The following is a 54796-nucleotide window of genomic DNA, read 5'->3' as shown; positions in this document are numbered from 1 at the left end:
GCTGGCGTGCGGCTCTATCGGCTCCATCGGCTCCATCGGCACCGGTGGCATCAGCGGCATCTGTGGAGTCTGCGCGGAAGACGCCGTGGCCAGCAGCGCAGCGCCGTCGCCCTGCCGGGGCGCACTGGCCGCAGCGTCCTGCCCCGCCGCCTGGCGCCAGCGCAGGCACTCCCGCGACAAGGTCGTGATGCGCTCGGCCAGCAGGCCGATGTGCCGCGCCATGGCCTGGCGGCGTGGCAGGCCGGGGCTGGCGGCGCGCAGTTGCTCCAGCTCGTCCCGTGCCAGCGCCAGGCGGGTATCGCGCACGATGACGGCACCGCGCAGGCGCACCACCTCGGCCGTCAGGGCCTCGATCTGCCGGGCCTGTGCCTGCATGGCGGCGCTGCAGCGCTGCTGTGCATCCCCCAGTTGGCGGCACAGCGCCAGAAACTCCTGCGGAAGTGTGACCATGCACCATCCTTGCAAATAAGAACTATTCGCATTTTATGGTAGAATCGGCCCCCGTTGAGCAAGCCATCCTGGTGGGGAGGGCATCGAAGGGCGTCAGGGCCTTGGGTGTCTGGCTTGTGATGACATTGCCGCTGACCCATAAAAAAACCGCGCTGAAAGGCGCGGTTTTTTTGTTGGCGAAGGCCGTCAGGCTCAGGTTTGTGCCAGCGCCATCTTGCGTGCTGCCCAGCGGCGCAGCAGGCGCGGCACGATCAGCACGGCCAGCACGATGACGATCAGGGTCACCGAGCCGGGGCGCTCCAGGAAGATGGTCCATTTGCCTTCGCCAATCGCCACGGCGTTGCGCATCTGCGCCTCGGCCAGCGGGCCCAGGATCATGCCCACCACCACCGGCGCGGCCGGGAAGTCGAAGCGGCGCATCACCACGCCCAGAAGGCCAATCGCGTACAGCAGCACCAGGTCGAACGCGCTCTGGCGCATGCCATACACGCCCAGCGTGGAGAACACCAGAATGCCCGCGTACAGGTACGACTTGGGGATGTTCAGCAGCTTCACCCACAGGCCCACCAGCGGCAGGTTCAGGATGAGCAGCATCACGTTGCCGATGTACATCGACGCGATCAGCGCCCACACCAGCGCACCGTTGGTGTCAAACAGCTGCGGGCCGGGCTGGATGCCGTAGTTCTGAAACGCGCCCAGCAGGATGGCCGTGGTGTTGGATGTCGGGATGCCCAGCGTGAGCAGCGGGATCAGCGTGGCCGTGATGGCCGCGTTGTTGGCCGCCTCGGGGCCCGCCACGCCTTCGATGGCGCCAGTGGTGCCGAACTCTTCCTTGTTCTTGCTCAGCTTCTTCTCGGCCGCGTAGCTCAGGAAGGTCGGGATCTCGCTGCCGCCCGCAGGCACGGTGCCAAACGGAAAACCGATGAACGTGGCGCGCAGCCACGCGGGCCAGGAGCGCTTCCACTCTTCCTTGGTCATGTGGGTGCTGGTCAGGCGGTTCTGGGTTTCGTCGGTCTTGCCTTCGTACATCACGTTGTACAGCGCCTCGCCCACGGCAAACAGGCCCACGGCGATGAGCACGACCTCAATGCCGTCCATCAGCTCGGGCACGCCACCGGTGTAGCGGGCCTGGCCGGTGAGCTGGTCGATGCCGATGAGGCCCATGGCCAGGCCGACAAACAGGGCCACCATGCCACGCAGTGTGCTCTTGCCCAGCACCGCGCTCACGGTGGTGAAGGCCAGCACCATCAGCATGAAATATTCGGGCGGACCCAGGCGCACGGCGTATTCGGCGACCAGCGGCGCAAAGAAGGTGACCAGCACGGTGGCAATGGTGCCCGCCACAAACGAGCCGATGGCGGCCGTGGCCAGCGCGGCGCCAGCGCGGCCGTTCTTGGCCATCTTGTTGCCCTCCATGGCCGTGACCATGGAGCCCGCCTCACCGGGCGTGTTCAGCAGGATGGAGGTGGTGGAGCCGCCGTACATGGCGCCGTAGTAGATGCCCGCAAAGAAGATCATCGAGGCCGTGGCCTCGACCTTCACGGTGATGGGCAGCAGCATGGCCACGGCCACGGCCGGGCCGATGCCGGGCAACACGCCCACGGCGGTGCCGATCATGCAGCCCACAAAGGCCCACAGCAGGTTGATGGGTGTTGCCGCGGTGGCAAAACCCTGCATGAGGAGATTTAAGGTTTCCATGGTGTGCAGGCCTTACAGCCACCCCGTGTTGGTGAGGCCGGGCAGGTTGATGGCCAGCAATTTCGTAAACATCCAGTACACCGGCGCCGCCACTGCGAGGCCGATGAAGGAATCCTTGATCCAGGCCTGCAGGCGCAGGTCCAGCTCGCCTTCGGAGCTTTTGAAGCCGCGCACCGAGAGCACAAAACACAGCGCGCAGCTCAGGATGAAGCCCAGCGTGGTGATGAGCAGCGCATTGAGCAGCAGCCCGGCCGACACCCAGATGAAGCCCTTCCAGTGGGCGCTTGGGTCACCCGAACCGTCTTCCAGTTCGCGAAAACCGCCCGTGAGCGCGTGCACCACACAGAGCACGCCGCAGATCAGCAAAGCGATGCTGACCACCCAGGGGAAGAAGTTGGGGCCTACGCCGCCGTAGCCCGCCTCGGAGCTGACGGAGCTGGCCCCCCAGGCCAGGCCCAGCGAGAGCAGCACCAGGCCCGAACCCACCAGGGTCTGCAGGGGCTTGGAGCGCGATGAATGTTGTTGTGTCATGTTTTTTCCTTCGCACCAACCAGCAGGCAAGGCCGCCACCCCTGCCCTGTGGGCAGTGCGGCAGCCGAGCCTTGCTCCCGATCAGATCATCCCGGACTTGGCCATCGTGGCGCGCATGCTGGCGAATTCGCTGTCCACGAAGTTGGCGAACTCGTCGCCCGCCATCCATGCGGGGGTCCAGCCGTTCTTTTCCATCGCGTCCTGCCAGGCCTTGTGCTTGTAGGTCTTGGTCAGCGCGTCGATCAGGGTCTTGCGCTGCTCGGGCGTGATGCCGGGGGCGCCATACACGCCGCGCCAGTTGCCGATCTCCACGTTGATGCCCTGCTCCTTGAGCGTGGGCACGTTCACACCCTTGAGGCGGGTGCCCGAGGTCACACCCACGGGGCGCATCTTGCCGGCGGTGATGTACTCGGCAAACTCGCTGTAGCCGCTGCCGCCCACGGTGACGTTGCCGCCCAGGATGGCGGCGGTGGCCTCACCGCCCCCACGGAAGGCCACGTAGTTGATCTTGGCAGGGTCCACGCCCACTTCACGCGCAATCATGGCGGCGGCGATGTGTTCGGTGGAGCCACGCGAACCACCACCCCACTTCACGCTGCCGGGGTCTTTCTTGAGCTGGTCGATCACGTCCTTCATGGTCTTGAAGGGCGAGTTGGCGGGCAGCACAAAAACGTTGTATTCGCTGGTCAGGCGCGCCAGGGGCGTGACCTTGTCCAGGCCCACAGGAGGCTTGCCGGTGATGATGCCGCCCAGCATCACGGCGCCCATCACCATCATCGCGTTCGCATCGCCCTTGCTGGCGTTGACGAACTGCGCCAGGCCAATCGCACCGGCCGCACCACCCTTGTTGTCATAAGACACCGACGCCGCTGCGCCTGCGTCCTGCATGGCCTTGCCCAGCGCACGGCCGGTGGTGTCCCAGCCACCGCCGGGGTTGGCGGGGATCATCATCTTGATGGCAGACGCCGTCTGGGCCGAGACGGGCAACACACCCGCAGCAGCCATGGCTGCCAGTGATTTCAGAAAGGTATCGCGACGCATGGAGTCTCCTGATTGGTTTTCGGACTGCCCGATGATGCGCGCGCTGCCTGTCAAACGGCTGTCCTCAGACTCAGGGAAAACACTAGCATTTGGAGCCACTGAGTCGCGGCGGGGCGGCCCTTGCGCGGGGGCGCTGGCCCTGGGCCGGACGCGTCTTGAACCGCAGCAAACGGCGAGCAGCCCTGCGGCGGTGCAGTGCAGTGCCGCGCGCGCAGCCTGCTTGGGAGTGATATGGTCCCGCGCATGCAATTGCTCCTTGTAGAAGACGACCCCACCATGCAGGCCACGCTGCACCGCGCACTGACGCGCCGGGGCATGGAGGTCACGGCGGTTGGCGACGGCCGTGCAGCCCTCACCCAATGGGCCGCCCTGCAACCCGACGCCATCATCCTGGACCTGACCCTGCCCGGCCTGGATGGCCTGCAGGTGCTGCAGCAGGCGCGCAACCGGGGCCTGCGCACCCCCGTGCTGATCCTGACCGCGCGGGGCACGGTGGGCGACCGCGTGATGGGCCTGAACGCGGGCGCCGACGACTACCTGCCCAAGCCCTTTGACCTGGACGAGCTGGAAGCCCGCCTGCGCGCCCTGGTGCGGCGCAGTGCCGACCCCACCGTGGCGCCCCTGGCACCCAGCACCCTGCAGATCGGGGCCATCCGCTACGACAAGGACAGTGGCGCGCTCTACCTGAACGGCGAGGTGATGGAACTCACCCCCCGCGAGCTGGCGCTGATGCACGCGCTGTTGGCACAACCCGGCCACGCCGTGACCAAGGAGCGGCTGTACGAACTGGTGTTCCCCGGTCAGCTGGACGTGCAGTACGAAGCCATTGAGGTGGTGGTGTACCGGCTGCGCAAGAAGCTGGCGGGCACGGGCCTGACCCTGATGACACTGCGTGGCCTGGGCTATTTGCTGCGGGCCGACGCATGAACCCGGGCACGACCCAGAATGTGGCGCGCCACCACTCGCTGCGGCGGCGCCTGCTGCTGGGCATCCTGCTGCCGGTGGCGCTGTTCATCGGCTTCAACACCTGGAGCCTGTACCGCCAGACGCTGGCATCGCTCAACACCGCGTACGACCGCACCCTGCTGGCATCGGCCAAGAGCATCAGCGAGCAGCTGGATGTGAAGGGCTTCGATGACGCAGCCCAGCTGCGCGCCATCGTGCCCTATTCGGCCCTGGAGGCCTTTGAGGCCGACAACCAGAGCCAGATGTTCTACCGCGTCTCCACGCTGAGCGGCGAGATGGTGTCGGGCTTTGAAGACCTGCCGGTGTGGCGTGGCAGCATCCCCGACAAACCGCCCTATGCAGCCCTGGTGGACTTCTACGACGACCAGTTCCGTGACCGCGATGTGCGTGTGGCCGTGCTGCTGCAGCCCGTGGCCAGTTCGCAAGGCCGGGCCATGGCCGTGATCCAGGTGGCCGAAACACTGGAAGTGCGCGAAACCCTGGCCCTGCAGATCCTGTGGAACACGCTGCTGCGCCAGGCGCTGCTGATCGCTGTGATCGCCTTCACCGTGGTGCTGGTGGTGCAGCGCGCCACCCGGCCGGTGCGCCAGCTCAGCCAGCAGTTGCAGGCCCGGCGCGAGGGCGACCTGAGCCCCATCGCCGCCCCCACGGCCCCGCGCGAGCTGCAGCCGCTGGTGGACGCCACCAATGAGGTCATGCAGCGCCTGCGCCACCTGCTGCGGCACCAGAAGCGTTTTGTGCGCGATGCATCGCACCAGCTGCGCACGCCCTTGGCCGTGCTCAAGACCCAGGTGCAGTCGGCCCTGCGCGGCGATGTGGAGCCGCACCAGGCCCTGCACGAGATCAGCGACACCGTGGACCGCGCCACGCAACTGGCCAACCAGATGCTGGCCCTGGCCAAGGTGGAGCAGTTGCGCCAGCAAAGCGCCCCGCCCGCCACCCGCTTCGATGACATCCTGCGCGCCGTGGCGCTGGAAATTTCGCCGCTGATCGCCCAGCGCGACCTGGACTTCGGCATCCACACCGAGCCCGCGCTGGTGCAGTCCCACGAATGGATGCTGCGAGAACTGAGCCGCAACCTGCTGCACAACGCCGTGCGCCATGCGCCACCAGGCAGCGAACTCACGGTGGACCTGCGCAGCGACGGACGGCATGTGGCGCTCGCCATCAGCGACCACGGCCCCGGCATCGACGATGAGCTTGCCGCCCGGCTGTTCCAGCCCTTCTCGGCGGGCGACGTGCGCACCGGCAGCGGCTTGGGCTTGGCCATCTGCCGCGAAATCGTGCAGGCGCTGGAGGGCAGCATCACGCTCACCAACCGCATCGCGGGCCACCGGGTGGCAGGCCTGGACGCCGTGGTGCGCCTGCCGCTGCCCACCGCTGCGGCCGATGGCCCGCCCGAAGCACAAGCGGCACAATCACGCCCATGAACACCCTGGAGACAATGCGCCTGGACAAGTGGCTCTGGTGCGCCCGCTTCTACAAGACCCGCAGCCTCGCCACCGATGAAATCGGCAAGGGCCGGGTCACCGTCAACGGCCAGTTGGCCAAACCCGCACGCGATTTGCGCTGCGGCGACACCGTGGCATTGCGCCAGGGGCCCGTGGCGCGCACCGTGCGTGTCCTGGGCCTGAGCGGCGCGCGCGGCCCGGCACCTGTCGCGCAACAACTCTACGAGGAGACCGCCGACAGCATCGCCACGCGTGAAAAAGCCGCCGAGCTGCGCCGCCTGGCCCCCGAGCCCGCCGCCACCCTGCAAGAAGGCCGACCCACCAAACGCGACCGGCGCGAGATCGACAAGGTCAGCCGCCCCGGCAGCGGCGACTGGGGAAGCCGCTGGAGTGCCTCGATCGACGAGTGAGCGGGAGGGCAAAAAGGCGCGTGCCACCGCATTGCGGACTGCGCAGTGGGCGGGGCCTCTCTCACGGGCCAAGTGGAACCCGGTTCAGCGGACGCATCCGCAGCCTGAACCGGGACATCACCAACACCGCATGGGGTGCACTGCGCGGCAGCAGCTCTTCCACGCACCCGGTGGCTGCAGGAGGCACAAAACCCGACGCGATGCCCCCCATGGCCGCCTTGGAGCCTCCCGTCCAGTCCCCGCCCCACTCCGGCCCTTCAATGCCCCCCGCGAAAAGCAGCGCGCCTTCTGCCGAACCGCCTGCGCGAATCTCGACCCCCATGCGGTTGGCCAAAGCACCCCGCCGATAGCCCGCCACAATGCGCAGCGTAAAAACCGGGTGCTGCCCCGGATCGAACACTGCACCCGAGGTATTGGCGATGGTGGCCAGCGCAGGCATGGCGGTCCCGTTCCACCCCTCGGCCATCACCACACCATCGCCAAAAACGATAAACCCCCGCGCTGCGGCCCACAGGTTCTTGCCATACCGGCAGATCGGGCCACAGTGCGGGTTGTAGCTGCCCTGTCCGCCTTCGCAATCAAGAGCAAAAACAATGTGGTGGCCTCCGTTGGCAAAGAAGCGGGACGCATCCACAGTGCACACCAGTTCGCTGCCATGCGAGGGCACAGAACTCGCAACCCGTGGCAGGTAGCAGAAATCCAGGTCATTGGGTGTCAGGCAGAGTTCGCGGCGGTGCGCTGTGCGGCGGGGAGTCATGGGTGCCCTTGTGCGGTGCATGCATCAACCGCCAGCATACAAGCCCATGAAAATACCCTGCATCCCCGCACCGGCCTGTGCCGAAACACAGCAGGAATGCAGCGGCAAACACAGCCTGAGAGATCAGCAGCACAAAAAAAAGCCCGCACAGGGCGGGCTGAAACCTTGCCAGACTCTCCAGGACTTCACCAATCCACCACCCGAAGCGGCGGGCAGGGTCCGGAGTCCATAGGGATCGGACAAGGCTCTTAGGACCCTCTGATTGAGCACGCAACCCTACCGCTTGGCAATGCGGGAATCACCTATGCGCAGGCACGGAGCAATTTCAGGTCAATGCAGGGAGTGTGAGCGGATCGGGCAAAGAAAAAGCCCCAAGTGCGAGGAGCACTGGGGGCTTATCTTGGCGGAAACGGAGTCCGCCTCCGTAGAACTTTTGGAGATTTCCAGTCATCTCCCATGGTTACGCTAACTTGTTGTCAAACAAGGCAAAATACCCAAAAACATATCTTCAAACGTTTACGGAGATCTACCCTCTAGCGTAAAATTTTGGGCGGGTGTTTGGGCGGGTGGCTACGGCCCTCCGCTGCAATCAATTGCAGAACGCATATGGGAGGGCAGAGCATGCCGAAGGTAGCCAAGGAACTGTCAGCGCTGGAAGTGAAGAACCTTCCGCCCGGTAGCCACGCGGTGGGCGGTGTTGCTGGCCTGATTCTTGAAGTCACACCCACAGGCGGGAAGACCTGGGTTCTTCGTGTCAGGACGGGCACCAAGCGCCGGGAAATCGGTTTGGGGGGCTACCCGTCAACCTCCCTTGCGGAAGCCCGCAACAAGGCCAGAGAGACACGGGAAGCCATCGGCAAAGGTGTTGACCCGGTTGCAGAGAGGCAGGCAGCAAAGGCCGCATTGCTGGCACAACAAGCCAGCTTGAAGACCTTCGCATGGTGCGTTGATTCCTACCTTGCTGGCATGGAAGGCCAGTGGAAGAACGCGAAACACGCCGCCCAATGGCGTAGCACGCTGGAGACCTACGCCAATCCGATCATTGGCAAACTGCCCGTGCAATCAATTGCATTGCCGCATGTGTTGGAAGTGCTGAACCAACCGCAGCCCGACAAGGCCAATGCGGCGCTATGGGACAGCAAAAACGAGACTGCCTCACGCTTGCGCGGGCGTGTTGAAAAGGTGCTGGACTGGGCGACAGTCCACGGCTACCGCGATGGCCTGAACCCTGCCCGCTGGAAAGGACACCTTGACGCCATCCTGAAGAATCCCGGCAAGGTACAGAAGACCGAGCACCATAAGTCAATCCCTCACGGGGAAATGCACACCTTCATGAGTGCCCTACGCCAGCAGAAGGGCACAGCGGCAAAAGCCCTTGAATTCGCCATCCTGTGCGCCAGCCGTAGCGGAGAGGTACGCGGGGCAACGTGGGCTGAAATCGACCTGAAGAAGGGACTATGGACTATCCCCGGTGAACGCATGAAGGCAGGTAAGCCGCACACCGTGCCGCTGTCAAAGCAGGCCCTGCAATTGATTGCAGCGACTGAGCCCACGGCAGGAACCGACCTCGTTTTCCCAAGCCCACGCGGCAAGGTGCTGTCCGACATGACCCTAACCGCAGTCATGCGCCGCATGCAACTTGATGCCGTGCCTCACGGGTTCCGGTCAACCTTCCGCACCTGGGGCGGGGAGCAGACAGCCTACCCCCGAGACCTCCTGGAGACTGCCCTCGCCCACACGTTGGAAAGCAAAGTGGAAGCGGCGTATATGCACGGCACCCAAATTGAAAAACGCAGAAAACTAATGCAGGAATGGGCTGATTATGTAGATTTGGCGCAGGCACAGGGAAATAATGTAGTCCCACTCAAAGCGGTTAGTCATTAGTTATTGACTGCCGTAGAGATGTTGATATAATCCGACCATCCCACGCAATGGAGTGCACCGGGAAAGCCGCAAGGGCTTTTTCGCGCACTCTTTTTTTGCGCCATAAGCCTTTGCATTTGAATGCAGACACGCTAGAAGGTGCAAAAAATGGCAATTTCGTTTATGAAGAAAGCGGCGGCGGGAACCGCAACAGCAGAAAAACAAAAGGCCGTAACCACGGCAAAGAAGAAGCCGGGACAGGCAAAGAAGCTACCCATTGACGGGTTGAACTTCAACCAGCCGCAACGGTTGCGAGTTGGACACCTGCTAACCCTTCTCCAAATCAGTGCCCCGCAACTTTACAAAATGCGTGCCGCTGGAAAACTCCCAGAACCAGCGGGTCACTTTGGCACTGGCACAAGGCCAACACCATATTGGCTAACTACCCAAATGCTTCCCTACATCACGGGGGAAGCAAGCAATGCATAAGCCAACCGCAAAGCCTCCCCGCCGCCTACAGGGAAAGATCGTGGCACGCCTTTGCAATCAATTGCTGGAAGGCAGCGGCTTGATCGTGAGGGACTGGCAGCTACCGGGCACAAACCCATTGCAAAAGCATCGTCGCTTCACGCTGGAAACGCTGGATGGCGACGACTGGGACGAAATACCGTGCATCTATGAACTGCACCAGCAGCTACAGCACGACGAAGAAAAGAAGGCGCAAGCAACCGGATAAGGACGAAAAAATCCCCTCGACCATTACTGACCGAGGGGCAATTCCGATCCATCAATTGAGGGACGCCGGGCGAGCAAACCCAGCACCTGAATTGTGGTCTCCCCAGAACCTCCGAACAACTTCGATATGCACCTGTCAACTGACAGGCGGGACACCGAAAAGCCCAAAAAGTGACAGGTGGATTCTGTCAAGTGACAGGTACATATCGAACAGCCCAAAGTACCAAAAAGTCAAAGACAAGCGCCTGAAAGCCTCAAAAACACAGATTTTCTGAAAACACGCAAACGGGCAAAAAGGTAGTGACAGGTCTCCACCTAATACCGAAAAGATAAGAGCACATGACCGCCATTTTCCAACCCTCAAACAAAGACCATTCTTTCCCGTTCCATGAGTGGCCTAAAGACATTCCTCCCAGTGACCAGCTTGTGACCTTGTATGAGTCCAACATTGCCTACAGGACAAGCGTTCAACGCATGATCCCGCTACTCAAGGAGGGGGCGACCTGCACTGACTTTCGCAACCACTCCCACATGGGATTACGCAAGCTGGGAAACTGGTTCAAAGACCGCAAGAAGAGCTTTAAGCGCAAGGAGCACTACGGCAACGATCCTGTGCTTGATGTGTGGCCCAACATCGCTTGGCATATGGGGCCTTGCCCCCTCCAAGGAAAGCAAGCCTCAGTCCATCGTGTTGATGACCTGAAGGGCTACCGCATTGGCAATCTGGAATGGGCCTCCAAGGCTGTCCAAGCCCTGGAAAAGGCCGAAGGCACCCGCAAGATCAAGTGGCAGGGTAAATACATCTCTGACAGCCAGTTAATTGCAAAACTCAAAGCGATTGGGATCACCCGGAACCAAAATCAAATTTGGCAGTTCCGCAAGAACAATAAGGTCAAGTTTCCCAGCCTAGACGCACTTCACAAGGCCATGCTTCAAAAATGGGGAGCCTATGAAGCATCAACAGCTTCTCCTTCGGCTCTGATTCCTGACTTCTTTGGAGAGGCCCCACTGGAAAAGGGCCTGTTTCTACCGCATGAGTGGGATAAACGCATCAAAGCCAGGATGTACAAAAACAAGTCCCCGCTTGAACTGCAACTGGACATCGCTAGAGAGCTTGAGGAGGAATACAAATGGGCGGTTTCCCAGCCGGAAAATGGCTACACCCTCAGCCTGAAGAAGAAACTGAACGAGATTGAACGCTTCATTCGACAGGTTCGCTATCGCTTGGATGACCTTGCCACAAAGAAACTCAGCGCCACTCATGACCTTGTGACCATTGGACTCGACAAGGCACCTGATTTTCATCTCCAGCCCGTAGGCTTCAGTGCTCCAGCACCGATCACACCGCCTAAGCAAAAGATTGACGTAGCCCCAACAAAACCAGTTGCACAAGGTGACGGAGACGAGGAAGACGACAAGCCGTTTTTCCTCAGTGGTGAGGCCCTCGCCCAGCACCTAAAAGAGCTTGGGTGCTCATGAGACCCACCGACGCGGTTAGTCAAATCAATGTCCTGCAATCAATTGCAAACGACATATAGATTGAATTTCTCATAACTATTTCATATAATGAAATTCATCATCAACCTTCCACTAACGAGGCCCAACCATGAGAGTGAAAACGACTATGCGCCAGATGAAAGAAGCGAAAGTGGCTTTCATTTCTCTGGTTACCCGTGGTGCAAATCGCATCCCCTTCCGCGTCCTCAAATCCGACAAAGGAGAAGACAATATGCTCGACCTGTCCCAACTGCGCCACGTATTCAAGGGAGAAGCGCCCGCCCAGTCCAAGCCCACCGGCCTGGGGTTCGCTGAAATCCTGCGTGGTAGTAAGCCCACGCCGCAGACCGTGGCGAAAGCGGCACCCGTCCTGCAATCAATTGCAAAGGCAGCGCCCGTGCAATCAATTGCAAAACCGACCCAGCCGCAGCAGCGCCAGCAAGTGGAAGAGGAACGCCAGCGGCAAGGACTCGCACCGAATCAACCTCAGTCCACCGCATCAGCACCGCGCCGCGCCGCGAACACCCCCAAGGTGCCCGCCAAACCCTCCCGCGATACCGTCACCCTCAAGGAGTTGCGGGGCGAAATCGACAACGCCCTGGCTCGACGCCAGAAGGAAGACGCACAGGAGCAGTTCAACGCCAAGCGTAGCGCCTTTGCTCAGATCGCACCGACCCGACAAGATCAAGTTCCACAGGGTGGCCGTGGAGATGCGTGGAGCCTCCGTAACCATGGTGCTCAACTGGCTGTGCAGCTTCTGGGAGGCACTGACAAACCCTTGCCAGCGAACACCGCTTTCAGACCCTATAGCGCTGCGGGCACCAAGGCATAAGCAAGATGCTCAGGGGTAGGCATCACCAACACCATACGCGCCTATCCCTGACCTCTTCCAGCGTGACAAACAGCCGCGCTATTCCAAGGCAGGGGAACGCTATTCCACAGGTTGAAGTACCCAGAACAAATGTGAACCTATGACCGTCGCCTATTCCAAGCCCAGCCCGCAAAAACCCTTGTCAAATCGACAGATAAAAGCCGTCATTGCACTGGCAGAAGGCATGACTCAGGCAGCAGCAGCCGAGTTTGCGGGCACCAGTCCCCAGACTGTCACAGCATGGATGCAAGACCCCGTATTCCATGCCCGCTTGGAAGACGAGATTTACTCCCGCAGCCTAGACGATGCTGCATTCCACAAGCACTTACGCCGCAAGGCACTGAGAGTATTCACGGATGGCCTCTCCTCCCCGAACCCATCGCAACGCATGTGGGCCGCGAAGGAGGTTCTGGCCCGCATCCCTGCCGATCCAGAAGAGGAAGAAGCCGCTTTGAACAGGTCTATCTTTGAATCTGTAATGGCGACCGAAAGGCCGTAGCCACTCGCCCCAGCAATGGGGCTTATTGCTGTTTGCAATTGATTGCACGCAGTGCGCCCTACTACTTGAAGGCCGTTCGCGCCTCTTGCTTGAATCCAATCTCGCAAGAGCGAACACAGGCATCACCCGTCTTCTGTTCCTCTGCAACTTTATCGCAGCCCTCCCGCATGACATTGGATGCCATCACGTCAGCACTCGCCATCTTTGAGAAGTTCGCAAGGTACACACCGGCCAGCGCCTTGCCTCGATAGAAGCATTGATCCGTATTGGGTGCTTCGGCCTTCGCCTCTGCCTTCTTTTCCTTGGGCTGTACCGCCACAGCCTTCGGCGCTGCACTCGATGCGGCAGCCTTGTCTTTCTTCGGTAAGACGGCGGCGACAACGCCGATAGCGAAAACGATCAGCAGCCACTTGCCAATTCCTCCCTTGGCCTTCTTCTTAGCGGGAGCCGCTGCCCCACAGTGCGGGCAAGCCTTCGCCTCTGTACTGACTGGCTTCCCGCACTCCTTGCATGTGGTCATCGCCATTTGTTTTGCTCCTTCCTCGTTTTGCAGCATATATACGGAATTTCTGAGGGTATCACGGCTGAACCTTGCTCAATATTTTGAGCAAGCAACTTGGAACCAGATCAGGCATTCGGGCAGGCACTGCGGCATGCACGCACAAAGCGGAAATGGACGCAAACGGACTTGGCGTTGCGGGCTGGGGTTGACCGCAACTATGTGTCCCTGATTGAGCTTGGCCGCAACAGTCCGAGCGTGCGCCTGATGTTCCGCCTATGTGACGCACTCGACGTCACGCCGTCGGACTTGCTCAAGGATGTAGAACGCCGCATGCGCGTACAGGGCACGGCCCTTACCCCGTCCCTTCCCTGACCCCTACACATAAGCCGCTGCAACGCGGCTTCTTGGTGCCTGCAACTGATTGCAAGCCCCTAGACTTAGGACAACAAGGAGGGAAGACGATGAATTGCGACTATGCAAACATGGCTATCGCCGCTGCTGGGGTAGCAGGTGCATTTTTGGGGGCGGGTGCTACGTACTGGGCAGCTTGGAGACAGACCCCGAAGCCCGATGTGCGAATTGATGAGGTAGCCCTGATGTACTTGGCCCTTAACGACGGCGAAAACACTTTCAAGGCCAAAATCACAAATCACGGCAGTGCAGTAGGCGAGATTGCCAGAACGGAAGTGCAAGCCACCTTGGACGGTGCAGCCCTCACGGCCAAAATTGGTGGCAAGGCTGTAGCGGGAACCATCGCCACAAACGAAAGCAAGGAGTTATGGCTAGACGTGGCACTCCCCGAACCCATGGGCGCGGATGTTCACGAGGGCCGCAAGCGGCTACGTGTGACAGTGACCCTACACCCGATAAAGGGCAAGTCCATCCGGTCTAGCTTCACCTTTTCACGCGATCCCGGCTATGGATTCGTGCCGAGCACAACACCTTGAAGCCCCCTCCGCATCCTGCAATCAATTGCAGACCCTACCGGGTTGACTTTGGGCGGGTGTTTGGGCGGGAATGTCACCCGCCAAAGAAAAAACCCTAAGTGAATCAATCACTTAGGGTCAATCTTGGCGGAAACGGAGGGATTCGAACCCTCGATGAGGCTCTACACCCCATACTCCCTTAGCAGGGGAGCACCTTCGGCCACTCGGTCACGTTTCCAATCCCGCTATTATGCCTCATTTCGGAGGCGATTCCGGCAGCCTGGGCGGCCTGCGGATCCCATGCGAAGGCCTCGCGCAGGCTGCGCACGGCCAGTTCCACCTGCGTTGCATCGATCACCACCGAGGTCTTGGCCTCAGAGGCGGAGATCATCTGGGCCTGGATGCCCGCTTCGCGGAGCGTGCCGAACATCTTGCTGGCCACACCCACATGGCTGCGCGTGCCGGTGCCAACGATGCTGACTTCGCACACACCGGTGTCCCCCACGACTTCCCGTGCGCCCAGTGCGGGAAGCACTGGATTCCGCAACAGTTCCATGGCGCGCGCGCAGTCATTGCGATGCAGCGTGAAGCTGAGATCGGTCTTGCCGTCCTTGCCCATGTTCTGGACGATCGCACCCGCCTCAATGTACGCATCGGCCAGGGTGCGCAGGATATGGCTGGCAATGCCGGGTCGGTGGGGTACACCGAGCACGGAGACCTTGGCCAAGTCACGATTGACGGAAATGCCGGAGACGATGGCTTGTTCCATTTTTTGTGTTCTTTCAAGTGCCGCAGTGGGCGGCTGTGGCGCAGCGTTGCGTGCGCGTAGGGTTGCGGGCCTAAGGACTGGACCAATCCAGCCCAGAGCCTGAGCGCACCACAAAACCACGCCCCACCTTGATGCGGATCTGATGGCCACGGGTGGTGCAGGCCAGGATCTGGTCGAGCAACTCGCCCAGCTGCGCCGCAGCGGGCGTGGTGTGGTGGGCCAGACGCAGCCAGTGGCGCAGCACGTTGGCCTGCCGTGCACGGCTGAGTCCCTGCAGGGCCTTGATCTGTGGGGGCATCCCCACCAGGGCCAGGTCCTGCTGCGCCAGCTCGTGCAGCAGTTCGGCAGCCTGGGCGGCGTTGTCGGCCGAGCGCGCAAAGGTGTCGCGAAAAGACGGGAATGCCGCGTCCAGAGCAGGCAGCAACTGGGCGCGGATGCGGTTGCGCGTGAAGCGCTCGTCGGTGTTGGTGGGGTCTTCCACCCAGGCTTGGCCCTGCGCGCGCAGCCAGTGGCGCACATCTGCCCCTGCCACCTGCAGCAGGGGGCGGTGCCAGACGATGCCCGCGCGCTCCCAGCGGGCGGGCATCGCGGCCAGGCCTGCCACGCCTGCCCCGCGCGACAGCGCCAGCAACAGGGTTTCGGCCTGGTCGTCGGCATGCTGCGCCAATGCTATTGATTTAATAGCATTTTTTGGAATGTGGTCGCGCGCAAAGGCCTCAAAAGCCTGGTATCTGGCCTGTCGCGCTGCGTCTTCCGGGCTCTGGCCGGGGGCGTGGCGGGCATCGAGGCGCTGCACCACCAGTGGCACGTCCAGCCGCTGGCACAGCGCGATGCAATGCTGCTCGAAACCATCGGCTGCTGCCTGCAGGCCATGGTGCACATGGATGGCCCGCACCTGGCCAGGCCAACGCCGGGCGCAGGCCAGCAGCAGGGCGGTGGAATCCGCCCCCCCGCTCAGCGCCACGGCCAGGGGCAGTGCGGGCGCAAAAGCCTGCAGGGCGGCGTCGAAGGATTGGGTCATGCCAGCAGCCCTCGCGCCGGGCGGGGGCCTAGCCGAGGGGCAGAGGCAGGATCGGCAAAACAAACAGGGCAGCAGGGCATGGGCGCCGATTATCGCGGGCGCCCCCGCCCGCCCTCGCCCGCCGTCACCCAGCCTGCGTGCGCCGAAAGCACCTCAACCGCCGGGCGCCGACAAACGCGGGGCGGTGTGCGACGCGTCCGTGGACAGGCGGAAGGTGCCCACCACTTCAGACAGCCGCACCGACTGGTCCTTGAGGCTTTGTGCCGCTGCGGCGCTTTCTTCCACCAGCGCGGCGTTCTGCTGGGTCATCTGGTCGAGCTGTGCCACGGCCTGGCCGACCTCGTTGATGCTGGTGCTTTGCTCGTTGGTGGAGGCGGTGATCTCGGCCATGATGTCCGTGACGCGCTGCACCGAGGTGACGATGTCGTTCATGGTCGTGCCTGCGTCATGCACCAGGCGCGAACCGTTCTCGACCTGCTCCACCGAGGTGTTGATCAGCGTCTTGATCTCGCGCGCCGCCTCGGCGCTGCGCTGGGCCAGACTGCGCACCTCGCCTGCCACCACGGCAAAACCCCGGCCTTGTTCACCTGCACGAGCGGCTTCCACGGCGGCGTTCAGCGCGAGGATGTTGGTCTGGAAGGCAATGCCGTCGATGACGCCGATGATGTCGTTGATCTTTCGCGACGCAGCATTGATCTGGTCCATGGTGGTGACCACATTGCCCACCACCTGGCCGCCATGCTGGGCCACGTTGGACGCCTGGGCCACCAGCTGGTTGGCCTGGCGGGCGGAGTCTGCGTTGTGGCGCACGGTTTCGGTGAGCTGCTGCATGGAAGCAGATGTCTCCTGCAGGCTGGACGCGGTGAGTTCGGTGCGCCCGCTCAGGTCGTGGTTGCCGGTGGCGATCTCCTCGGCCGCCACGCGCACCGAGCTGCTGGCATCGCGGATCTGCGCCAGCACGCCCGAGAGCTTGCCCGCAAAGCTGTTGAAGCTGGCGGCGATCTGCGCCAGTTCGTCCTCGCCATGCGTGTCGATGCGGCGCGAAAGATCGCCATCGCCCGCTCCCACCTCGTGCATGGCGTCGCGCACCAGCGTGAGCCTACGCAGCCGCTGGGTCAACACCGCCGCCAGCAGGGCCACTGCTATCGCCAGCACCACGATGCTCGACAACACCGAGGAGGTGAGCATGGTACGAATGGGTGCCATGGCTTCCGATTCATCCAGCGCCACCACCAGCATCCAGTTGGAGCCCGAAATGGGCACCACTGTCAGAAGGCGCTGACGTCCATTGATTTCCACGGGCACCATAGTCTTGGACTGAACCGCAGCATTCAGCTTGTCGCTGGACAGATCCTTGGACAGATCGGACAGGGGTTTGAGCGTCAGCGCTGCATCTGGATGCGCAATGATCTTGCCGTCGGCGGAGGCCATGAAGCCAAAACTCGTGGGCGTGGGCTTGACAGACGCCACCGTGGCCACGACCGACTCCATGGACACATCCCCAGCTGCCACGCCTTTAAGCGCACTGCCCGCCCCGACAGGGGTGGCAAACGTGACGACCAGCTTGCCGTCCGAAGCTGAAATGTAGGGCGGCGTGATGACGGATGCACCGGCCGCCGCAGCCTGCTTGTACCAGGGCCGGGCAGTGGGATCGTAGTCGGGGGGCAGGTTGCGCTGCTCGGAGAACACGTACTTCTTGTCCGCATACCCGAAATACACAGTAGAGAACTTGCCGGCATCGCGCAGGATGGCCAGAGTTTTGACGGGATCCGGATCTTCAAAGGCGCCGATGGATGCCGCCACAATCATGGCCTTGGCACGCCCCCACTCCTCAATGGTTTCCACATGGCTCTTGGCGGTGGCCAGGCTCTCTTCTTGAAGCGCATCGCGCGCTTGGCTGCGCGCCACCAGAAAGTTCGCCACCGTCAGCACCAGCAGGGCCAGCACCAGGCAAATTGTGGACAACACCAGAATCTGCCCCTTGAGGGACTTGAACATCGACATGCGACACTCCTTCGGCCCGCGCAACGAGCCATCGAAACATGCTACATCTTGTTGCAACATGTGCGCCATAGGGAAATGCCGACGGCGTGCTGCGCGCCGCCGCACCCTCTTCCTACAGTGCCCCAGAAACGACAACGGCCCCTGCTGGGGCCGCGTCGGAAGCGGGTCGCCAGCGCGACCTGCTCAGGAAGCTAGGATATTCAGCGGCTGTCCGCCTTGGTGTCACCAAAGCGGCCGTAGCTTTGCAGGCGCTCATAGCGGCGGTCCAGCAGGTCCTTGACCTTGAGGTCGGCCACCTGGCGGAAGGCATCGCCCAGCGCGCGCTTGAGGAAGGCGGCCATCTGCTTGTGGTCGCGGTGGGCGCCGCCCACGGGCTCGCTCACGATCTTGTCCACCAGGCCCAGCGCCTTCAGGCGGTGGGCAGTGATGCCCAGCGCGTCGGCGGCTTCCTGGGCCTTGTCGCTGGTCTTCCAGAGGATGGAGGCGCAACCTTCAGGGCTGATCACCGAGTAGATGGCGTACTGCAGCATCACGACCTGGTCGGCCACGCTGATGGCCAGCGCGCCGCCGGAGCCGCCTTCGCCAATGATGGTGGTGATGATGGGCACTTCGAGCTGCGCCATCTCGAAGATGTTGCGGCCGATGGCCTCGGACTGGCCGCGCTCCTCGGCGTCGATGCCGGGGTAGGCGCCGGGCGTGTCCACAAAGGTGAACACGGGCAGCTTGAACTTCTCGGCTGTCTTCATGAGACGCAGCGCCTTGCGGTAGCCCTCGGGCTTGCTCATGCCGAAGTTGCGTATGGCGCGCTCCTTCGTGTCACGGCCCTTCTGGTGGCCGATGACCATGCAGGCATGGCCATTGAAGCGCGCGAGGCCGCCCACGATGGACTGGTCGTCCGCATAGTGGCGGTCGCCGTGCAGCTCCACGAAGTCGGTGAAGATGTCGCGCACGTAGTCGAGCGTGTAGGGGCGCTCGGGGTGGCGGGCGATCTTGGTGATCTGCCAGGGCGACAGCTCGCTGTAAATGTCTTTGGTGAGCTGCTGGCTCTTTTTGCTCAGCTGGTCGATCTCTTCCGAGATATCGACGGCACTCTCGGTCTGCACGTAGCGCAGTTCTTCAATTTTGGATTCCAGCTCTGCGATGGGCTGCTCGAAATCCAGAAAGGTCTTTTTCGCCAACGTTGTTCTCCTTGGGGCTCGCGCCGGGCGGCTGCCACGATGAATGGCACGCACTGTAACCGACGGTTAACGATTTTTGGTCAAACGCGTCAGAGGGCGTCAGTAAGCAACCGGCTGCGGGTCGAGCGACCGCCAAATATACCAAGTCGCCACACTGCACCAGGGCTTCCAGGCCTCGGCCACCTCGCGGGCATCGCTGCGGCTCACAGGGTCACCCGAGAAGTAATTCTGGCTGATGCCGGTGATCAACCCCGGATCGTCCAGGGGCAATACATTGGGCCGCATCAAATAGAAGATCAAAAACATCTCGGCCGTCCAGCGGCCGATGCCGCGAATGGCCACCAGCTCGGCAATGATGGCCTCGTCGTCCATCGCTGCCCAGTCCTTCACATGCAGCTTGCCGCTCTCGAAGTGCATGGCCAGGTCCACCAGGTAGTCCACCTTGCGGGCCGACAGGCCTGCGGCGCGCATGTCGTCAATCTTGAGCTTGAGCACGCTGGCGGGCTTCATGCCACGCGGCAGCAGCGCCACCAGGCGCTCCCATACCGCCTGGGCGGATGCCACCGACACCTGCTGGCCCACGATGGAGCGCGCCAGCGTAATAAAGGGATCGCCTTTGGTCTGCAGCGCGGCGTCGCCAAACTGCGGGATCAGGCGTTTCATCACCCGGTCTTTTTTGACGAGGTGCTTGCACGCCTCGGCCCAGTAGTCGGGCGTGGCCAGCACCAGCGGCGGCGTTGCGGCGTCGCCCGCTATCTTTTTAGAAGCTGCCACGGCTTACCCCATGCGCCGTAGCGGCATTTTTTGCATACAAACGGGGATCACTGCGCGGCTTCCCATGTCGTGCCTGCGGCGGAGTCCTTGAGCACGATGCCCTGGGACAGCAGCGCCTGGCGGATGCGGTCGGCCTCGGCGAAGTTCTTGGCGGCCTTGGCAGCGGCGCGGGCCGCAATCTGCGCCTGGATGTCGGCTTCGTTCACGCCTGCACCGGCCTGCAGGAAGGCCCTGGGGTCGCCCTGCAGCAGCCCCAGGCAACCACCCAGCGCCTTGAGCAGCCCTGCCAGCTCGGCCGAGCGGGTCTTGTTGACCTCACCCGCCAGCTCGAACAGCACGGCCACGGCCTCGGGCGTGCCGAAGTCCTCGTCCATCGCGGCCTTGAAGCGGGCGGCGTAGGGATTGCTCCAGTCGATGGCAACCACTTCGGCGGGGGCGACCAGACTCAGCGCCGTGTACAGGCGCTTCAAGGCCTGGCGTGCGTCGTCCAGGTGGGCGTCGCTGTAGTTCAGCGCGCTGCGGTAGTGGGCGCGCACCATGAAGAAGCGCAGCGTCTCCGCGTCGTAGGTCTTGAGCACGTCGCGGATGGTGAAGAAGTTGCCCAGGCTCTTGGACATCTTCTCGTTGTCCACGCGCACGAAACCGTTGTGCACCCAGAACTTCGCCAAAAGCTGGCCGGTGGCGCCTTCGCTCTGGGCGATCTCGTTCTCGTGGTGAGGGAACTGCAGGTCTGCACCGCCGCCATGGATGTCGAAGGTTTCGCCCAATGTGGCGCCGCACATGGCCGAGCACTCGATGTGCCAGCCGGGGCGGCCCGCGCCGAATTCGCTGTCCCACTTGGCCTCGGGCGGCTCCTCCGGCTTGGAGGCCTTCCACAGCACGAAATCGAGCGGGTCTTCCTTGCCATCGAGCACGGCCACACGCTCGCCCGCGCGCAGTTCATCCAGCGACTTGCCCGAGAGCTTGCCGTAGCCGTCGAACTTGCGCACCGAGTAGTTCACGTCACCATTGCTCGCGCGGTAGGCCAGGCCCTTGCCTTCGAGCCGGCCGATGAGCGAGAGCATCTGGGGCACATATTCGGTGGCGCGGGGCTCTACGGTGGGGGGCTCGATGCCCAGCAGGCCGATGTCCTGGTGCATCGCGGCAATCATCTCGTCGGTGAGCTGGCGGATGGTGATGCCCCGCTCCAGCGCACGTTTGATGATCTTGTCGTCGATGTCGGTGATGTTGCGCACGTAGGTGACGCGGTAGCCGCTGCTTTTCAGCCAGCGCTGCACCACGTCAAAAGCCATCATCATGCGCGCATGGCCAATGTGGCACAGGTCATAAATGGTCATGCCGCACACGTACATGCGCACATGTGAGGGTTCGAGCGGGGAAAAATCCTCCAATGCACGCGACAGCGTGTTGTAGATGCGCAAACTCATGGGATTTCAGTCACGGGGGAAGGGGTGGTTGGGTGAAGCAATTCACCCGGCAGCTAAGGGCCTGGAACAGATTCTCAGAGCCCTTGGCGGGGGTTGGCCCGGCAGGGGGCATACAGCAAAATCACCCGCGGCAACAGCGTTCCGTCATGACAACCCCCTCAGCTACAATCCGCCGCAGTATAAGCCCCCGCCCCGGCGGGCCGCTGCCCAACCCCCCGGAATCCCCATGAAGCCAGTCCTCCGCACCCTTCCACAACTCCTGCGCCTGGTGGCGCTGACCGCGCTGCTGGGCGCGGGCGTGGCCCATGCCGAGGACTACTCCGACATCACCCAACTGCTGAAAACCGGCAAGGCCGCCGAGGCCCTGGTGAAAGCCGATCAGCGCCTGGCCGCCACCCCGCGCGACCCGCAGCTTCGCTTTCTGCGCGGCGTGGCACAGGCCGACAGCGGCAAACAGGGCGAGGCCATCACCACCTTCACCAAGCTGACGGAAGAGTATCCCGAGCTGCCCGAGCCCTACAACAACCTGGCCGTGCTCTACGCCAACCAGAACCAGCTGGACAAGGCCCGCACGGCACTCGAAATGGCGATCCGCACCAACCCCAGCTACGCCACCGCGCACGAAAACCTGGGCGACATCTACGCCAAGCTGGCCAGCCAGGCCTACAACAAGGCCCTGCAGCTGGATGCCACCAGCGCCAACTCGGTCAAGCCCAAGCTGGCCCTGATCCGAGAACTGTTCTCTGCCGACGCGGCCAGCAAATCCGGCCGCCCTGCGGCGGCAGCCCCCGTGCCCGCCGCCGTGGTGGCCACGCAGCGCCCGGCTCCTGCCGCAGCAGCGCCTGCACCCGCAGCCCCCACCCCGGCCCCGGCAACTGCGGCAGCCCCCGCGCCCGCCGCTACCCCGGCGGCTACAGCGCCCGCCCCCACACCGGCTCCGGCCCCTGCGGCCGCCAGCGACGCATCCACCCAGGCCGTGACAGCCGCCGTGCAGGCCTGGGCCGCCGCCTGGGCCGCCAAGGACATGAAGGCCTACCTGGGCGCCTACGACAAGTCTTTTGACCCGCCGGGCAACCAGAACCGCGCCGCCTGGGAGAAAGAGCGCGAGTCGCGCATCGTGGGCAAGTCCAAGATCAGCGTGAAGCTGTCCGACATTGCCGTGTCGGTCCAGGGTGACAAGGCCACGGCCCGCTTTCGCCAGGCCTACAGCGCCGACGCGCTCAACGTGACCAGCCGCAAGACGCTGGATCTGGTGAACAGCAACGGCCGCTGGGCCATTGTTCGCGAATCCACAGGCGGTTGACCGTGAACCCCGACGCGGCGCCTGCGCCTCTTGCGCGGGCTTTTTTTTTGCCCTGACCCGACCCTGATGCCGCGCATGTCTGTGCCTTTGCCCGCACCAGGTCGCCTGGCGGCAACCGCCGCCCTGTGCCTGGCGGGCCTGCTGCTGGCCGCCCCCGCGATGTCCCAGGGCGACAAGGAAAAGAAGAAGCGGCGCGCAACATCCTCGGCACCGCCTGTTTCTGCCGAAGCCCTGCGCGACGGCCAGGCCGAAGCCCGCCTGATGGCTGTGTACAAGCTCGTGGCCGAAGGCCGGGGCCGCGAAGCCCTGCTGCAGGCCGAAAGCCTGGCGCGCGACTACCCCAACTTCCAGCTCGCCCAGCTCGCCGTGGGCGATCTGCTGATGTCGCGCACGCGCCCCATCCGCCACCTGGGCGATGTGGCGCCCGAGCCCGACTCGGCCCGCAGCCTCCAGGCCGCTGCCACCCTCTCCGAGCTGCGCACCGAATCGCGCCAGCGGGTGGACGCGCAACGCAGCCGCCCGCCGGAGAACAGCGTCCCGGCCCAGTTCCTGGAGCTGTCGCCCCGCTCGCGCCACGCGATTGCGGTGGACGCCTCGCGCTCGCGCCTGTACCTGTTTGAAAACACCCCCAAGGGCCTGCAGCTGGTGGCCGACTACTACGCGTCGGTGGGCAAGCTTGGCATCGAAAAAGAGGTGGAGGGCGACCAGCGCACGCCGCTCGGTGTGTACTTCATCACCAGCCGCCTCGACCCCGCCACGCTCAAGGACTTCTACGGCGCGGGCGCCCTGCCCATCAACTACCCCAACCCGCTGGACCAGAGCCGGGGCAAGACGGGCAGCGGCATCTGGCTGCATGGCACGCCCCCCGACCAGTTTGCGCGCGCCCCGCTGGCCACCGACGGCTGCCTGGTGCTGGCCAACCCCGACCTGGAGCGCATCCTGCGCACGGTGGAACCCCGCTCCACCCCCGTGGTGATTGCGCGCCAGCTGCAGTGGGTGCAGCCCCACAGCGTGGCGGCCGAGCGCAAATCGTTCGAAGCCGTGCTCAACGCCTGGCGCACCGCCAAGACCGAAGGCGACATGAAGCGCCTGATGAGTTTTTACGCCCCCGACTTCCAGAGCTACCGCAAGAAGCCACTGGAGGAATGGACCCAGGTGTTGCAAGCCGAGACCCGCGCGCTCAAGGGCCGGGAACTCCAGCTCAAGGACAAGTCTTACCTGCGCTGGACAGACTCGGCCGACACCATGGTGGTAACGTTCGGCGAAGTCGCCGAAGGCGCCCGCACGGGCCCGACCAAGCGCCAATACTGGACGCGGCGGGGCCCACATTGGCAGATATTTTTCGAAGGAGTGATTGGATGATTTCCAGAAGAAATTCGACCCTGGCGCTGGCCAGCATTGCCCTGGCAGCTATTTTTTCGGTAGCACCTGTCCATGCGCAAGACGCCCCCAAGGTCAAGCTGGCCACCTCGATGGGTGACATCGTGGTGCAGCTCGATGCCGCCAAGGCGCCCAAGACGGTCGAGAACTTCCTGGCCTACGTGAACAGCAAGCACTACGACGGCACGATCTTCCACCGTGTGATCGACGGCTTCATGATCCAGGGCGGCGGCTTCACGGCCGACATGCAGCAAAAGCCCACCAAGGCCCCCATCGCACTCGAAGCCAAGAACGGCCTCAAGAACGACACCTACACCATCGCCATGGCCCGCACGGGCAACCCCGACTCGGCCACCTCGCAGTTCTTCATCAACGTGAAGGACAACGCCATGCTCAACGCCCCCAGCCCTGACGGCCACGGCTATGCCGTGTTCGGCAAGGTGGTCGAAGGCACCGCCGTGGTGGACAAGATCAAGGCCGTGGCCACCGGCAACAAGGGCCCGCACCAGAACGTGCCCACCACCCCCATCACCATCACTTCCGCCACCGTGGTGAAGTGAATTTTTTGAAGAAAGCACTGCTATGAGCAATCCACAAGTCGAACTCCACGTGACCATCAACGTGGCTGAAACCGCCACCCAGGGCGTGATCACCATCGAACTGGACGCTGTGAATGCGCCCAAGTCCACGGCCAACTTCCTGAGCTACGTGAACAGCGGCTTCTACAGCGGCACCGTGTTCCACCGCGTGATCAAGAACTTCATGGTCCAGGGCGGCGGCATGACGGCCGACATGAAGCAAAAGGAAACCCAAGCCCCCATCGAGAACGAAGCCAAGAACGGCCTGAAGAACGACAAGTACACCCTGGCCATGGCCCGCACCGGCGACCCCCACAGCGCCACGGCCCAGTTCTTCATCAACACGGTGGACAACGGCTTCCTGAACCACACCTCGCCCACTGCGCAAGGCTGGGGCTATGCCGTGTTCGGCAAGGTCGTAAAGGGCCAGGACGTGGTGGACGCCATCAAGGCTGTGCGTACCACGCGCAAGGGTTACCACGATGACGTGCCATTCGACGCTGTGGTCATCGACAAGGCCGTGGCCCTGTAAATCCACCGCCTGATTCGGGCCTTGACTGCCGCCCCGTTGACGACCGTGCCCCCGTTCGAGGAGCTTGCCGCTCCCTCGCATTGGCGCACAGTCGAATTCATTTCGGACCTGCACCTGCAGGCCAGCGAGCCCGCCACCGTGGCCGCCTGGCTGCACTACCTGCAGACCACACAGGCCGACGCCCTCTTCATCCTGGGCGACCTGTTCGAGGTGTGGGTAGGCGACGATGCCCTGCAGGAGCCCGGCAGCTTCGAGGCCACATGCTGCGCCAGCCTGCAGGCCGCCGCGCAGCGCCTGCCGGTGTTCTTCATGCACGGCAACCGCGACTTTCTGGCGGGCCCGGCCTTCCTGGCGCATTGCGGCATCACCGGCCTGGCCGACCCCACCGTGCTGGTGTTTGGTGGCCAGCGCTTTGTGCTCAGCCATGGCGATCTGCTGTGCCTGGATGACGTGGACTACCAGCGTTTTCGGGTGCAGGCGCGCAGCGCCGAGTGGCAGCAGCAGTTTCTGGCCCAGCCCCTGGCCACACGCCGTGCACAGGCGCGCGGCATCCGGCAGGAGAGCGAGGCACGCAAACAATCCGGCGCCAGCTATGCCGATGTGGACGGCCCCGCCGCCATTGCCTGGCTGCAGGCTGCAGGTGCCCGCACGCTCATCCACGGCCACACCCACAAGCCTGCCAGCCACCTGCTGGCCCCGGGCCTGCAGCGCGTGGTGCTCAGCGACTGGGACGCCGCCGCATTGCCTCCCCGCGTGGAAACACTGCGTTTGTCCGGCGCGGGCTTGGAACGGGTGGCACTGGCCCCCAGCTACCAGCGATCCTGAACTGCGCGGGGCCTGACCGCCTTGCAGCCTGATCGCCATGCCCCCTTTTCTCAACCGGCTCTGGCGCCACGTGCGCTCCACCGTGGCCCCGGTGCCCGACATCTCCGCCACGCTGTGGTTGCAAACGCTGCAGCGCTACCCCTTCCTGGCGGCGCTATCGCTGCACGACCAGTCCAAGCTGCGCGCGCTCAGCGCCCTCTTCCTGCACTACAAGGAATTCCACGGTGCCCATGGCCTGGTGGTGACCGATGCCATGGCCATCGACATTGCAGCCCAGGCCTGCCTGCCCCTCTTGCATTGGGGCGACCCCGCCAAGGCACTCGCCTGGTACGACGACTTTGTGGGCATCGTGCTTCACCCCGGCGAGGCCGTAGCCCGCCGCAAGACCATGGACGACGCCGGTGTGGTGCATGAACACACGCAGGTACTGCTGGGCGAAGCCATGGAGCGCGGCCCCATCATGCTGAGCTGGGAGCATGTGGCCAACGCCGCCGAAAACACCGCGCGCGGCCACAACGTGGTGGTGCACGAGTTTGTGCACAAGCTCGACATGAAAAGTGGCGAACCCAACGGCTGCCCGCCCCTGCCTGCCGGCTTCATGGGCGCCCGCACCGGCCGCGCTGCCTATGAAGCCTGGTGGAACGCCTGGGAGCCCGCCTACCGGGACTTCCGCGAAGCAGTCATCAAGGCCGAGCGCTTCGGCGCAGAACGCCCCTGGCTGGACGCCTACGGCGCCACCTCGCAGTCCGAGTTCTTCGCCGTGGCCTGCGAGGCGTACTTCGTGAGCCGCGCTCGGTTTGCGCAGGAGTTTCCGGGGTTGATGCCGGTGCTGGACACTTTCTTTCAGCGCCCCACCCACGCGAACTGACGGGGCAAAGCCACACCGGGAGTGACAAGCCCCCACAGGCATTGCCTTTGTTTGCCGATGCCAGGACGGTGTGGACATGCAATGAACAACCGCCAAGACAAGAAGTCCACATTTTGACAATTTATCCAATTCTGGATAAATTGCCGCCATGCCTGCACACGCCCCCGCGCCAGCCCGCCCCCGCACCCGCCAGCGAACACCTGCGCGCACAGCCGAACAAGCCGCCCTGCTTTCGCAGATCGAGCAGGTTGCACAAGGCCTCGCCGCCACATTTGCACCGTTTTGCGAGGTGGTGGTGCACGACCTGCTGGACCCCAAGCACTCCATCCTGGCCATCCACAACAACCTGTCGGGGCGCATGGTGGGCGACCCCACCACCGAGATGGGACTCACACGCATCGCGGACCCAGACTATCCGCAGGTGGTCGCCAACTACGCCAACCAGTTCGCTGACGGGCGCCCGGCCAAGAGCACCTCGGTGGGCATCAAGGACGCCTCGGGCCACTACATCGCCGCGCTGTGCCTAAACGTGGACCTCACGCTGTTTCGCAGCCTGCAGAGCGTGGTGGGCCAGTTCACTGCCACGGATGGCGACACGGGGCTCAAGGAATCGCTGGACCCCGCCGGGGCCGAAGCCATCCGCCAGCGCATTGACCAGTTCGCGGCGCGGCTGTCGTCGGCGCCACGTGCGCTCAAGGCGGCCGAGCGACGTGCGCTGCTGCGCGAACTCAAGGCATCGGGCAGCCTGGAGGTGCGCCGCGCCATGGAGGTCGTGGCGCAGCACCTGGGCGTGTCACGCGCCACGGTGTATGGCGACGTGAAATGACACGGCCCCACAACTCGGCCTGCCGCACCCGCCGCATCTGACTTTTCCACTTCCCACCCGGACTTCACCATGGCATCAACCCTCCCCGCCCTCCCCACCTACGACGATGTGGTGGCCGCCGCTGGCCGCATTGCAGGGGTGGCCCACCGCACGCCGGTGCTCACCTCGCGCACCGTCAACGAAGAATTTGGCGCCCAGGTGTTCTTCAAGTGCGAGAACCTGCAGCGCATGGGCGCGTTCAAGTTCCGAGGGGCCTACAACGCGCTCGCCCAGTTCAGCCCCGCGCAGCGCAAGGCCGGGGTGGTCGCGTTCTCCTCAGGCAACCACGCGCAGGGCATTGCGCTGGCCGCGCGCGAGCTGGGCATTCCAGCCACCATCCTCATGCCGCAGGACGCGCCCGCCGCCAAGGTGGCCGCCACGCAGGGTTATGGCGCCCAGGTGGTGTTCTTTGACCGCTACACCCAGGACCGCGAGCAGCTCACCCGCGACCTGGCCGAACGCCATGGCCTCACGCTGATCCCGCCCTACGACCACGCGGATGTGTTGGCCGGCCAGGGCACGGCCGCCAAGGAGTTGTTCGAGGAGGTCGGCCCGCTGGATGCATTCTTTGTGTGCCTGGGCGGCGGCGGGCTGCTGTCGGGCTCGGCCCTGGCCACGCGGGCGCTGTCGCCCCAGACCAAACTCTATGGCGTGGAGCCCGCAGCGGGCAACGACGGACAGCAGTCGTTCCGCAGCGGTTCCATCGTGCACATCGACACGCCCACCACCATTGCCGATGGTGCGCAAACCCAGCACCTGGGCCACATCACCTTCGCCATCATCCGCCGCGATGTGGACGACATCCTCACGGTGACGGACGAGCAGCTGGTGGATGCCATGCGCTTTTTTGCCGAGCGCATGAAGCTGGTGGTGGAGCCCACCGGTTGCCTTGGTTTTGCCGCCGCACGGGCCATGCAGAGCGAACTCAAGGGCCAGCGCGTGGGCGTGCTCATCAGCGGCGGCAACGTGGACCTGGCACGGTTTTGCGCCTTGGTGGCGAGGTGACGGGCCCCCGCCCGGCCCCGCCAGCCTGAAAAGACGTCACGCCGACAGCGCCTGCTCCACCGCCGCCTGGGCCTCTTCCAGGCTGCTGAAGAACCGCATCGGCTGGGGCATGGCCTTGGGCAGATGGGCCGGCGCGGGCCACAGGCGCTCGTCCTCCCAGGCGGCGGTCCACCCCCCGATGTCTTTGCGCTTGACGGAGCAGATCGCTTGCCCATCCACCATCGCGGTCCAGGTGGTAGGCGGGTTGTGGTCCCAGCTGACATGTGCCATGGTGCCCTCCGGCAGTTGCTCGGTTGCAACCCATTCTAGGAAGCTGCTACAGGCTGGGCAATGTGTTCGACCCTAAGTTTGCTGGGCGGTCCGCTGGGCCGGGTGGCAGATCCCCAAGCGCGCAAGGCGCTGGAGGTGCGGGTGCAGGGGTTGTTGGTGCCGAGCCAACTACACCCCGTCTTCTGAGCACCTGTCCTTCGGCGCCCGAAGTGACCTCGCGCGGGGCGCGGCCCGCTCGCAGGCTTATGCCTTTTGCCGCCCCACCGCGCTGCGGGCAGCACGTGCCACGGCCTGCGCATCCACCCCAAAAAACTCCCGCAGCGCAGCCCGCGTGTCGCTGCGGCCAAAGCCATCGGTGCCCAGGGTGATGTACTTGCGCCCTTCGGGGATAAATGCGCGCACTGTCTCGGGCACGGCGCGCACGTAGTCGGTGGCAGCCACCACGGGCCCGCTGGTGGCTGCCAGTTGGGTGGCAAGCCAGGGGGTGCCGGGGTCAACCCCTTCTTCACCCGCCAGCGCGCGCTGTTCGCAGGCCACGCCGTCGCGGGCCAGTTCGCTCCAGCTGGTGACGCTGAGCACGGTCACATCCAGGCCGTCGCTGGCGAGTTGTTCTGCGGCCTTGACCACCTCGGTCAGGATGGCGCCGGAACCCATCAGGGTGACGGCATTTTGGGAAGAAATCAGGCCTTTGCGCGCGTCCACATTGCCCTGATAGCTCCTAAATATATAGCACCCACGCAAGACGCCGTCTGCAGCACCTGCGGGCAGGTCGGGTTGGGCGTAGTTCTCGTTCATCAGCGTGACGTAGTAGAAAACGTCGCGCTGCTCGGTCACCATCTCGCGCATGCCTGCGTCGATGATCACGGCCATCTCGCCTGCGTAGGCCGGGTCGTAGGCCTTGCAGTTAGGGATGGTGGCGGCCACGAGGTGGCTGGTGCCGTCCTGGTGCTGCAGGCCTTCGCCACCCAGCGTGGTGCGGCCCGAGGTGGCGCCCAGCAAAAAGCCGCGCGCGCGCTGGTCAGCGGCGGCCCAGATGGCGTCGCCCACGCGCTGAAAGCCGAACATCGAGTAGTAGATGTAGAACGGCAGCATGGCCAGGCCGTGCACGCTGTAGCTGGTGGCGGCTGCTGTCCAGCTCGCAATCGCACCCGCTTCGCTGATGCCTTCTTCGAGGATCTGCCCATCCAGCGCCTCGCGGTAGCTCAGCACCGAGCCGATGTCCTCGGGCGCGTAGCGCTGGCCCACGCTGCTGTAGATGCCGACCTGCTTGAACAGGTTGGCCATGCCGAAGGTGCGCGCCTCGTCGGCCACGATGGGCACGATGCGCGGGCCTAACGTGGCGTCCTTCAGCAGCGTGCCCAGCATGCGCACAAAGGCCATGGTGGTGCTCATCTCCTTGCCATCGGCCTGCAGCGCAAACTGGGCGTAGCTGGCCAGGGGCGGCACGGGCAACACGTCGCAGTCCGTCTGGCGCCGGGGCAGGTAGCCGCCCAGTTGCTGGCGGTGACGGCGCAGGTATTGCATCTCCGGGCTGTCTTCGGCAGGCTTGTAGAACGCCAGGCTGGTCGCCTGCTCGTCGGTGAGCGGCAGGTTGAAGCGGTTGCGGAATTCGATGAGGTCGGTGTCGTCCAGCTTCTTCTGGCTGTGCGTGGTCATCTTGCCCTGCCCCGCCGTGCCCATGCCGTAGCCCTTTTTGGTGTGGGCCAGGATCACGGTGGGCTGGCCCTTATGGGCGCTTGCTGCGGCATAGGCGGCATGGATCTTCACCAGGTCGTGCCCGCCGCGCTTGAGGCGGTCGATCTGCTCGTCCGTCATGCCCTGGGCCAGCGCGGCCAGCTCGGGGTTCTGGCCAAAGAAGTTGTCGCGGTTGAAGCGGCCGTCCTTGGCGGCGAAGGTCTGCATCTGGCCGTCCACCGTGCCTTCCAGCGTGCGCACCAGCGCGCCGGTGAGGTCGCGGGCAAACAGGCCGTCCCAGTCGCTGCCCCAGACCAGCTTGACCACGTTCCAGCCCGCGCCCGCAAACAGGCGCTCCAGCTCGTCGATGATGCGGCCGTTGCCGCGCACCGGGCCGTCCAGGCGCTGCAGGTTGCAGTTAACCACCCACACCAGGTTGTCGAGGCCTTCGCGCGCGGCCAGGGTCAGGGCGCTCATGGATTCGGGCTCGTCCATCTCGCCGTCGCCAAACACGCCCCAGACTTTGCGCGCCGAGCAGTCGAGCAGGTTGCGGTGCGTGAGGTAGCGCATGAAGCGCGCGTGGTAGATGCTGCTGATGGGGCCAATGCCCATGGAGCCGGTGGGGAACTGCCAGAAGTCCGGCATCAGCCAGGGGTGCGGGTAGCTCGACAGCCCCTGCGCGCCCGCGTGGGGGGCGGTGATTTCCTGCCGGTAGTGCTGCAGGTCGTTCTCGGTGAAGTGCCCCTCCAGAAACGCCCGCGCATACACGCCGGGCGCGCTGTGCGGTTGAAAGAACACCAGATCGCCCCGGTGCTGGCCCTCGCCCACGCCTTCGCGCGCGCGGAAGAAGTGGTTGAAGCCGCTCTCAAACAAATCGGCCGCACTGGCGTAACTGGCGATGTGCCCGCCCAGCTCGCCATACGCTTGATTCGCCCGCACCACCATGGCCAGCGCGTTCCAGCGCATGATGGACGCCAGGCGCTCTTCCACCGCCAGGTCGCCCGGAAACGCGGGCTGCGCCTGGGCCGCCACGGTGTTCACATACGGCGTGTTGAGCTGCGGCTGCCAGCCCACGCGCTGGGTGCGGGCCAGGCGCACCAGCTCCTGCAGCACAAACCGCGCGCGCTCGGGGCCTTCGGTGGCCACCAGGGCCAGGAAGGCATCGCGCCATTCGGCGGTCTCTTGCGGGTCGATGTCGGCCAGGGTGTCCTGGGGGCTGAGGAGGTGGGGGGGCAGTGGGGCGTTCATGGGAGCACACTGTAGAAGGGTTGGGCAAAAATGTGATGCCGAAACGCGCATTTCTGGCGACTTCAAAAGCACAATATGCCGCATCAAAAAGAAATGACAGCATATGAAGCTTGACGTGACCGATCTGCGCATTCTGGCCGAGTTGCAGGCCGATGGTTCGCTCTCCAACGTGGAGCTGGCGCGGCGCGTGCACTTGTCGCCTTCGCCCTGCCTGGCGCGGGTCAAGGCGCTGGAGGCGGCGGGCGTGATCGCCCGCTATGTGGCGCTGGCCAACGCGGCGGCGCTGGGGCTGGGGCTCAATGTGTTCATCAGCATCAGCCTGAAAACGCAGAACAAGGAGGCGCTGGCCGACTTTGAGCGGCGCATTGCCGAGCACGACGAGGTGATGGAGTGCTACCTGATGAGCGGCGACTCCGACTACCTCATCCGCGTGGCGTTGCCCGACATTGCGGCGCTGGAGCGCTTCATCCTGGAGCAGCTTTCGCCGATCCCGGGGCTGGAAAAAATCCGCTCCAGCTTCGCGCTCAAGCAGGTGCGCTACAAGACGGCTCTGCCGCTGCCACACGCTCGGGGCTGAGCCCGGCGTGGATGCCAGCGCTGATGCCAGCACTGAGGTCCATGGCGTGGGCCAGGTCCAACGCCTGGCCGATGTCGGCCAGCAGGTCGTCCAGGTCTTCCAACCCCACCGACAGGCGCACCAGGCCTTCGGCAATGCCGTGGGCGGCGCGCTGCTCGGGTGTGTAGGTGGAATGCGTCATGCTGGCCGGGTGCTGGGCCAGGGTTTCGGCATCGCCCAGGCTCACGGCGCGGGTGACGAGCTGCAGCGCGTCCATGAAGCGCACGCCCGCCTGCAGGCCGCCGCGCAGCTCAAAAGCGATCATCCCGCCCATCTGACGCATCTGCTGCTTTGCCAGCGCGTGCTGCGCAAAGCTGGGCAGGCCGGGGTAGTGCACGGCCGCCGCAGCCGGGTGGGCGGCGATGAATTCGGCCACCTTCTGCGCGCTTTGGCAGTGGCGGTCCATGCGCAGCGCCAGGGTTTTCAGGCCGCGCATCACCAGGTGGGCGTCTTGTGCCGACATCACGGCGCCGGTCATGTCTTTCAGGCCGTACAGGCGCACGCGCTGGGCCAGCTCGGCATCGGCAAACACCGCCGCGCCTGCGGTCAGATCGCCATGGCCGCCCAGGTACTTGGTCATGGAGTGCACGCTCACATCGGCACCGAGTAGCAGCGGCTGCTGCAGATAGGGCGTGCAGTAGGTGTTATCCACCACCACCTTGGCCCCCTGGGCGTGGGCCAGGGCCGACACGGCAGCGATGTCCACCAGGCGCATGTTGGGGTTGGCGGGGGTTTCGAGGTAGAGCACGCGGGTCTTGGCGGTCAGCGCCTCGGCCACGCGGGCGGGGTCGGTCATGTCCACATGGCGCACCGTCACGCCAAAGCGGCCCAAGCCATGGTGCAAGAACGAGAAGGTGCAGCCGTAGAGCGTGAGGTCGGCCAGGATCTCGTCGCCCGGCTCCAGCATGGACCACAGCGTGGCCGTGATGGCGCCCATGCCCGAGCCAAACACCACCGCGCCAGCGCCTTCTTCCAGCGCCGCCAGCCGCCCTTCGAGCAGCGCCAGCGTGGGGTTGGCGATGCGGGTATAGAAGTAGCCGGGCTCCTGGCCCGCAAAGCAGCGCGCGCCGTAGGCCACATCGGGGAAAGCATAGGTGGCCGAGGTGTGGATGGGCGGCACCAGCGCGCCCTGGTGGTCGGCCGGGTTGTAGCCGTGGTGGATGGCGCGGGTGCTGAAGCCGGTGGCGGGGCTGCGGTCGGTGGTGCGGGTCATGCGTGTCTCCTGGTGGGCCGACCACAGACAGGATGCGGGTCGGATGCGGAGATTCTTGAACTCATCGACAGGCAAAATTTCGCCTTCTTTGCCTCAAAAATCAATCCAAAGGGCAAAATTTGCCCAAAATCCTCACCACCCGACCACTATGCATCCCTACCCGCTCGACCCCGTGGACCGCACCCTGCTCAACGCCCTGCAGCGCGACGGTCGCGCCACCGTGGGCGACCTGGCCGAGGCGGTGTCGCTGTCCACCTCGCCATGCTGGCGGCGCGTGCGGGCGCTGGAAGAAGCCGGGGTGATTGCGGGCTACCACGCCCACCTGCACCGCCAGCGCGTGGGCTGGGGTGTGCTGGGCTTTGTGCAACTGGCGCTGCACGACCACACGGCCGAGACCACCTCGGCCCTGGAGCGCGAGGTGATGGCCATGCCCCAGGTGCTGTCGTGCCACAACCTCTCGGGCCGCTACGACTACCAGCTGGAAGTGGTGGCGGCCGACCTGGAATCGTTTGCCGAATACGTGCGCACCCATGTACGCAGCCTGCCGGGGGTGCGCGAGATTTCGACAAGCTTTTCGCTCAAGGAAGTGAAGCGCACCATGGCGCTGCCGGTGTGAGCTTCGCTCAGAACGCGGTCGGCGTGGTCAGAGCGACTCCAGCCACGTCACCGTGGCCGCCAGCTCCGACGGCCGAATCTCGTGCGCGCTGGGGAACTCGTGGTACGTCACCGCCACCGGCAGCGGCGCCATGTGGTGCGCAATGGCCAGGGCGTTGGCCAGGGGGATCACGTTGTCGTGGGTGCCATGGCTCAGCCACAGCCGCTTGCCCCGCAGCGCATCGGCCGGGGCCGTCAGGGGCACCACCTGTGGCAGCAGGCGGCTGTGCCACACCAGGCCGGCGTGCATCAGCGCGGGCTTTGTCAGCAGCAGCGACAGCGCCATGATGCCGCCCTGGCTGAAGCCGCCCACCACCACCCGCTCGGGCGGAATGCCCAGTTGCTCGGCGGCAGACTCCACCGCCTGAGCCACCAGGGCGCGGCTTTGGGCCTCTTGCTCTTCGTTGATGGAGCGGTCGCCATTGGGCTCGATGGAAAAATCAAACCACGCATGCGAGCCCGGCCCCATGCGGAACGGCGCGCGCAGGCTCAGCACATGAAAGCGCTCGGGGATTTGCGGCGACAGGCTGAACAGATCCTGCTCGTTGCTGCCCACACCGTGCATCAGCACCAACAGCCAGGGGCGGGGCGTGGTGGCGGCAGCGGTGCGCTGCAAAAATGTGAGCGGTAGATTGAGCATAGACAGGCGCCAGGGGCAGTTTTGACTTAGAAAATGCAGGACCGATGCAGCATCAATGCACCGGCTCCAGCGCAAACGCATCCATCGACAGCATGCTGTACATCACCTCGCGGCTCAAGTAGTTTGCGTGCAGGTCGTCGCCCGCCGCACCCAGCGCAAAGAAGATGGGCAAAAAGTGGTCTTCGGTGGGGTGCGCGCGGTGGGCGTGGGGCGCCTGGCTGCGGTAGTTGAGCAGCGCCGCCATGTCGCCACGGGCCAGCGCGGCTTCGATCCAGCGGCTGAACTCCAGCACATAGGGCGCGGGCGCACGCTCGCCGCCAAAAAACTCGGCCAGGTTGTGCGTCATGCTGCCCGAGCCCAGCACCAGCACGCCCTGGGCGCGCAGGCTGCGCAAGGCGGCGCCCAGCGCATACACCTCGGCCGGGCCCGCGCCCACGGGCAGGGCCACCTGCACCACGGGCACATCGGCCTCGGGGAACAAATGCATCAGCGGCACCCAGGCGCCATGGTCAAAGGGGCGCGCGGCATCACCCTGCGCGGCCACACCAGCCGCCTGCAGCAGGCCCAGCACCTCTTGCGCCAGCGCGGGCGAGCCGGGGGCGGGGTACTGCAGCTCGTACAGCGCGGGCGGAAAGCCGCCAAAGTCATGCCAGGTGGCAGGCTGCGGGCCGGTCATCACCTGCACCGAGCGCGCCATCCAGTGCGGCGACATCACCACCACACCGCGCAGGCCGGGGTATTGCGCCTTCAGGCCCTGGCCCCACTGCGTGAGCGCGGGGCCGGTGGTACCGGCATCCACCGCAAACAGCGGCGCGCCATGCGATACGAACAGGGCTGGAACAGTGGTGGAGGGGGCGTGGGCAACAGCGGTCATGGCAGTTTCATCCGTGAATGCCCTCACTGTAGGCCGGACGGGCGCCCGCACCAAGCCCTGCGGGGCAGACAGATTGTTCTATGGGTGATGCCAATCAAGCCCTGGCAATGCCCCCCCGCTATCAAGAGCCGTCGCGCACCCGCCCTCGCAGCGCCTTGGTCTCGCTGCGCTGGGTCTTGCCCTGCAGGCGGCGCTGTTGCGATCCATAAGTGGGCTTGGTGGCGCGGCGCACCCGGGGCGGCACGGCCACGGTGTTGACCAGGGCGTTGAGCCGCGCCAGTGCGTCGGCGCGGTTCTGCTCCTGGCTGCGGTACTGCTGGGCCTTGATGACCACCACGCCCTCTTGCGTGATGCGGGTGTCGCGCAGGGCCAGCAGGCGCTCTTTCACGCCCTCGGGCAGCGACGAGGCCGCCACGTCAAACCGCAGGTGGACGGCGCTCGACACCTTGTTGACGTTCTGCCCACCCGCGCCCTGGGCGCGCATGGCGGTGATTTCGACCTCGTCCTCAGAGACCTGCAGGGGCAGCGGGGCCATACAAATAGAAGAAGCCCGCGCGCCCGGCCATCAGGCCGCAGGCTGCTGCTGGGCCAGCAGTTGCGCCAGGCCGTCAATCGCCAGGCCATAGCCCAGCACGCCAAAGCCGCACATCACCGCCTTGGCGGCGGCGGCCATGTACGAATGGTGGCGGTAGGCCTCGCGCGCATGCACGTTGCTGATGTGCAGCTCGATCAGCGTGATGCCCGTGCCCTTGATGGCATCGTGCAGCGCAATGCTGGTGTGGGTGTAGGCCCCGGCGTTGATCACCACACCGGCCAGCTCGCCCGCCGCGTGCAGGCGGCCCGCCTCGTGAATCCAGTCCACCAGCGCGCCCTCGTGGTTGCTTTGGTGAAAACGCAGCGCATAGCCATGGCGCTGGCAGGCTTCGGCGCAGAGCTTCTCCACATCGGCCAGTGTTTGGGCCCCGTAGACGGCGGGCTCGCGCGTGCCCAGCAGGTTCAGGTTGGGGCCATTCAGGACAAAAACGGTTTTATGGGCAGTCACAGACAAGGTCTCCGGGGCAATGCGCCTGCCACGCTGGCAGGCCAGAGTGCGGGATTATGCGGCGCCCCAGCGCAGCGGCCGCCCCAATAAAAAAGCGGCCCCGAGGGACCGCTGTAAAAGGCAGCCTGTGCAACGCTGCCTGTGAGCGACTCGCGCCCAAGAGGTTGGTGAAGAATCAGCCCGCAGGGGCCAGGCTGATCAACGGTCCCAGTGGCGACCATGGCCGTGACCATGGTGGCGGTGATGGCGATGGTGCCGGTAGCCATCACCGTAATACACCACGGGTGGGGGGGCGTAATAAGCGGGCGGGGCGTTGTAATACACGGGCCGGGGCGGCGCGTAATACACCGGGGGGGGCGGCGCCACGTACACCGGGGCGGGGGCGTAGTAGCCATTGCTGGCACCGATCACCACGCCGGGCACGCCAACGCCAACCGACCAATTGACGTCACGGGCCTGGGCGGCGCCAGCACCGGCCAGCAAAGCCAGGGCCACGCCAGCCGAAGCGGCCATGGCATAAAGAGAACGGGTTTTCGTCATGGAAATCTCCTGTTAAATGAAAGCCCACCGCCAGGTGGCAAGGGCCCTCACCGGTACACAACGCACCAAGTAGGCAAAAGGATGGCATAAAAGCGTCTTTACGTTGTGTCTGAACGTACACGCGCTGGTTTTAATGCGCAAAGCGTCACGAAACCGCCGCCTAAAATGGCTGGATGAGCACCCCCTCCCCCGCCAATACCCCCGCCAGCGCCGCCGCTGCGGACACCGCTGAATCCACCAAGCCCAGCAACTTCCTGCGCCAGATCATCGAAAAAGACCTGGAGCAAGGCACCTACGCCACCCGCCGCTGGGCAGGCGCCCCTGGCGACGCCGCCCACCATGCCCAGGGCGAGCCCGACCCCGCCAAGATCCGCACCCGCTTCCCGCCCGAACCCAACGGCTACCTGCACATCGGCCACGCCAAGAGCATCTGCATCAACTTTGGCCTGGCGCGCGACTACGGCGGCGTGTGCCACCTGCGCTTTGACGATACCAACCCCGAAAAAGAAGACACCGAGTACGTCAACAGCATCATCGACGCCGTGAAATGGCTCGGTTTTGACTGGGCCCAGCTCGGCCAGGCGCCCGGCAGCACCGCGCCCTACCAGGCCAGCGACTACTTCGGCTTCATGTACCGCGCCGCCGAATATTTGATCGAAGCAGGTCACGCCTACGTGGACGAGCAAACCACCGAGCAGATGCGTGCCAACCGGGGCGACTTCAGCAAGCCCGGCGTGGACAGCCCCTTCCGCACCCGCACGCCCGAAGAAAACCTGCGCATCTTCCGCGAGATGAAGGGTGGCGAGCACGAAGACGGATCGATGGTGCTGCGCGCCAAGATCGACATGGCCAGCCCCAACATCAACATGCGCGACCCGGCCATTTACCGCATCCGCCGCGCCACCCACCACAACACGGGCGACACCTGGTGCATCTACCCCATGTACACCTACGCGCACCCCATCGAGGACGCGCTGGAGCAGATCACCCACAGCCTGTGCACGCTGGAGTTTGAAGACCAGCGCCCCTTCTACGACTGGCTGCTGGAGCGCTTGACCGAAGGCGGCCTGCTGGCCAGCCCGCCCCCCCGTCAGTACGAATTTGCGCGCCTGAACCTCACCTACGTCATCACCAGCAAACGCAAGCTCGCCCAGCTGGTGTACGACCACAAGGTCAGCGGCTGGGACGACCCCCGCATGCCCACCATCGTGGGCCTGCGCCGCCGTGGCTACACGCCCGAAGCGGTGCAGGTGTTTGCCGAACGCATCGGCGTGACCAAATCCGACAGCTGGATCGACTACAGCACCCTGGAAGGCTGCCTGCGCGAAGACCTGGAGCTGAAGGCCCACCGTGGCATGGCCGTGCTCAACCCCGTCAAGCTGGTACTGACCAACTGGGACGACGTGATGGGCGCCGGCCACCTGGAGCCCTGCAGCCTGCCCGCCCTGCCCCACCCGCCCGAAGGCGTGGAAAGCCCCGTGCGCCACTTCACCATCGGCAAGGAAGTCTGGATCGAGCGCGAAGACTTTGAAGAAGTGCCCCCCAAGGGCTACAAGCGCCTCTTCCCCGGCAACAAGGTGCGCTTGAAGGGTGGCTACGTCATCGAATGCACCGGCTGCACCAAGGACGCAAACGGAGTCATCACCGAAGTGCTGGCCACCGTGGTGCCCGACACCAAGAGCGGCACCCCTGGCGCCGACAGCGTGAAGGTCAAAGCCGCTATCACCTGGGTGGGCGTGGCCGACGGCGTGAACGCCGAAGTGCGCATGTACGACCGCCTGTTCCTGGACGCCCACCCCGACGCGGGCGGCAAGGACTTCATTGAAAGCCTGAACCCGAACAGCCTGAAAGTGGTGACGGCCATCGTGGAACCGTCATTGGCCAATGCCCAACCGGACGACAAGTTTCAGTTTGAGCGGCATGGGTACTTTGTGGCGGATCGTATTGACCACAAAGCCGAAAAGCCGGTGTTTAACTTGGCGGTGGGGTTGAAGGACAGCTGGGGCAAGTAAACATGCCCGCCCGCGCCACAAGGCCACAACCTAAGCCCAAACAACCCACTGTGGTGGTGATTGCCGGGCCGAATGGCGCGGGCAAATCCACAGCAGCACCTTATTTGCTCAAAGACGCCCTGGGCATTCTGGAGTTTGTGAACGCCGACCAGATTGCCGCAGGCCTATCGGCCTACGCCCCCGAAACCGTGGCGTTTGAGGCCGGGCGCATCATGCTGCAGCGCTTGCGCGCCCTGGCTGCTGCCAAAGTCAGCTTTGCGTTTGAATCCACGCTCTCCAGCCGCACCTTTGCGCTGTTTCTGGCCCGCTGCAAAGCACAGGGCTACCAGGTGCATATCTATTACGTGGCCTTGCCCAGCGCAGAGCTGGCCACACAGCGCGTTGCGCTGCGCGTCAAACTGGGCGGGCACAACATCCCGCCCGACGATATTGCCCGCCGCTTTCAGCGCAGCCTGCACAACCTGTTTGCCCTGTATTTACCCTTGGCAGACCGCTGGCGCGTTCTGAATAACGCCACCGGCGCGCTAACATCCATCGCACGCGGCACTGCACACCGCACTTATGTAGAGGACCCGGACAAATGGCTGAATCTTCAACAACTCGGGCGGTAGAACGCGCCGCCCGCATCAAGCCCGCTGCTCCCATACAAGACCGGGTGGAGGACGCCCTCAAAAGAGCCTCCAAGCAGGCGAAGAAGCAACTCATCGCCAATGGCTTGAAGCTGCCTACGCAAAGTTGGACGGGCACAGCGGTCAAGAATCCGGCAGCTTAAGCGCCACTACATTCACCTGCTCCCGAAAACTACGCTACAACGAGCGGTGAGGACTTGATCAACTACCAGCGAGGACTTCGGTTTTCGGCTTGGCGGCGGGTTTGGAGTGAAGCTGCGATTAGCGAGAAAAACTACAGCTAAAGAGAAACATGAAAATTCAATGCCAAGATCATCCAGTTGAGCACATCTAACTAGCAACTATTTTGAAATCCCAAGATTCCAACGCCCTTATTCATGGGAAAAAGAAAACTGGGAAGATTTTTGGAATGATGCTCTTTCAACCAAAAAAGATGACTATTTCATCGGATCTGTTGTTACATACGCAAAAGGTCAATCCAAGGCTATCGTTGACGGCCAACAGAGACTTACAACGATCACGATCATTCTTTCTGCCATACGAAATAGTTATCGCAAATTCGGATACGAAGATAGAGCAACTGGAACCCAGTTATTTATTGAAAGAAACAATAAAAACAACGAAGCCACTTTTGTTCTTAAAACAGAGACTTCATACCCTTACCTTCAGACAGGCATACAGAGTTTTCAGCCACAAAAACAAAAGATAAAATTAGGCGAAGAGGAAAGTCTTTTACAAGGAGCATTTCAATACTTCACCAACTGCATCGACGAAGAAACAAATAAAATACAGGCGCTCTCGGGAGTTTCTGAAACCACACGCCGATCAAAAATCAAAAATAAATTAGACGAACTCAGAGATGCCGTTCTATCACTAAAACTAATATATGTTGAACTTGACAACGAAGACGATGCATATCAAGTATTTGAAACACTCAACACACGGGGCAAAGATCTCGCGACCACCGATCTACTGAAGAATCATTTAGCAAGATTGCTCAGAGAAAAAAATCCGCTCAATGATGATGTAAAGGTTAGATGGTCATTCATGACCGATAACATAAAATCCATCTCTGCGGACGGAATTGATTTGGACGGATTTTTATATCACTACTGGATATCAACCGGGAATTTCACACAAAAGAAAGACATCTTTAAAGCAATTAAAGAAAATGTCAAGAACAAGGTTTCAGCAAAAAAGTTACTTGATGATCTACAAACTTACTCCGAGGTTTATAGAGATCTACATGAGCCGGGTCTTAGAAAATGGCGCAACGACGAGCTTGATATAAAAATAGCACTGGAAGCCATAAACCGTTTTCGGGTAAAACATCCGATACCCCTCATGATGATTGCATTGCGCAAATATGATACCAAGGCACTTCCAAAATCCGAGTTGCTCAATATTTTTCAGACCATCGAAACATTTACATTCATCAATACAAATTTAATGAATGCCCGCTCCTCTGGCGGAGTGGCTCAAATGTACGCTTTTCACGCAAAATCCCTTGCCAGCGCAACAGAAACCACCCGTCGCAAGAAGGCCATAGACGAATTTGTAAAGAAGCTCTCATTAAAAATACCTCCTCAAAGCATATTTCAGGAAAAATTCAACGCATTACGCTATTCCGACAAATTCCCCCTTCAAAAGAAGGAAATACAATATGTCGTTACGCGGCTTTTTTCCGAAATGTTCCCCGCCGTTGCAATAAATGCACATGAAATGTCCATTGAGCACATTGAACCTCAAAGCTCAATCAAAATCGACGAAGCAACTGTTGCATCCATAGGAAATCTCTGGTTTCTAAAAACTGCGTTCAACAATGCACTGGGCAATATGGATGCAACCTTGAAATTGCAACAATACAAAAACAGCCACCTCCCTTGCGACAAAATTCTCAACAACGCAACATCCTGGGGAAAGCAAGAAATTAATGCAAGAACCGATGAGTTATGCACGAAATTTTGGGAAATGATAGAGAATAGATTTAAAATTACATCACTATAATTTTCAAAACCACTACAAGTTATGAAAATTACTCAAAAATGAATTATCAACAAGAAGTGCCGACATCTCACTACTAATTCCGCTGTTGTCATACCTTATCCCAAGCAAAAGGAGCCCGTCTATGACCGCCACTGCAGAAGCCCTAAGCGCTCAAGCCGCCCAGCTACCCCCAACTGAGCGCATGGAAGTAGTGGAGCGCATCCTGGACAGCCTGGACCAGCCCGATGCCGCTCTAGATACGCTCTGGGCCAATGAAGCCAGCGACCGTCTTGCCGCCTACCGGCGCGGTGAAATCAAGGCAGTGGCCTTGTCTGATGTGATCGCCAAGTACCAAACGGCTGCCCCGCGCACATGAGCATCCGCTTGCTGGAGCCAGCACAAACGGAGCTGGACGACGCCATTGCCTGGTATGCAGAACAAGCGCCGGGGTTGGGTGATGCTTTCTTGATCGAGGTCCTCAAAACACTGCGGCTTGTTGAGCAGTTTCCCCAGGCGTGGCACCCACTGAGGCCAGAGATTCGGCGCTGCCGGTTGCGACGGTTTCCCTACAGCGTGGTCTACACGCAGGATGGAACGGGCATTCTGGTGCTGGCTGTAGCGCACCAGCACCGCAAGCCAGACTATTGGAAGAATCGGCTTGGTTGAGCGTGAGGCTCCATCGCAACCGCTGCATATTCAACATTGATAGCTGCTTGCGCTTATCCATCAAGCGCCACAGGCCAATTGCATCCAAAAAACTGCAGCACCACCAAAGCCCATCCGTGACGCCTGTGCTCACCCCCACCTTCGCCCAAGTGCCACCCGGCCCGCTGGCAGGCCCCTTGCAGTTGCTCCCCATCAACGCCGCAGCAGTGTCCGTCCACACCGCAGATGGCGCGCATGTGGGCTCGCTCAAGCTGGTTGGCGGGGTGTGGAAGTTCAAGGCCATGGGCTACGACGCTGCCGGGCGCATGGAGCCGGGCCACGGGCCGCTGACGGAGCAGCACAACATGCAGTTCGCCACGCTGGATGCGGCCGAGATGAGTGCGCGGTTGCTGGGCGCTTTGGGCAGCCATCCGTAGAAGGCACTTGCACTTACGCGCCAAACCCTTGATGCTTTCAATTTGATAGCAACAAAGGCAATACCATCGGGCGGAAACGGCCCATTACGCCTCTATTTCCGCTCCACCAACGCCCGCAACGGCTGCCCGCCCGTGGACAGCTGAAACACCAGCCCCATGGCCTGCACCTGCCAGCCTTGTTTGGCCACGGTGGGGCTGAGCTGGAAGCCCGCCATCACGCAATCGGTCGTGCGCAGCTCGCCTGCTTCGGGCGGGCTGCCCAGCATCTGGGTGTAGGTCTGCGGCGGTTGCTGCGTCTGGGCTTGCTGTGGCTGCGCCGCCTGCCCTTCTTTCACCAGCACCAGGTACGCCCTTTCGCGCGCGATGGGGGCAGCGGGGTCGGCGCCGTCGGGGCGCAGGGGGAGGGGGAAGTCGGGCACGGGGGTGGCAGGGTCGAACGCCAACTGGGGCGTGAATTCGGCCTTGGTGGGTGCGCCGTTGCTCTGGGCCCAGTGCAGGCGCAGGTAGGGTGGGGGTTCCTGGGCGGACCACATCAGGTGCACGTCGTCGCCGTGGGTGCAGTAGCTGGGGTGGGCCACGGGGTGGGGGTGCGTGGGCCATTGGCCGCCGCCGTGGCGCTGCTCCACGCGCAGCAGGCGGGTGTCGGAGGTGCCCAGCAGTGACTGGGTGTAGATGAGCCCCACGCCGGGCAGCTGGTAGCGCTGCACGGGCTGCACGGTGTGGGCCAGCGGGGGGTTGCTGGCGGGCAGCTCGCGGCGCTGGGCCACGTCGCGTGCGGCGGTTTGCAGGGCGCCTTGCGCAAGCAGGCTGGCGTAGACGGGTACGGCGGCAATGGCCAGGCCGGTGAGGCCCAGCACCAGGCTTTCGGCACGCGAGAGTGCGGGCCGCACCCAGCGCCCGGCCAGCACATGGCCGCCAAACCACACCACGGGGCCCAGGGTGTAGAGCGACAGCACAAACACACCCAGCGCGGCGGGCCCGCCCACGGCGCGTGCGGGCAGCAGCACGGCCGCCACCGCCAGCAGCGCGGCCAGCACCGACACCAGGCGCACCGCCAGCCAGCTGCCCACGCGGCGGCTGGGCTTGAAGTAGCGGCTCTCCAGCCACAGCAGCGCCACCACCACGGCCAGCAGCCCGGCGGCCATGCGCCACCAGGCCTGCTGCTCGGCGGCGGGCATGCGGGCGAAGGTGTCCAGCATCTGGGGCAGGTCCATAGGCAGTTCCTTTTAGAGCGACTAACAAAACTCTTCTGGCGTCGTTGCCGCGTCTTGTCGTACTACGCGTACTGCCTGCGACGCAGCGCCTAGCCAGAACCGCTTCGCTGAGCTTTGTTCGCCGCTCTCAATGCGGGTGGTGGGTGGGCTTGGGCTCTAGCGTTCTATTGCTTCAATTTTTATAGCTATCAGTGCTTATCCATCAGGCGGTAGCGGCATTTTTTATGCATATTTTTTGGTGATCTGAAACCGTTCATGCTGAGTTTGTCGAAGCGCCGCGCGAGGCTTCGACGGGCTCAGCCCGAACGGGGTTTTCAGGTTCCAACGCACCCGATGCGGATCCATTCACAAGGCGGCAGCACGGGCTGACTGTCTCACTGCCTTACTGCTTTGCTGCCTCACTGCGCCCCACACACAAACTCCACCGCCGCGCACACCGCCGCCACCTGCGCGGCGATGCACTGCTCGGGTGTGGCGCGGGGGCTGTCGGGGTAGACCTCGGTGGTGGTGGTGTAGCGCGCGCCGCTCACGCTGGCGCACAGGCCCCAGGCCTTGAGCTGGTAGCGGATCACGCCGGGGGCCACCACGGGCGAGCCGATGATTTCGTTCTTGTCGTCCGCAGGCGCGATGTGCGTGACGCGGCCCACGGCGTCGATGATGGCTTGCTGGAAGGCGGGCTGCGGGTTCTCGGTGTCGTCCACCAGGTAGAAGCCGTCGGGGATGCTGCCGGGCTCGAACACCTTGCCGTCGCGCGCGGCCACGGCGGGGCGGTATTCGGATTCGTCGGTGTCGGTGGTTTCGTGCAGGTCGATGTGGGCGTCGAATGGGCCGTACTGGGCCTGGTGCTGTGCCACCAGGCGCATGAGGGCGGCGGATTCCTGTGCGGGCGAGCCTTCCTTGAACGAGCGGTTGGGGTCGATGGCGTCGAAGTTCCAGCGCTGAATGCGCTCATACGCCCAGGGGCTGACGCAGGGCACCACCAGCAGGTTGGCACGGCCCGCAAACTCGGCCGCATGCTGTTGTGCAAAGCGCAGCGCGCCGTGCACGCCGCTGGTTTCGTAACCGTGCACGCCGCCGGTCACCAGCACGCTGGGCAGGCCGGGCTGCCAGGGGCGGCTGCGCAGGGCGTGCAGGGGGAAGTGTTCGGGCGCGTGGTGGGCGTTGGCATAGGCCACCTCGCCGTAGGGCTGCACATCCCACTGGCTGCGCAGGGCGTCGATGGCGCGCAGCACGTCGTCGGCATGGCTGCGCTGGCGCACCTGGCGCGCGCGCCACTGGTCGCGTTCGGCGTCGCCCCAGGGTTGGCCGGGCGTGCCGATGGGGTAAGAGGGGGTGGGTTGCATGGGTGTGTGGGCAGGTATGAGAAGAACCCGTGGCCGACAAGGCCCGGGCAGGTCGCAGAGCGTTCATAGAATACCGCGATGCCCTTCCCCTTGATCCGGCCCCTGCGGCTGGCCACCTCGTCTCTGGTTTTGCTGCTTTGCGCCCTGGCGGCCCATGCGCAGAACGCCCCTTCAACCGCCACCGCATCCACCCCGGCCCCACGCCCGGCGGGCAGCAGCCCGGTGGATGGCACGGCGCAGACACCTGCAGCCGCCGCGCCCACAGCGGCCGATGCCGCCCTGCTCTCGCGCGATGCGCGGCGCATTTACGAGCTGTCGCGCGACAAGCTGGTGCAGATCCGCACGCTGCTGCGCAACGCGGGCACGCAGGCGTCGATTGGCTCGGGCTTTTTTGTGTCGGCCGATGGGCTGATCGTGACCAACTTCCACGTGGCCAGCCAGCTGGCGCTGGAGCCCGAGCGCTACCGGGGCGTGTACGTGACGATGGAAGGCCAGGAGGGCGAGGTGGAGCTGTTGGCGTTTGACGTGCAGCGCGACCTGGCCGTGCTGCGCGCCAAGGGCCGCACGGCCGCTGCGCCGGTGCTGGGCTTTCGGCCCGCCGACGAGGCGCTGGCCCAAGGCGAGCGCATCTACTCGCTGGGCAACCCACTCGATATCGGCTTTGCCGTGACTGAGGGCACCTACAACGGGCTGGTCAAGCGCAGCTTCTACCCGCGCATCTTTTTTGGCGGCACGCTCAACCCCGGCATGAGCGGTGGCCCGGCGGTGGACGACGCGGGCCGCGTGCTGGGCGTGAACGTGGCCAAGCGGCTGGATGGCGAGCAGGTGAGCTTTTTGATCCCGGCCGAGTTTGCGCAGGCGCTGGTGCAGCGCGCAGCCAACGCCCAGCCCATCACCCAGGCCGCGCATGCCGAGATGACGCGGCAGCTGGTGGAGCACCAGCAGGTGCTGACCGACCGGTTTTTGAAAGCGCCGTTTCGCGAGCAGCGCCACGGCAGCTACCGCGTGCCCGTGCCCGACGACGCGCTGGCGCGGTGCTGGGGCTCGGGGCGCGACCCGTCCTTCCCCGGCCTGAACCTGGAGCGCACGCAGTGCCGCGCCGACAGCGATGTGGTGGCGGGCGACTTCAACACCGGCGCGGTGCGCCTGTCGTATGAGGCCTACAACGCGCCCACGCTGGGCGCCGCGCGGTTTGCGCGCATGTATTCGCAAAGTTTTGCCAACGAGCAACTGCCCACGCGCGGCAACCGCCACCAGACGGCGGCCGAATGCACCGAACGTTTTGTAGACCCCGGCAGCCTGCCGCTGCGGGCCGTGGTGTGCCTGTCGGCCTACCGCAAGCTGACCGGCCTGTACAACATGACGGTGCTGGTGACCTCGGTGAACCAGCCCACGCAGGGCGTGCTGGGCCGCCTGGATGTGCAGGGCGTCGCATTTGACAACGGCATGAAGCTGGCCAGCCACTACCTCAAGGCCTTCCGCTGGGAGGCCGCACCATGAGCACGATGCCGACAACCACCACCCTGGGCCTGATCGAAGCCCATGACCGCCACGGCGCCCTGCTGGCGCGCGCGCCCATCACTCGCTGGCCCGTGACCGTGGGCCGCGCGCTGGACTGCGACCTGGTGCTGGACGACCCCTTTGTGGCCCCCCGGCACCTGCGCATTGACCGCACGGTGGACGAACACCACACGGTGCAGGTGGAGGTGCTGGAGACGCGCAACGGCGCCCGCCTGCAGCGCAAGCGCCATGCCCAGGGCGAGCGGTTTGACTGGCCCGGCGGCACGCCCATCGACCTGGGCCACACCCACATCACGCTGCGCCTGGCCGATGCGCCCATTGCCGACGAGCAGGCGCTGCCGGAGTTTCCGTGGCGCACCGTGGGCACCACGGCCGCGCTGGTGGTGCTGGTGGGGGCGGCGGCCGTGGCCTCGTCGTGGCTGGAGTCGCGCGACAGCTCGCAGTACCTCAAGTCGCTGCCCAGCGTGCTGCTCATGCTGCTGCTGGTGATGAGCGCCTGGTCGGGCCTGTGGGCCGTGGCCAACAAGATGTTTGCGGGCCGCCTGCAGTTCTGGCGCCATGTGCGCATTGCCTGCACGGTGTACCTGGCCAGCGAGGCCCTGCGGCTGGTGGCCAACCTGGCGGCGTTTTCGTTCTCGCTGGAGGCGCTGTCGCAGTTTGCCAGCGTGCTGGGCGTGCTGGTGCTGGCCTGGGCGCTGTATGCCCACCTGGCCACCGTGCTGCCCCGCCGCCGCGTGGGCCTGGCCTGGACGGTGGCCGCCGTGGTGGCCCTGGGCGTGCCCGCATGGCTGGGCGCGCAGTGGCTCAACCGCATGCGGCTGACCAACGAGATGTACATGAGCAGCCTGTTCCCCCCCAGCCTGCGCGTGGCCCCCACCGCGCCGGTGGACCAGCTGCTGCAAGACGCCGAAACCCTGCGCGCCAAGCTGGACCGGCGCCTGAAGGACGACGGACTGGCGGACGAGGACGAATAGGCGCGCCGCATACACAGCGCCCGCATCAGCCCAACCCCCTGCCCCATGCGCCGCCGCAAGCCCCACCACCACGTCTACGTGGTCGAACTCTCCAAAGACGTGCTGCTGGAGCCGCGCTTTCGCAAGAACAACCCCGGCTACATCGACGGCAAGCCCTGCGTGTACGTGGGCATGACCGGGCTGGACCCGGACGTGCGGTTTGACAAGCACAAGGCGGGCATCCAGGCCAACCGGTTTGTAACGCAATACGGCCTGCGGCTGCTGCCCGACCTGTACGAGGGCTTCAACCCCATGCCCTATGAAGAGGCGGTGGATCGGGAGATCGAGATCGGCATCGACCTGCGCTCGGCGGGGTTTGGGGTGTGGCAGGCGTGATGCGTGCTAGAGAGTCTGGGTTCATTCCGACCCGAAGAAACCCAAAAAGGGAATGATCCACCCCAATATGGGTATAGCAGCGCACTCCACCAATCCATCATGCCGGGCAAGCTGGTGGCTCCATCGAACACCTCCCTTGTGAAGCTGCATCGCGGTCGCAGCGGCTTGATGCAGTCAATCGCCAAAATACTCATCTATTCATAGCTACTAGCGCTTATCCATAGGGCGGTAGCGGCCAATTTCATTCAAACTTTTCTTCCATCACCATCCCATGAACTTCGCAGATCGCCTGAAACAACTCCCATCCGCCAGCCACCTCGCCGCCCTGCACCTGCTGGGTGCCGACGGCCAGGTGCAGGCCAGCATCGAGAACAAGCCCGGCCAGGGCGGATCGCTGGTGGTGTATGCCGCGCTGGCGGCGCTGTATGGCGGCCGCATCACGCCCGCAGCCGCCAGCCTGGGGTTGGAGTGGTATGCCGAGCATGTGGCGGATGCGCGCGCCTTTCCGGGCAAGCATCCCAACATTGACCGGCTGCTGGGCTGGGCGCAGGGCAGTGAGAGTTTTGGGGTGCAAGCGGTTTTGGCCTGAGAAAAAAAAGTTGCCGTGACAGCGGCAAGTTGTCGAAAACGTGCAGGCCCGTTCGTCGCAGGGGTGTGAACACGTTGAATGAGCGATATCGTTTGGCGGTTCACGCTTTCATCCACCCTGATGTCCACCCTCAAGGAGACCCCGCATGACCACCACCACCGGCACCGTCACCCTGCACCGCGTGCTGCGCGCCCCGGCCGAGCGCATCTACCGCGCGTTTCTCGACCCCGATGCCATGTGCAAATGGCTGCCGCCCCATGGCTACACCGGCCGGGTGCTGAGCCTGGATGCCCGCGTGGGCGGCAGCTACCGCATGCAGTTCACCAACCTGAGCAGCGGCGGCACGCACGCGTTTGGTGGCGAATATGTGGAGCTGGTGCCGGGCGAGCGCATCGTGCACACCGATCGGTTTGACGACCCCAACCTGCCCGGCGAAATGCGCACCACCATCCAGCTGAAAAAGGTGATGACGGGCACCGAGGTGTCCATCGTGCAGGCGGGCATCCCGGCGGTGATCCCCACCGAGATGTGCACCCTGGGCTGGCAGGAGTCGCTGCAGTTGCTGGCGCTGCTGGTGGAGCCGGAGATTCCGGGCGAGTAACCAAGACGCCCGCCGCGCCATGCCTGGATTACTTGAACAGGCTTACTTCAACCACTTGTCTGCCGCCTGCTTGATGGTGCCCCGGCTGTCCACCAGGCCCCACACAAAGCCCATCACGCGCACATAGTCGGCGTCGTCGGTGGGCAGCATGAAGCCCAGGTAGTTCTTGGGCGTGAGCGGTGCGTCCACAAACGCGGCGTGCAGGCGCGGGTCGGCCTTGGCGTAGTGCAGGGCTTCATACGTCTCGGTGATCATCACGTCGCCCTTGCCATCGGCGATCAGTGCGGGGTTCTCGGCGTTCTTGTCGTGTGTGCTGACCTGGGCGGCCTTGAGGTTGGCCAGCACATAGGTTTCGTTGGTGCCGCCGGGGTTCTTGATGACACGCACCGTGGGCTGGTTCATCGCGTCCACGCTGGTGTACTTGGCCTTGTCGGCCGCGCGCACCAGGGCCACTTTGCCGAACGGGGCGTAGCCGGGCAGCATGTCAAAAATGCGCATGCGGTTGACGTTGCGGGTGATGCCGCCCACAGCCACGTCGAACTTGTCGCCCTGCAAATCCTTCACCAGGTTGGGCCACGAGGTCTGCACGTATTCGATCTTCACACCCAGCTCCTTGGCCATGGTTTCGATCACGTCGATGTCGTGGCCGCTGTAGCCTGCGTCGGTCTTGATGGCAAACGGGCGGTAGTCGCCGGGCGTGCCCACGCGGATGACCTTGGCCTCCATGATCTTGTCGAGCCGGGGGCCCGCCTGCGCGGCCTGGCTGAAAAGGGACAGGGCAGCGACCAGGACGGCGGCGGCCACGGCGAGTGTTTTCTTGGGGATCATGTGGGAAGTGCTCCAGAGGACAAAAGGATGAAACCGGCCGCCAGGGCTGCGCTGCACGCACCCGCCCTGGCAGAGCCGAAAAAAGGATACGCCAACCACAAGCACGCAACATGCCACGCGCGCGACCGGTGGTGGCTTCTTGCGGGCACTGCCACCGTGCTGGGTTACCCTCCGGGGCCTGAAGACCATTCCCCCGGCTTGCCCCACAGCAAGCCACACCCATTACCCGAGGAACACCATGAAAAAACTCAACGTCACCATCCAGCTCGAAATGACCGTCCCCGACGACTGGGCCCTGGTCGAAACCTCCGAAGGCACGCCGGTGATCCAGATGGCCGACGGCAAGTTTCTGGACATTGCCATCGAGCCCCTGTTTGCCACCGACCCCGAAGACATGTGGAGCAGCACCGACAGCGAGGAAGAACTCCATGAAGTGCTGGACATGGTCGAAAGCGAAGCCGTGACCTACGAGTTTGTGACGCACTGACTAGGCCTTGGCCTGCGGTCCGTCGGTCCACCAGCCCACCCCCGCAGTACCGCACTGCACCGCCACGCGCGCAGGCCTACACGGGCTTGCGCGGCCTTGCAGGCTTGCACTCCAGGCCCCGCCATCCCTCGCTTGCAACCCCGGCCACAGCCCTCCCTGCAACCTCCTCGCCACGCCAGAGCCTCCCGTGCCAGCACCTTCGCCCCACCCCGTTCATCCCACTTTCTTCACCCGCCGCGCCGCACTGGCCAGCGCGGGCGGCCTGCTGCTGGCGCCCGCCATGGGCCTGCATGCCAAGCCGCAGCCTGCATCCGCCACCAAGCCCCCTGCCGCGCCTGCAGTGTGGTCCCAGGCGCTGCAGGTGCCGGGCGGTGTGGCCCGCCTCTCGCTGGGCCCCGCCGCCGCGCGGCCCCGGGCCCTGGTGCGCCAGGGAGACGTGGATGTGCCGGTGCTGGTGGTGGGCGATGTGATCGAGTGGACGGCCATCGTGGGCATTCCGCTGGCCGCATCACCGGGCGACGCGTTCATCACCGTGCTGGCCGATGGAAACGGCAACGGCAACGGCAACGGCAACGGCAATGGCAATGGCAGCCCGCGCCCGCTGCACTACACCGTGGCAGCCAAGCGCTACAAAGAGCAGCACCTGCAGGTGTCGCCCCGCACGGTAGACCTCTCGCCCGAAGACCAGGCGCGCTACGAGCGCGAGCGCGACCACCAGGCGGGTGTGATGGCCACCTTCACCGAGCTGCCTGCGGGCCAGGCCCAGCCGTCGCTGCGCATGCGCGTGCCGGTGCCCGGGCGGCGCTCCAGCTCGTTCGGGCTGCGCCGCGTGTTCAACGGCCAACCGCGCAACCCACACAGCGGCATGGACATCGCTGCGCCCACGGGCACGCCCATAGTCGCGCCGCTGGCGGGCCGGGTGATCGACGTGGGCGACTACTTTTTCAACGGCGGCACGGTGTGGCTGGACCACGGCCAGGGCCTGCTCAGCATGTACTGCCACCTGAGCCGCATGGATGTGCGCGTGGGCGATGTGCTGCAGGCGGGCGACGCCTTTTGCCAGGTGGGCGCCACCGGCCGCGTGACGGGGCCGCACCTGCACTGGGGCGTGATGCTGAACCGCACAATGGTGGACCCGGCCCTGTTCATCCCCGCATAACTATTATTTTGATAGCTGCTTGCGCATGATGGACCCGCGCAAGCAGCCCATTTCATTCAAAAAAACCCACGCCCCGCCCGCCCCCATGACCCCGCGCCTGATCCGCTTCAACAAACCCTATGGCGTGCTGAGCCAGTTCACGGCCGAGGGCAAGTGGCAGGGGCTGAAGGACTACATCGACCTGCCCGGCGTGTACGTGGCCGGGCGCCTGGACGCCGACAGCGAAGGCCTGCTGCTGCTGACCAACGACGGCCCGCTGCAGGCCCACATTGCCGACCCGCGCTTCAAGATGGAGAAGACCTACTGGGTGCAGGTGGAGGGCATCCCGGATGAGGCCGCACTGGCCGCGCTGCGCGGCGGCGTGGTGCTCAACGACGGCCCCACCCTGCCCGCCCGCGCGCGCCTGCTGGAGCCCGCACCCGCCGTGTGGGACCGCACCCCGCCCATCCGCGAGCGCAAAGCCATCCCCACCGCGTGGATCGAACTCATCATCCGCGAAGGCCGCAACCGCCAGGTGCGCCGCATGACCGCCGCCGTGGGCCACCCCACGCTGCGGCTCATCCGCGCAGCCATCGGGCCGCACACGCTCGATGGGCTGGCGCCGGGCGCATGGGCGGATGCGGATGTGGGGAGTTATGCCGCTACGGCGCCTGTGCGCCGCGAGAGCTCGGGGCCGCGTGCGCGTAGGAATGTGCGCAGGCCGCCGGGGTAGTCTGTGGCATCAACGCCATGTACAGCAAAGACATTCTTTGCCAGCTCGATTCCGATAGTGACAATGGCAGACATGGACTTCCCCTTCCAACAAACGAGTGAGTTGATGAGAGATCGAACTTCCCATCGTGGCACCTGGATGCCTTGTCCCGCAACTGCGCGGTTCACTCGGGGCGGGGAAGCTCCTTTCATTCGTTAGACGCCATTCAATCGAAAGCGAGCGATGCCAAAGTCACAACAAGGCCAATACACCAACGTCACGCTGATAGATGTTCAGCTGGCGTCTTCCTACTACCCGCTACTGGTTGATCTTGCTAAACACAAGCACTGCCTAACGTATGGCGAGCTGGTAGAACGAGCAAAAGAAGAATATCCAGATCGATCTGTTGTTCAGAAGGCGATCGCCGTGTCCACTGGGCGTCGCCTAGACGTAGTTCGAATGTTCACGTCAGAGCGCGAGCTTCCAGACCTGACCTCCCTAGTCATAAACAAGGGGTCAGGTGAATGTGGGGTCGGGTTCACTCGAAGCTTCGATCCGAAGGTTGCGCGAGAAGAAGTCTTCTCGTTCGACTGGAGCGCCGTAACGACCGACTTCGATGGCTTTGTGAAGCACACAGAAACCGTGATCAAGCCTCGGAAGCCCGTAAAGGAGGCAAAGGCGCTTGAGCTCATGTCTAATCACTATCAACAAAACAAAGCCAGTCTGCCGCCTTCCATTCGAGACAGTCGGGAGCAAATCGTCGAGCTAATCATGGAAGGTTTCAGCCCTGAAGAGGCCTTTGCGCTGGCACAGCAAAATGGCGTCTAACCCTTACATCGAGAGGACACGCTCCGGCAAGCCGGGTCATGCCTTTCATGTCAAACGTTAGGCGTCACGAACCAATGTCTTAGCCGGAAGGGGACCAACTTGACGCAGTACACCGATGCCTTCAATCAAGCTTGGACGATGCTCACCGAGTGGGTAATCGCGGGCAAATTCGTTCCACGCAACGAGGAGGACATTCAGTGCTTCCTCTATCACGGCATCGTGTCCCACCTCGGGACAGCGATTGGCATCCGCACGAAGGCGAGCAGCGGGAATCTCTGGCTTGGCACGAAGCACTTTCCCGACTTGGTGCTGGGAAAGGATCAGAGCGCGCCCGAACTCATAGTCGAAATCAAGTACCGACCAATCAGCGGAAGGTCCTTCTACAACGGCTGCAAGCTCGACATCACCAAGATGAAGAAGCACTATGACTCGACTCCTCATCGGTTCGTTCTGTTCGATGAATGTCCGTACTTTGTCTTCCTCGATCAGCACCAATACGACGAACTTGCGTCAATGGCATCTCACAACTGCCAGATTCATCACTTCCCAACGACGCTCAACACCAGCGGAGGCAAAGCAGTTGCCCGCAAGGCGGTCAAGACCATGCGCGCGAACGGCAAGAGCTTCCAAAAAATGGGGATGCAGGCAGCAGCCACAGTGAGGCAGCGGCGCGAGGGTGACGCCTAACTCAAACGTTGAGCGTCCGCTTTCATTTACGGTGACCGGCTGCTCGTGGCCGAAGACAGAAGTCCACCACGCTGGGCGGCCTGTTTGCCGAGCTGCGCTACGCGGTGCCACGCCCATAGCCAGCGCATGCATTGCTACATCTTCGATAGCTTAAAAGACATACCCATAGCGCGGTAACGGCCAAAAAAACGGCTCTCTTCCGTTTCGGGTGGAACACTACAGTACAAATAAACCCATTGACACCCCCCGAACAGGAGCCCTCCCCATGCAAGAAGCGTTGTTCTGCCAGGCAT

General features: G+C 63.6%; 59 protein-coding genes, 1 tRNA gene and 1 pseudogene (1 of these 61 cut by a window edge). 37 read left to right on the top strand and 24 right to left on the bottom strand.

From position 1 onward, the window contains the following. From A1D30_RS23595 to A1D30_RS23580, 4 genes are all read right to left on the bottom strand, one after another. On the bottom strand, window positions 1–450 hold the 5' portion of the coding sequence (locus A1D30_RS23595) for a DUF2325 domain-containing protein (protein ID WP_063463164.1). The gene continues 306 nt to the left of window position 1, outside the view; only the first 450 of its 756 coding nucleotides appear in the window; it begins with the start codon at window positions 448–450; the stop codon falls past the left edge of the window. A 192-nt stretch (window positions 451–642) separates the two neighbouring features. Next, window positions 643–2148 carry a tripartite tricarboxylate transporter permease gene (locus A1D30_RS23590; protein ID WP_063463163.1) on the bottom strand — a complete coding sequence of 502 codons (1506 nt, stop codon included), beginning with the start codon at window positions 2146–2148 and terminating at the stop codon, window positions 643–645. 12 nt (window positions 2149–2160) lie between these two features. Continuing rightward, entirely contained in the window at window positions 2161–2679 is a 519-nt protein-coding gene (locus tag A1D30_RS23585) for a tripartite tricarboxylate transporter TctB family protein (RefSeq protein WP_063463162.1), read from the bottom strand. 81 nt (window positions 2680–2760) lie between these two features. Next, the gene (locus A1D30_RS23580; RefSeq protein WP_063463214.1) at window positions 2761–3720 is read right to left on the bottom strand and encodes a tripartite tricarboxylate transporter substrate-binding protein; all 960 of its coding nucleotides are present in this window, start codon (window positions 3718–3720) and stop codon (window positions 2761–2763) included. A 243-nt stretch (window positions 3721–3963) separates the two neighbouring features. Between A1D30_RS23580 and A1D30_RS23575 the strand changes: the two genes are divergently transcribed. From A1D30_RS23575 to A1D30_RS23565, 3 genes are read left to right on the top strand one after another with little or no spacing between them, the layout of a single operon-like run. Then, window positions 3964–4647 carry a response regulator transcription factor gene (locus tag A1D30_RS23575; protein WP_063463213.1) on the top strand — a complete coding sequence of 228 codons (684 nt, stop codon included), beginning with the start codon at window positions 3964–3966 and terminating at the stop codon, window positions 4645–4647. Next, entirely contained in the window at window positions 4644–6116 is a 1473-nt protein-coding gene (locus A1D30_RS23570) for a sensor histidine kinase (protein WP_199866042.1), read from the top strand. Before A1D30_RS23575 ends, A1D30_RS23570 begins: the two co-directional genes overlap by 4 nt. Continuing rightward, on the top strand, window positions 6113–6547 hold the full coding sequence (locus A1D30_RS23565) for an RNA-binding S4 domain-containing protein (protein ID WP_063463161.1): 435 nt from the start codon (window positions 6113–6115) through the stop codon (window positions 6545–6547). Before A1D30_RS23570 ends, A1D30_RS23565 begins: the two co-directional genes overlap by 4 nt. Window positions 6548–6608: 61 nt before the next feature. Here A1D30_RS23565 and A1D30_RS23560 read toward each other — a convergent pair whose 3' ends face one another. Beyond that, complete coding sequence (locus tag A1D30_RS23560) at window positions 6609–7304, bottom strand: hypothetical protein (RefSeq protein ID WP_131798536.1); 696 nt, start codon at window positions 7302–7304, stop codon at window positions 6609–6611. Window positions 7305–7925: 621 nt separating this feature from the next. Here A1D30_RS23560 and A1D30_RS23555 point away from each other — a divergent pair. From A1D30_RS23555 to A1D30_RS25400, 6 genes are all read left to right on the top strand, one after another. Beyond that, window positions 7926–9188, top strand: coding sequence for a site-specific integrase (locus A1D30_RS23555; RefSeq protein WP_063463211.1), 1263 nt, complete (start codon window positions 7926–7928; stop codon window positions 9186–9188). A 47-nt stretch (window positions 9189–9235) separates the two neighbouring features. Further along, entirely contained in the window at window positions 9236–9448 is a 213-nt protein-coding gene (locus A1D30_RS25745; protein ID WP_131798535.1) for a hypothetical protein, read from the top strand. Window positions 9449–9696: 248 nt separating this feature from the next. Next, entirely contained in the window at window positions 9697–9903 is a 207-nt protein-coding gene (locus tag A1D30_RS23550; RefSeq protein ID WP_157891355.1) for a hypothetical protein, read from the top strand. A gap of 338 nt (window positions 9904–10241) precedes the next feature. Further along, window positions 10242–11381: a hypothetical protein gene (locus A1D30_RS23545; protein WP_131798533.1), complete on the top strand. Its 1140-nt coding sequence runs from the start codon at window positions 10242–10244 to the stop codon at window positions 11379–11381. Window positions 11382–11508: 127 nt separating this feature from the next. Continuing rightward, on the top strand, window positions 11509–12231 hold the full coding sequence (locus tag A1D30_RS25740; protein ID WP_131798532.1) for a hypothetical protein: 723 nt from the start codon (window positions 11509–11511) through the stop codon (window positions 12229–12231). 139 nt (window positions 12232–12370) lie between these two features. After that, complete coding sequence (locus A1D30_RS25400) at window positions 12371–12769, top strand: helix-turn-helix domain-containing protein (protein WP_109791020.1); 399 nt, start codon at window positions 12371–12373, stop codon at window positions 12767–12769. A 61-nt stretch (window positions 12770–12830) separates the two neighbouring features. On the opposite strand, the gene A1D30_RS23530 is transcribed toward A1D30_RS25400, so the two are convergent. Further along, a complete protein-coding gene (locus tag A1D30_RS23530) occupies window positions 12831–13325 on the bottom strand; it encodes a zinc ribbon domain-containing protein (protein ID WP_063463155.1) in 495 nt (164 codons plus the stop codon). Between the two features lie 60 nt (window positions 13326–13385). Between A1D30_RS23530 and A1D30_RS23525 the strand changes: the two genes are divergently transcribed. Together A1D30_RS23525 and A1D30_RS25735 are read left to right on the top strand one after the other, a co-directional pair. Continuing rightward, window positions 13386–13643 carry a helix-turn-helix transcriptional regulator gene (locus A1D30_RS23525; RefSeq protein WP_063463154.1) on the top strand — a complete coding sequence of 86 codons (258 nt, stop codon included), beginning with the start codon at window positions 13386–13388 and terminating at the stop codon, window positions 13641–13643. 89 nt (window positions 13644–13732) lie between these two features. Continuing rightward, on the top strand, window positions 13733–14218 hold the full coding sequence (locus A1D30_RS25735) for a hypothetical protein (protein ID WP_131798531.1): 486 nt from the start codon (window positions 13733–13735) through the stop codon (window positions 14216–14218). Between the two features lie 124 nt (window positions 14219–14342). On the opposite strand, the gene A1D30_RS23520 is transcribed toward A1D30_RS25735, so the two are convergent. The 7 genes and pseudogenes from A1D30_RS23520 to cysS form a co-directional block, all read right to left on the bottom strand. Continuing rightward, window positions 14343–14435: transfer RNA gene (locus A1D30_RS23520), tRNA-Ser, on the bottom strand. Window positions 14436–14501: 66 nt separating this feature from the next. Further along, window positions 14502–14972 (bottom strand): annotated as a pseudogene (locus A1D30_RS25075) (ACT domain-containing protein); the annotation flags it as partial. A gap of 64 nt (window positions 14973–15036) precedes the next feature. Continuing rightward, window positions 15037–15987 (bottom strand): tRNA lysidine(34) synthetase TilS, encoded by a 951-nt coding sequence (tilS, locus tag A1D30_RS23510; RefSeq protein WP_063463152.1) that lies wholly within the window; start codon window positions 15985–15987, stop codon window positions 15037–15039. Between the two features lie 153 nt (window positions 15988–16140). Beyond that, a complete protein-coding gene (locus tag A1D30_RS23505; RefSeq protein WP_082836598.1) occupies window positions 16141–17991 on the bottom strand; it encodes a methyl-accepting chemotaxis protein in 1851 nt (616 codons plus the stop codon). 200 nt (window positions 17992–18191) lie between these two features. Beyond that, window positions 18192–19169 carry an acetyl-CoA carboxylase carboxyltransferase subunit alpha gene (locus tag A1D30_RS23500; RefSeq protein WP_063463151.1) on the bottom strand — a complete coding sequence of 326 codons (978 nt, stop codon included), beginning with the start codon at window positions 19167–19169 and terminating at the stop codon, window positions 18192–18194. A gap of 99 nt (window positions 19170–19268) precedes the next feature. Continuing rightward, window positions 19269–19943: a DNA-3-methyladenine glycosylase gene (locus tag A1D30_RS23495; protein ID WP_063463150.1), complete on the bottom strand. Its 675-nt coding sequence runs from the start codon at window positions 19941–19943 to the stop codon at window positions 19269–19271. Between the two features lie 47 nt (window positions 19944–19990). Then, on the bottom strand, window positions 19991–21370 hold the full coding sequence (gene cysS, locus A1D30_RS23490) for a cysteine--tRNA ligase (protein ID WP_063463149.1): 1380 nt from the start codon (window positions 21368–21370) through the stop codon (window positions 19991–19993). Window positions 21371–21596: 226 nt separating this feature from the next. Between cysS and A1D30_RS23485 the strand changes: the two genes are divergently transcribed. The 8 genes from A1D30_RS23485 (at window position 21597) to A1D30_RS23450 (ending at window position 28726) form a co-directional block, all read left to right on the top strand. Continuing rightward, window positions 21597–22673: a tetratricopeptide repeat protein gene (locus A1D30_RS23485; protein WP_063463148.1), complete on the top strand. Its 1077-nt coding sequence runs from the start codon at window positions 21597–21599 to the stop codon at window positions 22671–22673. 75 nt (window positions 22674–22748) lie between these two features. Further along, window positions 22749–24035 carry a L,D-transpeptidase family protein gene (locus tag A1D30_RS23480; protein ID WP_063463209.1) on the top strand — a complete coding sequence of 429 codons (1287 nt, stop codon included), beginning with the start codon at window positions 22749–22751 and terminating at the stop codon, window positions 24033–24035. Beyond that, window positions 24032–24613, top strand: a complete 582-nt coding sequence (locus A1D30_RS23475; protein ID WP_063463147.1) for a peptidylprolyl isomerase — start codon at window positions 24032–24034, stop codon at window positions 24611–24613. Before A1D30_RS23480 ends, A1D30_RS23475 begins: the two co-directional genes overlap by 4 nt. A gap of 22 nt (window positions 24614–24635) precedes the next feature. Then, entirely contained in the window at window positions 24636–25163 is a 528-nt protein-coding gene (locus tag A1D30_RS23470; protein WP_063463146.1) for a peptidylprolyl isomerase, read from the top strand. Window positions 25164–25199: 36 nt separating this feature from the next. Then, on the top strand, window positions 25200–25988 hold the full coding sequence (locus A1D30_RS23465; RefSeq protein ID WP_063463145.1) for a UDP-2,3-diacylglucosamine diphosphatase: 789 nt from the start codon (window positions 25200–25202) through the stop codon (window positions 25986–25988). 37 nt (window positions 25989–26025) lie between these two features. Then, the gene (locus A1D30_RS23460) at window positions 26026–26856 is read left to right on the top strand and encodes a M90 family metallopeptidase (protein ID WP_063463144.1); all 831 of its coding nucleotides are present in this window, start codon (window positions 26026–26028) and stop codon (window positions 26854–26856) included. 148 nt (window positions 26857–27004) lie between these two features. Then, window positions 27005–27682, top strand: coding sequence for a PAS domain-containing protein (locus A1D30_RS23455; RefSeq protein ID WP_199866041.1), 678 nt, complete (start codon window positions 27005–27007; stop codon window positions 27680–27682). 69 nt (window positions 27683–27751) lie between these two features. Then, window positions 27752–28726 (top strand): threo-3-hydroxy-L-aspartate ammonia-lyase, encoded by a 975-nt coding sequence (locus A1D30_RS23450; RefSeq protein ID WP_063463143.1) that lies wholly within the window; start codon window positions 27752–27754, stop codon window positions 28724–28726. 36 nt (window positions 28727–28762) lie between these two features. On the opposite strand, the gene A1D30_RS23445 is transcribed toward A1D30_RS23450, so the two are convergent. Together A1D30_RS23445 and mdeB are read right to left on the bottom strand one after the other, a co-directional pair. Continuing rightward, complete coding sequence (locus A1D30_RS23445; RefSeq protein WP_063463142.1) at window positions 28763–28996, bottom strand: hypothetical protein; 234 nt, start codon at window positions 28994–28996, stop codon at window positions 28763–28765. A gap of 243 nt (window positions 28997–29239) precedes the next feature. Then, entirely contained in the window at window positions 29240–31918 is a 2679-nt protein-coding gene (mdeB, locus tag A1D30_RS23440; RefSeq protein WP_063463141.1) for an alpha-ketoglutarate dehydrogenase, read from the bottom strand. A gap of 103 nt (window positions 31919–32021) precedes the next feature. On the opposite strand from mdeB, the gene A1D30_RS23435 reads away from it, so the two are divergent. Continuing rightward, window positions 32022–32495, top strand: coding sequence for an Lrp/AsnC family transcriptional regulator (locus A1D30_RS23435; RefSeq protein ID WP_063463140.1), 474 nt, complete (start codon window positions 32022–32024; stop codon window positions 32493–32495). Here the strand turns inward: A1D30_RS23435 and A1D30_RS23430 are convergent. Continuing rightward, the gene (locus A1D30_RS23430) at window positions 32443–33747 is read right to left on the bottom strand and encodes a methionine gamma-lyase (protein ID WP_063463139.1); all 1305 of its coding nucleotides are present in this window, start codon (window positions 33745–33747) and stop codon (window positions 32443–32445) included. The genes A1D30_RS23435 and A1D30_RS23430 overlap by 53 nt on opposite strands. Before the next feature lie 148 nt (window positions 33748–33895). Here A1D30_RS23430 and A1D30_RS23425 point away from each other — a divergent pair, with 148 nt between their 5' ends. Next, window positions 33896–34363, top strand: a complete 468-nt coding sequence (locus A1D30_RS23425; RefSeq protein WP_063463138.1) for an Lrp/AsnC family transcriptional regulator — start codon at window positions 33896–33898, stop codon at window positions 34361–34363. 27 nt (window positions 34364–34390) lie between these two features. Here A1D30_RS23425 and A1D30_RS23420 read toward each other — a convergent pair whose 3' ends face one another. The 5 genes from A1D30_RS23420 to A1D30_RS23400 all read right to left on the bottom strand — a co-directional run bounded on the left by A1D30_RS23420 (window position 34391) and on the right by A1D30_RS23400 (window position 37497). Then, window positions 34391–35041: an alpha/beta fold hydrolase gene (locus A1D30_RS23420; RefSeq protein WP_063463137.1), complete on the bottom strand. Its 651-nt coding sequence runs from the start codon at window positions 35039–35041 to the stop codon at window positions 34391–34393. Between the two features lie 52 nt (window positions 35042–35093). After that, on the bottom strand, window positions 35094–35915 hold the full coding sequence (locus A1D30_RS23415) for a class III extradiol ring-cleavage dioxygenase (RefSeq protein ID WP_063463136.1): 822 nt from the start codon (window positions 35913–35915) through the stop codon (window positions 35094–35096). A 121-nt stretch (window positions 35916–36036) separates the two neighbouring features. Beyond that, window positions 36037–36450, bottom strand: coding sequence for an alternative ribosome rescue aminoacyl-tRNA hydrolase ArfB (gene arfB, locus A1D30_RS23410; RefSeq protein ID WP_063463135.1), 414 nt, complete (start codon window positions 36448–36450; stop codon window positions 36037–36039). Window positions 36451–36480: 30 nt separating this feature from the next. Then, window positions 36481–36957: a type II 3-dehydroquinate dehydratase gene (gene aroQ / locus A1D30_RS23405; RefSeq protein ID WP_063463134.1), complete on the bottom strand. Its 477-nt coding sequence runs from the start codon at window positions 36955–36957 to the stop codon at window positions 36481–36483. Between the two features lie 198 nt (window positions 36958–37155). After that, window positions 37156–37497 carry a hypothetical protein gene (locus A1D30_RS23400; RefSeq protein WP_063463133.1) on the bottom strand — a complete coding sequence of 114 codons (342 nt, stop codon included), beginning with the start codon at window positions 37495–37497 and terminating at the stop codon, window positions 37156–37158. Window positions 37498–37670: 173 nt separating this feature from the next. On the opposite strand from A1D30_RS23400, the gene A1D30_RS23395 reads away from it, so the two are divergent. The 6 genes from A1D30_RS23395 (at window position 37671) to A1D30_RS23375 (ending at window position 43206) form a co-directional block, all read left to right on the top strand. Then, window positions 37671–39509 (top strand): glutamine--tRNA ligase/YqeY domain fusion protein, encoded by a 1839-nt coding sequence (locus A1D30_RS23395; RefSeq protein ID WP_063463132.1) that lies wholly within the window; start codon window positions 37671–37673, stop codon window positions 39507–39509. 2 nt (window positions 39510–39511) lie between these two features. Beyond that, on the top strand, window positions 39512–40120 hold the full coding sequence (locus tag A1D30_RS23390) for a zeta toxin family protein (RefSeq protein WP_063463131.1): 609 nt from the start codon (window positions 39512–39514) through the stop codon (window positions 40118–40120). 1065 nt (window positions 40121–41185) lie between these two features. Next, a complete protein-coding gene (locus A1D30_RS25065) occupies window positions 41186–42145 on the top strand; it encodes an HNH endonuclease family protein (RefSeq protein ID WP_082836597.1) in 960 nt (319 codons plus the stop codon). Between the two features lie 121 nt (window positions 42146–42266). Further along, a complete protein-coding gene (locus A1D30_RS23385; protein WP_063463130.1) occupies window positions 42267–42500 on the top strand; it encodes an addiction module protein in 234 nt (77 codons plus the stop codon). Beyond that, window positions 42497–42790, top strand: a complete 294-nt coding sequence (locus tag A1D30_RS23380) for a type II toxin-antitoxin system RelE/ParE family toxin (protein WP_063463129.1) — start codon at window positions 42497–42499, stop codon at window positions 42788–42790. Before A1D30_RS23385 ends, A1D30_RS23380 begins: the two co-directional genes overlap by 4 nt. Before the next feature lie 116 nt (window positions 42791–42906). Further along, window positions 42907–43206 carry a hypothetical protein gene (locus A1D30_RS23375; protein ID WP_063463128.1) on the top strand — a complete coding sequence of 100 codons (300 nt, stop codon included), beginning with the start codon at window positions 42907–42909 and terminating at the stop codon, window positions 43204–43206. 92 nt (window positions 43207–43298) lie between these two features. On the opposite strand, the gene A1D30_RS23370 is transcribed toward A1D30_RS23375, so the two are convergent. Both A1D30_RS23370 and A1D30_RS23365 read right to left on the bottom strand, forming a co-directional pair. Next, window positions 43299–44420, bottom strand: a complete 1122-nt coding sequence (locus A1D30_RS23370) for a hypothetical protein (RefSeq protein ID WP_063463127.1) — start codon at window positions 44418–44420, stop codon at window positions 43299–43301. 398 nt (window positions 44421–44818) lie between these two features. Beyond that, a complete protein-coding gene (locus A1D30_RS23365; RefSeq protein ID WP_063463126.1) occupies window positions 44819–45763 on the bottom strand; it encodes a M14 family metallocarboxypeptidase in 945 nt (314 codons plus the stop codon). Window positions 45764–45841: 78 nt separating this feature from the next. On the opposite strand from A1D30_RS23365, the gene A1D30_RS23360 reads away from it, so the two are divergent. The 5 genes from A1D30_RS23360 (at window position 45842) to A1D30_RS23340 (ending at window position 49823) form a co-directional block, all read left to right on the top strand. After that, complete coding sequence (locus A1D30_RS23360) at window positions 45842–47263, top strand: serine protease (RefSeq protein WP_063463125.1); 1422 nt, start codon at window positions 45842–45844, stop codon at window positions 47261–47263. Beyond that, complete coding sequence (locus A1D30_RS23355) at window positions 47260–48258, top strand: FHA domain-containing protein (RefSeq protein WP_063463124.1); 999 nt, start codon at window positions 47260–47262, stop codon at window positions 48256–48258. Before A1D30_RS23360 ends, A1D30_RS23355 begins: the two co-directional genes overlap by 4 nt. 45 nt (window positions 48259–48303) lie before the next feature. Beyond that, window positions 48304–48633 carry a hypothetical protein gene (locus A1D30_RS23350; RefSeq protein ID WP_063463123.1) on the top strand — a complete coding sequence of 110 codons (330 nt, stop codon included), beginning with the start codon at window positions 48304–48306 and terminating at the stop codon, window positions 48631–48633. 271 nt (window positions 48634–48904) lie between these two features. Next, entirely contained in the window at window positions 48905–49222 is a 318-nt protein-coding gene (locus tag A1D30_RS23345; protein WP_063463122.1) for a DUF2322 family protein, read from the top strand. Window positions 49223–49367: 145 nt separating this feature from the next. Then, window positions 49368–49823, top strand: a complete 456-nt coding sequence (locus A1D30_RS23340; protein WP_063463121.1) for an SRPBCC family protein — start codon at window positions 49368–49370, stop codon at window positions 49821–49823. A 42-nt stretch (window positions 49824–49865) separates the two neighbouring features. On the opposite strand, the gene A1D30_RS23335 is transcribed toward A1D30_RS23340, so the two are convergent. Then, window positions 49866–50651: a transporter substrate-binding domain-containing protein gene (locus tag A1D30_RS23335; protein WP_063463120.1), complete on the bottom strand. Its 786-nt coding sequence runs from the start codon at window positions 50649–50651 to the stop codon at window positions 49866–49868. 238 nt (window positions 50652–50889) lie between these two features. On the opposite strand from A1D30_RS23335, the gene A1D30_RS23330 reads away from it, so the two are divergent. The 5 genes from A1D30_RS23330 (at window position 50890) to A1D30_RS23310 (ending at window position 54503) form a co-directional block, all read left to right on the top strand. Then, on the top strand, window positions 50890–51138 hold the full coding sequence (locus tag A1D30_RS23330; protein ID WP_063463119.1) for a hypothetical protein: 249 nt from the start codon (window positions 50890–50892) through the stop codon (window positions 51136–51138). 280 nt (window positions 51139–51418) lie between these two features. Next, window positions 51419–52297, top strand: a complete 879-nt coding sequence (locus A1D30_RS23325) for a peptidoglycan DD-metalloendopeptidase family protein (RefSeq protein ID WP_082836604.1) — start codon at window positions 51419–51421, stop codon at window positions 52295–52297. An 85-nt stretch (window positions 52298–52382) separates the two neighbouring features. Beyond that, window positions 52383–53009: a pseudouridine synthase gene (locus tag A1D30_RS23320; RefSeq protein ID WP_082836603.1), complete on the top strand. Its 627-nt coding sequence runs from the start codon at window positions 52383–52385 to the stop codon at window positions 53007–53009. 222 nt (window positions 53010–53231) lie between these two features. Further along, window positions 53232–53816, top strand: a complete 585-nt coding sequence (locus tag A1D30_RS23315; protein WP_063463117.1) for a hypothetical protein — start codon at window positions 53232–53234, stop codon at window positions 53814–53816. A 99-nt stretch (window positions 53817–53915) separates the two neighbouring features. Further along, a complete protein-coding gene (locus tag A1D30_RS23310) occupies window positions 53916–54503 on the top strand; it encodes a hypothetical protein (RefSeq protein ID WP_131798530.1) in 588 nt (195 codons plus the stop codon). Window positions 54504–54796: the final 293 nt, after the last annotated feature.

This window comes from Acidovorax sp. GW101-3H11 (genome assembly GCF_001633105.1).
In the GTDB taxonomy this organism is placed as follows: Bacteria; Pseudomonadota; Gammaproteobacteria; order Burkholderiales; family Burkholderiaceae_C; genus Acidovorax.
The sequence above is the reverse complement of the archived record's forward strand: the minus strand, read 5'-3'. Positions and strand labels throughout refer to the sequence as shown.

Bases quoted from the DNA above. Each gene is read 5' to 3' on its own strand.
- A1D30_RS23590 (WP_063463163.1), bottom strand. From the start codon at position 2,148: ATGGAAACCTTAAATCTCCTCATGCAGGGTTTTGCCACCGCGGCAACA.
- A1D30_RS23585 (WP_063463162.1), bottom strand. From the start codon at position 2,679: ATGACACAACAACATTCATCGCGCTCCAAGCCCCTGCAGACCCTGGTG.
- A1D30_RS23580 (WP_063463214.1), bottom strand. From the start codon at position 3,720: ATGCGTCGCGATACCTTTCTGAAATCACTGGCAGCCATGGCTGCTGCG.
- A1D30_RS23575 (WP_063463213.1), top strand. From the start codon at position 3,964: ATGCAATTGCTCCTTGTAGAAGACGACCCCACCATGCAGGCCACGCTG.
- A1D30_RS23570 (WP_199866042.1), top strand. From the start codon at position 4,644: ATGAACCCGGGCACGACCCAGAATGTGGCGCGCCACCACTCGCTGCGG.
- A1D30_RS23565 (WP_063463161.1), top strand. From the start codon at position 6,113: ATGAACACCCTGGAGACAATGCGCCTGGACAAGTGGCTCTGGTGCGCC.
- A1D30_RS23560 (WP_131798536.1), bottom strand. From the start codon at position 7,304: ATGACTCCCCGCCGCACAGCGCACCGCCGCGAACTCTGCCTGACACCC.
- A1D30_RS23555 (WP_063463211.1), top strand. From the start codon at position 7,926: ATGCCGAAGGTAGCCAAGGAACTGTCAGCGCTGGAAGTGAAGAACCTT.
- A1D30_RS25745 (WP_131798535.1), top strand. From the start codon at position 9,236: ATGGAGTGCACCGGGAAAGCCGCAAGGGCTTTTTCGCGCACTCTTTTT.
- A1D30_RS23545 (WP_131798533.1), top strand. From the start codon at position 10,242: ATGACCGCCATTTTCCAACCCTCAAACAAAGACCATTCTTTCCCGTTC.
- A1D30_RS25740 (WP_131798532.1), top strand. From the start codon at position 11,509: ATGAGAGTGAAAACGACTATGCGCCAGATGAAAGAAGCGAAAGTGGCT.
- A1D30_RS25400 (WP_109791020.1), top strand. From the start codon at position 12,371: ATGACCGTCGCCTATTCCAAGCCCAGCCCGCAAAAACCCTTGTCAAAT.
- A1D30_RS23530 (WP_063463155.1), bottom strand. From the start codon at position 13,325: ATGCTGCAAAACGAGGAAGGAGCAAAACAAATGGCGATGACCACATGC.
- A1D30_RS25735 (WP_131798531.1), top strand. From the start codon at position 13,733: ATGAATTGCGACTATGCAAACATGGCTATCGCCGCTGCTGGGGTAGCA.
- tilS (WP_063463152.1), bottom strand. From the start codon at position 15,987: ATGACCCAATCCTTCGACGCCGCCCTGCAGGCTTTTGCGCCCGCACTG.
- A1D30_RS23505 (WP_082836598.1), bottom strand. From the start codon at position 17,991: ATGTCGATGTTCAAGTCCCTCAAGGGGCAGATTCTGGTGTTGTCCACA.
- cysS (WP_063463149.1), bottom strand. From the start codon at position 21,370: ATGAGTTTGCGCATCTACAACACGCTGTCGCGTGCATTGGAGGATTTT.
- A1D30_RS23485 (WP_063463148.1), top strand. From the start codon at position 21,597: ATGAAGCCAGTCCTCCGCACCCTTCCACAACTCCTGCGCCTGGTGGCG.
- A1D30_RS23480 (WP_063463209.1), top strand. From the start codon at position 22,749: ATGTCTGTGCCTTTGCCCGCACCAGGTCGCCTGGCGGCAACCGCCGCC.
- A1D30_RS23475 (WP_063463147.1), top strand. From the start codon at position 24,032: ATGATTTCCAGAAGAAATTCGACCCTGGCGCTGGCCAGCATTGCCCTG.
- A1D30_RS23470 (WP_063463146.1), top strand. From the start codon at position 24,636: ATGAGCAATCCACAAGTCGAACTCCACGTGACCATCAACGTGGCTGAA.
- A1D30_RS23460 (WP_063463144.1), top strand. From the start codon at position 26,026: ATGCCCCCTTTTCTCAACCGGCTCTGGCGCCACGTGCGCTCCACCGTG.
- A1D30_RS23455 (WP_199866041.1), top strand. From the start codon at position 27,005: ATGCCTGCACACGCCCCCGCGCCAGCCCGCCCCCGCACCCGCCAGCGA.
- A1D30_RS23450 (WP_063463143.1), top strand. From the start codon at position 27,752: ATGGCATCAACCCTCCCCGCCCTCCCCACCTACGACGATGTGGTGGCC.
- A1D30_RS23445 (WP_063463142.1), bottom strand. From the start codon at position 28,996: ATGGCACATGTCAGCTGGGACCACAACCCGCCTACCACCTGGACCGCG.
- mdeB (WP_063463141.1), bottom strand. From the start codon at position 31,918: ATGAACGCCCCACTGCCCCCCCACCTCCTCAGCCCCCAGGACACCCTG.
- A1D30_RS23435 (WP_063463140.1), top strand. From the start codon at position 32,022: ATGAAGCTTGACGTGACCGATCTGCGCATTCTGGCCGAGTTGCAGGCC.
- A1D30_RS23430 (WP_063463139.1), bottom strand. From the start codon at position 33,747: ATGACCCGCACCACCGACCGCAGCCCCGCCACCGGCTTCAGCACCCGC.
- A1D30_RS23425 (WP_063463138.1), top strand. From the start codon at position 33,896: ATGCATCCCTACCCGCTCGACCCCGTGGACCGCACCCTGCTCAACGCC.
- A1D30_RS23420 (WP_063463137.1), bottom strand. From the start codon at position 35,041: ATGCTCAATCTACCGCTCACATTTTTGCAGCGCACCGCTGCCGCCACC.
- A1D30_RS23415 (WP_063463136.1), bottom strand. From the start codon at position 35,915: ATGACCGCTGTTGCCCACGCCCCCTCCACCACTGTTCCAGCCCTGTTC.
- arfB (WP_063463135.1), bottom strand. From the start codon at position 36,450: ATGGCCCCGCTGCCCCTGCAGGTCTCTGAGGACGAGGTCGAAATCACC.
- A1D30_RS23400 (WP_063463133.1), bottom strand. From the start codon at position 37,497: ATGACGAAAACCCGTTCTCTTTATGCCATGGCCGCTTCGGCTGGCGTG.
- A1D30_RS23395 (WP_063463132.1), top strand. From the start codon at position 37,671: ATGAGCACCCCCTCCCCCGCCAATACCCCCGCCAGCGCCGCCGCTGCG.
- A1D30_RS23390 (WP_063463131.1), top strand. From the start codon at position 39,512: ATGCCCGCCCGCGCCACAAGGCCACAACCTAAGCCCAAACAACCCACT.
- A1D30_RS25065 (WP_082836597.1), top strand. From the start codon at position 41,186: ATGACCGATAACATAAAATCCATCTCTGCGGACGGAATTGATTTGGAC.
- A1D30_RS23385 (WP_063463130.1), top strand. From the start codon at position 42,267: ATGACCGCCACTGCAGAAGCCCTAAGCGCTCAAGCCGCCCAGCTACCC.
- A1D30_RS23380 (WP_063463129.1), top strand. From the start codon at position 42,497: ATGAGCATCCGCTTGCTGGAGCCAGCACAAACGGAGCTGGACGACGCC.
- A1D30_RS23370 (WP_063463127.1), bottom strand. From the start codon at position 44,420: ATGGACCTGCCCCAGATGCTGGACACCTTCGCCCGCATGCCCGCCGCC.
- A1D30_RS23365 (WP_063463126.1), bottom strand. From the start codon at position 45,763: ATGCAACCCACCCCCTCTTACCCCATCGGCACGCCCGGCCAACCCTGG.
- A1D30_RS23360 (WP_063463125.1), top strand. From the start codon at position 45,842: ATGCCCTTCCCCTTGATCCGGCCCCTGCGGCTGGCCACCTCGTCTCTG.
- A1D30_RS23355 (WP_063463124.1), top strand. From the start codon at position 47,260: ATGAGCACGATGCCGACAACCACCACCCTGGGCCTGATCGAAGCCCAT.
- A1D30_RS23350 (WP_063463123.1), top strand. From the start codon at position 48,304: ATGCGCCGCCGCAAGCCCCACCACCACGTCTACGTGGTCGAACTCTCC.
- A1D30_RS23345 (WP_063463122.1), top strand. From the start codon at position 48,905: ATGAACTTCGCAGATCGCCTGAAACAACTCCCATCCGCCAGCCACCTC.
- A1D30_RS23340 (WP_063463121.1), top strand. From the start codon at position 49,368: ATGACCACCACCACCGGCACCGTCACCCTGCACCGCGTGCTGCGCGCC.
- A1D30_RS23335 (WP_063463120.1), bottom strand. From the start codon at position 50,651: ATGATCCCCAAGAAAACACTCGCCGTGGCCGCCGCCGTCCTGGTCGCT.
- A1D30_RS23330 (WP_063463119.1), top strand. From the start codon at position 50,890: ATGAAAAAACTCAACGTCACCATCCAGCTCGAAATGACCGTCCCCGAC.
- A1D30_RS23325 (WP_082836604.1), top strand. From the start codon at position 51,419: ATGGGCCTGCATGCCAAGCCGCAGCCTGCATCCGCCACCAAGCCCCCT.
- A1D30_RS23320 (WP_082836603.1), top strand. From the start codon at position 52,383: ATGACCCCGCGCCTGATCCGCTTCAACAAACCCTATGGCGTGCTGAGC.
- A1D30_RS23315 (WP_063463117.1), top strand. From the start codon at position 53,232: ATGCCAAAGTCACAACAAGGCCAATACACCAACGTCACGCTGATAGAT.